A 57,671-nucleotide genomic window follows, 5' to 3' on the forward strand; every position below is an offset into this window, starting at 1 on the left:
ATCTGAACTGCTTGCAGCCACAGTTTTCTTAACGCTTTCTAGTAGCGCATCTGAGCCATTAGGTACTAACCAAAGACCTGGGCTAGTACAAAATTGGCCATTACCCATCAACATTGAATTACATAAATTCGCACCAAGCTCTTCGCCATTTTGTTCAACCATTTCTGGTAACACAAACTGCGGGTTAATACTGCCTAATTCACCATAGAATGGAATAGCTTCTTTGCGTGCATTAATCGTCTCGATTAACTTACTCGCAACAGACATGGAACCCGTGAAGCCGACAGCTTTAACCGGCTCTGCTGCAACAAGTGCATGTGCCATGTCGTACTTCTTAGCTTGGATCATTGAAAATACGCCTTTTGGCATATCACACTTCTCAATCGCTTTTTCAATAGCACGAGTCATTAACTCGCTGGTTGCAGGGTGCGCAGTATGGCTCTTCATAACAACTGGACAACCTGCAGCAAGTGCCGATGCCGTATCACCACCAAGCGTCGAGAATGCATATGGGAAGTTTGAGGCACCAAAAACAGCCACCACACCAACTGGAATAAAATCAAGTTGGGTACGCGGCTTAGCTAACGGTGCACGTGCAGGATCTGCCTCGTCTAGTACACTTAGGTTCACAATGCCGTTTTGGCTTAGCTCTAAACCTTGAGCAAAAGCACGTAACTGATTCATAGTACGGCCGCGCTCGCCTTGTAAACGGGCAAACGGTAGGTTTGTCTCTTCGTGAGTCACCTCTAGTAATTGATCGCCAAGGGCTTCTATCTCATCTGCAATAGCATGTAAGAATGTTGCACGCTCAATAAGAGAAGTCTTTCTATAAACTTTAAATGCTTTTTCAGCTTCATTGATCGCTGTTGCAAGCATGTCTTGGCTTGCTTCGAAAAACTGAGTATCGATTGGCTCATGGCGCTTTGGTGAAAAGGCATGAAATACTGATGCATCCGCATCCTTTAACCATTCACCCGCGATAAAACTTGCACCGCTAATTTCCATCTTTTTCTCCTCAATGGAAAAACCAGCTACTAATTGCTGGTTTTAGTCTAGTTTAAATTTGTTATACAACTTGAAAGCCAAAAGCATACGGGTCACTATCATCCACGCTAATGTTGCTAGTGCCCGTAACTTTCGACCATCCTTTGATACTTGGTAGAATTGCTGTTTTACCCGCTACTTCAGTAACGCCTTCGATACAACCAACGAACTGGCTGCCAATGTAACTTTCGTGAACAAAATCTTCACCAGGCTGTAATTTACCTTTTGCAAATAACTGCGCCATTCTTGCACTTGTGCCCGTGCCACATGGCGATCTGTCTATGGCTTTATCGCCATAGAAAACCGCATTTGCAGCGGTAGACTCTGCGTGTTTTGGCTTACCTGTCCAAAGAAGGTGCGACGCACCTTTTACGGTTGGATCTTCGGGGTGTACACACTCAAGCAATTCATTTATTGCTGTGCGAACAAGCGGACTATATTTAAGAATTTCTGCGGCAGACCAATTTTCAATACCCGGGAAGTTTTCCTGTGGCTCAACAATAATGTAGTAGTTACCACCATAAGAGATATCAACCGTTAACTTGCCAAGCTCTGGCACTTCAACTTCAATATTTTCATAGGCTAAGAAAGCTGGCACATTGAATATTTTTACCCATTCAACTTTGCCATCAATCATTGAGTATTCTGCATTTACACGCCCTGCTGGCGTATCAAGTTTTAATTTACCAGGTACTTTTGGATGCATTTGTGCGTTTTCAAGAGCAAACGTCACAGTGCCTATGGTGCCGTGACCACACATAGGTAAACAGCCAGAGGTTTCAACAAATAAAATAGCTGCATCGCCATCATCTGTTGTCGGTGGATAAATAAATGAACCTGACATCATATCGTGCCCGCGCGGTTCAAACATCAGTGATTGACGGATCCAATCAAACTCGGCAAGAAAGTGCTGACGTTTTTCGCTCATCGTTTCACCCTTAAGGTATGGGTGACCACTGGTGATTAAGCGTACAGGGTTGCCACAAGTATGGCCATCGATACAAGCAAATGTCCCTTTACGCATATTAATAACCCTGCTTGACTAAGCTAAGAACCGTATTCGTGTTCATAGCATTTTGGAATTGATTAGTGAGAATATCATTTAATTGCGGAGCAACTACTGAATACAGAACTTGGCAATTAATGTTCATTGTCTTTCCTCTTTACCTTTTATGGTTTACATCCTACGCATATTGTATACAATGTTCAATATTCTGCTATGTATTTTTCTTTAAAAGTTTTTATCGTTTTAAACACATATTGACAATTAAAAGATTAAGCATCTGAAAGTATTAATAAATTCCATTAATAGAAGACAACTAAAGTTTTCTATACGAAGTAAAGAATAGAGACATGCAATATCTTGAAATAAAGCTTTCAAGGTGTTTGTGGAGATTATCAATGCAAGAAAAACAACATATTGCTGTAATCGGCGCTGGGATCATTGGCCTTTGTAATTCGAAGAGTCTGACTGATGCTGGCTTTTCAGTCACATTATTTGATGAACACGGTATTGCAGAAAAATGTTCGAAAGGTAATGCCGGTCACTTTGCTACTGAACAAGTTTTCCCACTCGCACAAGCGAGTTTATTACCAAAACTCCCGAGTATGTTGTTAAATCCAAAAGGTGCATTAAGAATAGATTGGTTATATCTGTTCAAGGCCTTACCTTGGTTCACTCGCTTCCTAATCAATATGTCTAAGTCAAAATTTAGTGCGCATACCAAGGCACTTAGGGAATTAAACGAAGCCTCATTACCTGCCTATAAAACTTTATTAGGTGAGGAGAATTTCGAAAGGCTGGTCCATGTAGATGGCAGCCTACTCAGCTTTGAACATGAAGATTTTAAACTGGCTGCGTCTATCGCTGAATCATTTCGAGCTAATGGCGTTGCAGTTAAACACTTAAAAGGTGATGAGGTTTTTGAACTAGAGCCAAGTCTAAGCAAGAACATTAAACAAGCTTTATATTTTACTGAGGTTGGCCACAGCGTTGACCCATATGACTTATGCCAAGCTATATATAAAATGTCCGAGTCTCAGGGCTTAGTATTTGAAAAAGATAAAGTGACACAAATTATCCCGAACAAAAATGGCGTGATGATAGAGCTCGCATCAGGTGATAAACATCAGTTTACAAAAGTGGTAGTTTCAACCGGCGCTTGGAGCAAACCTTTAGCAAAACAACTTGGTTTCAAAGTACCGATAGATACCGAGCGTGGTTACCATGCCATGGTTGATAATTCGACTTGTTTGAAACGCCCTGTAGCTTCAGCCGATAGACAATTTATTATTACCCCAATGAAGCATGGGCTCAGACTAGCTGGGACAGTCGAGTTTGCAGGACTAGAAGCCGCTGAAAACATGACAAGAGCAACCATGCTTTTAGATCACGCTAAAGCGCTAGTTAACGGTATCGAAAAACAAACCGTTAAAACCACGTGGATGGGTCATCGCCCTTCTCTTCCTGATTCATTACCTGTATTAAATACAGCACCCAATAATAAAAATATTGTATTTGCCTTTGGCCATCAACATTTAGGTCTGACCCAAGCGGCAATTACGGCAAAAATCGTCACACAACTTTGCTTAGGTGAGAAAACTAGCATAGATTTAACCCCCTACAGAATAGACAGATTCTAGGAGCAAAATATGAAGCCATTAGGCGTTGGTACGAAAACCAAACAAGAAGCTTTAGAGTCATTACAAAATATGACTCATGACTTAAAGCCAATTAGCATCGAAGAATACCAGCAGCGTATTGAAAAAGCGCAGCGCTATATGCAAGACAACGATATTGCAGCTTTATATTTGAATGCAGGCACGAATTTAAAATACTTCACCGGAATGCAGTGGTATGCCAGTGAGCGCATGGTCGGTGCTATATTACCAGCAAAAGGCGATGTACAATTCATCGCTCCTTATTTCGAAATTGGCACACTATTAGATTACCAAGTCGTTGAAGGTCCGATTCACGGCTGGCAAGAAGAACAGAGCCCTTACCAATTATTTTTAAACGTGCTTAAACAGTATGGCATTGGCTCTGAAGCTAAAGTTGCCATTGATGAAAGTGCGGCGTTTTTCATTTTTGATGGTATTCGTAACCTTGCTCCTTCTCTTAACCTAATTAACGGTAAAGAAGTCACTGCACATTGTCGTATGCATAAATCAAACAACGAATTAAAGCTTATTCAACGTGCTATGGACATGACTTTAGAAGTACATAAGGCAACGGCGAGCATGTTGCATGAAGGGATCACTACGACAGAAGTTGAAGCTTTCATTAACGAAGCCCATAAAAAAGTGGGCGCCCCATCAGGAAACTACTTCGTGATAGTACTGTTTGGTAAAGCAAGCTCGTTTCCTCATGGTGTGAAAGATCCGCAGACATTAAAAGAAGGTGATGTGGTTCTGATTGATACTGGCTGTAAAGTACATGATTACCTATCGGATATTACACGCACATTTGTATTTGGTGATGCAACTGAACGCCAAAGAACAATGTGGCAACATGAGAAAAATGCGCAAGCTGATGCATTTGAAGCGGCACAAATTGGTAATACTTGTGGCGATGTAGATAAAGCAGCAAGAGATTATTTAGCATCAGTTAATCTTGGTCCTGATTATCAAACACCTGGGTGTCCGCATAGAACAGGCCATGGTATCGGCTTAGATATTCATGAATGGCCTTACCTTGTAAAGAATAACCCGCAACTATTAGCACCAGGCATGTGTTTTAGTAACGAGCCTATGCTTGTGATCCCTGATGAGTTTGGTATTCGCCTTGAGGATCATTTCTATATGACGGAAAACGGCCCTAAATGGTTTACCGAGCCAAGTCATAGTATTGATGATCCATTTGGATTGGAAAAATAGAAAAAGTTATAAAAGCATTTTAGATGTAATGTTAAGCAAACCAAAGGAAGCATTCGCTTCCTTTTTTTATTTTACGATATACAATATATATACGTTTTATATATGGATTATATAATGGGTATTGTAAAAATTTCAGATGAACTACACGAAGAAATTCGTACAACGTCGTCAGTTATGTCTCGCTCTATCAACTCACAAGCCGAATTTTGGATAAAAATAGGTCGCTTATGCGAAATGCATCCTGACAAAACATTTAACGAGTTAATTCAACAAGAGCTCATGTTACAGCGACAAAAAGAGGCATCACTAAATGAATGAAGTTACCATTAAATCGGTAGATGAAATTGCACTGATGCGAGAATCAGGCAAGTTGCTCGCCCAAGTGTTCAAGATGCTCGATAATTTCATCAAACCCGGTGTTTCAACGCTCGATATAGATTCGCAAGTAGAAAACTATATCGTTAATGAATTAAAGGCACGCCCGGCTTCAAAAGGACAATACGGTTACCAATATTGTCTAAATAGCTCTATTAACGAAGTAGTCTGTCATGGCGTACCAAGTGCAAGCCAAGTTTTAAAAAGCACCGATATCGTTAATATCGACATTACCTTAGAGAAAAATGGTTTTATCACAGACTCAAGTAAAATGTATATTATGCCGGATGCTAAACCTGATGCCAGAGCATTAGTCAAAGTCACAACAGAAGCGATGTGGTTAGGTATAAAAACCGTAAGGCCAGGCGCTAAGCTAGGTGATATTGGATTTGCAATACAGAATTATGTGAGTAAATTTGGCTACACGGTTGTAAAAGAGTATTGCGGTCACGGTATAGGCCGAGAAATGCATGAAGAGCCAAATGTTTTACATTATGGCCGCCCTAACACTGGCCTAACATTAAAAGAAGGCATGACTTTCACCATTGAGCCAATGATCAACCAAGGCACAGCTCGCGTTAAAACAAAGAAAGATGGTTGGACTGTAGTGACTAAAGACAGAAAGCTTTCCGCACAAGCTGAACACACTATTCTTGTCACAAAAGACGGTTTTGAAGTACTCACACTTCGCGAAGAAGAACAAATTTAATTTATTTATAGGCTTCTAGCTTTAAAATTTAGGCACAAAAAAGGCTCCCTTAGGAGCCTTTTTTAAGCAAGGTTAGATTACCAACCCGCTTTTTCTTTAAGTGCAACACCGATGTCAGCTAGTGAACGAACAGTCTTAACACCTGCAGCTTCTAGTGCAGCGAACTTCTCGTCAGCTGTACCTTTACCACCAGAGATAATTGCACCAGCGTGGCCCATACGCTTACCTGGAGGAGCTGTAACACCAGCGATGTAAGAAACAACTGGCTTAGTTACGTTGTGCTTGATGTACTCAGCTGCTTCTTCTTCAGCTGTACCACCAATCTCACCGATCATTACGATAGCTTCAGTCTGCTCGTCTTTCTCGAACATCTCAAGTACGTCGATGAAGTTAGTACCAGGAATTGGGTCACCACCGATACCAACACACGTTGATTGACCAAAACCAGCATCAGTTGTTTGCTTAACTGCTTCGTAAGTAAGCGTACCAGAACGTGATACGATACCTACTTTACCTGGCTTGTGGATGTGACCAGGCATGATACCGATCTTAGTTTCACCTGGAGTGATAACACCTGGGCAGTTAGGTCCGATCATACGAACGCCAGTTTGCTCAAGCTTCTCTTTCACGTCAACCATGTCTAGTGTAGGGATACCTTCAGTGATACAAACGATTAACTGGATACCAGCATCGATTGCTTCTAAGATAGCATCTTTACAGAACGCAGCTGGAACGTAGATTACTGATGCAGTTGCGCCAGTAGTTTCTACAGCTTCACGTACAGTGTTGAATACAGGAAGACCTAGGTGAGTTGTACCACCTTTACCTGGAGAAACACCGCCAACCATCTGTGTACCGTACTGGATAGCTTGCTCTGAGTGGAAAGTACCTTGACCACCAGTGAAACCTTGACAGATTACTTTAGTATCTTTGTTAATTAAAACAGACATTATTTGCCCTCCGCAGCAGCAACTACTTTCTCAGCAGCGTCAGTTAGAGACTCAGCTGCAATGATGTCAAGATCAGAGTTAGCAAGAACTTCACGACCTAGTTCAGAGTTAGTACCTTCAAGACGTACAACAACTGGTACGTTTACACCAACTTCTTTAACAGCACCAATGATACCTTCTGCGATCATGTCACAACGTACGATACCACCGAAGATGTTAACTAGAACTGCTTTAACATTGTCATCAGAAAGGATGATCTTAAATGCTTCAGCAACACGCTCTTTAGTAGCGCCGCCACCAACATCTAGGAAGTTAGCTGGCTTACCACCGTGTAGGTTTACGATGTCCATAGTACCCATTGCAAGGCCTGCACCGTTAACCATACAACCAACGTTACCGTCTAGCGCAACGTAGTTAAGCTCGAAGCTTGCTGCGTGAGCTTCACGCGCGTCTTCTTGTGAAGGATCGTGGAATTCACGGATCTTAGGCTGACGGAATAATGCGTTACCGTCTACACCGATCTTACCGTCTAGACAGTGAAGATTACCAGCGTCTGTGATTACTAGAGGGTTGATTTCAAGAAGTGCGAAATCGTGATCGATGAACATGTTCGCAAGACCTAGGAAGATCTTAGTGAACTGTTTGATTTGTACAGGAGTTAGACCTAGTTTGAAGCCTAGCTCACGACCTTGGTATGCCTGAGGGCCTACTAATGGATCGATTTCTGCTTTGTGAATTAGTTCAGGTGTTTCTTCAGCAACTTGCTCGATTTCAACACCACCTTCAGTTGAAGCCATGAACACGATTTTACGTGAAGCACGGTCTACAACAGCACCTAGGTATAATTCATTTGCAATATCAGTGCAGCTTTCTACTAAGATTTTAGCAACTGGCTGACCTTTTTCGTCTGTTTGGTAAGTTACTAAGTTTTTACCTAACCAGTTTTCTGCGAATGCGCGGATTTCGTCTTTGCTGTCAGCTAGTTTTACACCGCCAGCTTTACCACGTCCACCTGCGTGCACTTGACATTTAACAACCCACTTGTCACCACCGATTTTACCAGCAGCTTCAACTGCTTCTTGTGGTGTATCACAAGCGAAACCTTCAGATACAGGTAAACCATAGTCGGCAAAAAGTTGTTTTGCCTGATACTCATGCAAATTCATGATGCTTTATCCAATTTCTTATACTATTAAAGCTATCTACATTTAATAAATAGCTATCCCAAATTGCGCCCCTAGTATAGATCCCAAGGCTAAGTATGAAAACCCTAGTTAGACCAAAGCCGCAAAAAAAAAGCTGTATGATGTGTCATACAGCTTAATATCTAAACAATAACGATTATACGTCTAGAAGAAGACGCGTTGGATCTTCAAGAAGTTCCTTAATTGTTACCAAGAAGCCTACTGATTCTTTACCATCGATTTGACGGTGGTCGTAAGAAAGCGCTAGGTACATCATAGGTAAAATTTCAACTTTACCGTTTACAGCCATAGGACGCTCTTGGATTTTGTGCATACCAAGAATTGAAGACTGAGGTAAGTTGATGATAGGTGTAGAAAGTAATGAACCGAATACACCACCATTAGTGATAGTGAAGTTACCGCCTGTCATATCGTCAACAGTTAGTTTGCCGTCACGACCTTTAAGCGCTAATTCACGGATACCCTTCTCGATTTCAGCCACTGAAAGCTTGTCACAGTCACGAAGAACTGGTGTAACAAGGCCACGTGGAGTAGAAACCGCGATGCTGATATCAAAGTAGTTGTGGTAAACGATGTCATCACCGTCAATTGACGCGTTAACTTCAGGGAAACGCTTAAGTGCTTCAGTTACAGCTTTCACATAGAAAGACATGAAACCTAAACGGATACCGTGACGCTCTTCAAATACGTCTTTGTATTGCTTACGAAGGTCCATGATTGGCTTCATGTTAACTTCGTTGAACGTAGTAAGCATTGCCGTTGAGTTCTTAGCTTCAAGAAGACGGTTTGCAATTGTCTTACGTAGACGTGTCATAGGCACACGTTTCTGTGAACGGTCACCTAAAGGCGCAGCAGGTGCTTGTGCAGATGCTGCCGTAGGAGCCGCAGCAGGCTTAGCCGCTGGAGCTTTAAGGAATGCATCAACGTCTTCTTTCGTGATACGACCACCTTTACCTGAACCTTTGATCTGTGAAGCATCAAGGCCTTTTTCAGCGATTAAACGACGAACTGAAGGTGTTAATACGTCTGAAGACTCATCAGAAGCTGGTGCCGCTTCTGCAGTAGGTGCCGCCGCTGGAGCAGAAGCGCCAACAACGATATTACCAATCACTTGTTCGCCAAGTACAGTTTCACCTTCAGCATGGATCTGCTCACCCATCACACCGTCTTCTGGTGCAACAACTTCTAGTACAACCTTGTCTGTTTCAATATCAACAAGGTTCTGGTCACGGCTTACCCCTTCACCAGGTTGAACATGCCAAGTTGCAATTGTAGCGTCTGCTACTGATTCTGGAAGTACAGGTACTTTAATTTCCACGTCTTTACCTTCTGTTGCTGCAGCAGCTACTGGTGCAGCTTGTTCATTTGATTGTTGAGCTGGTGCAGCAGCTTCGCCAGCAGCACCAAGTTGAGCAATCACTTGCTCGCCTAATACAGTTGCGCCTTCATCTTCAGAGATAGAAACAATGACACCATCTTCTGGTGCAACTACCTCTAGAACAACTTTGTCAGTTTCGATGTCAACTAAGTTTTGGTCGCGTGATACAGCGTCACCAACTTTAACATGCCAAGTCGCGACAGTAGCGTCTGCTACTGACTCAGGAAGAACTGGAACCTTAATTTCGGTTGTCATCTCTTATCCCTTATTTCTTAATTGTTAATGCGTCAGCAACTAACGCGTTTTGTTCTTTAGTATGAGTAGACATATAACCACATGCTGGAGCAGCTGAAGCCTTACGTCCTGCGTAAGAAAGATTTGCACCTGCTGGGATTGCTTCCCAGAAGTGGTGTTGAGAACAATACCAAGCACCTTGGTTTTGTGGCTCTTCTTGACACCATACGAAATCTTTAACATGTTGATAGCGAGACATGATGTCTTCCATTTCCTGATGAGGGAATGGATATAGCTGTTCAACACGAACAATAGCAACATTGTTTAATTCAAGCTTACGACGTTCTTGAAGTAGCTCGTAATAAACTTTACCACTACAGAAAACCACTCTTTCAACATTTTCAGGATTGATATCGTCAATCTCATCAATCATGTTGTGGAAAACACCTTCCGAAAGCTCTTCTAGAGAAGAAACAGCTAGAGGATGACGTAATAGTGACTTAGGTGTCATTACAATCAATGGACGGCGTAAAGGACGAACAGATTGACGACGAAGCATTGCATAAACTTGAGCTGGTGTTGAAGGAACACACACCTGCATATTATGGTCAGCACATAATTGTAGGTAACGCTCTAGACGTGCAGAACTGTGCTCTGGACCCTGGCCTTCGTAGCCATGAGGAAGAAGCATAGTTAAACCACATAAACGACCCCACTTTTGCTCACCTGAGCTTAAGAACTGGTCAAATACAACCTGAGCACCGTTAGCGAAGTCACCGAATTGCGCTTCCCAAAGAACCAGTGAAGTAGGCTCTGCTGTTGCATAACCATATTCAAACGCTAATACAGCTTCTTCAGATAAAACTGAGTCGTAAACTTCAAATGCGCCCTGACCTTCACGAATATTCTGTAGAGGTAGGTAAACAGATGCATCTTCTTGGTTATGAACAACAGCATGACGATGGAAGAAAGTACCACGGCCAGAATCCTGACCTGTCATACGAACGTCTGTACCTTCATCAACTAAAGTTGCATACGCCAAAGATTCAGCCATACCCCAGTCTAGTAATTTATCACCGCTTGCCATTGCTTTACGGTCGTCATAAATTTTCTTAACTCGAGATTGTGCTTTGTGATTTTCTGGATAAGCAGCAAGCACATTACCAAGCTCTTTCAGCTTCTCAACAGACACTTTCGGGTCGTAAGCTACATCCCAATCATGACCTACAAACTTAGACCAATCAGACGAGTGCTTAGTTTCTTCTTTAACTTCTTCAACAACACAAACACCGTTGTCTAAGCCATTGCGGTATTCATTCGCAAGCGCTTTTGACTCATCAGCAGAAATCACACCTTCAGCAGCAAGTTTGTCTGCATAAAGTTGACGAGGAACTGGGTGCTTTTTGATTTTCTGATACATCAGTGGCTGAGTTGCATTCGGCTCATCTGCTTCGTTGTGACCGTGACGACGGTAACAAACTAAGTCAATAACAACATCGCGCTTAAACTGATTACGGAAATCTAGTGCTAGCTGAGTTACAAACGCAACTGCTTCTGGGTCGTCAGAATTCACGTGGAAGATTGGTGCCTGAACCATCTTTGCGATGTCAGTACAATAATCTGTAGAACGCACATCTTCTTGCTTAGAAGTTGTGAAGCCTACCTGGTTGTTTACAACGATTCTAACTGTACCACCTACACCAAATGCGCGAGTTTGTGATAAGTTGAACGTTTCTTGAACAACACCTTGACCAGCAATTGCAGAGTCACCGTGTATAGTAATAGGCAGTGCTTTAGAACCATTCTTACAACCTAAACGGTCAAGACGTGCTCTTACTGACCCCATTACTACAGGATTAACGATTTCAAGGTGAGATGGGTTGAATGCAAGCGCCATATGAACATCACCACCATTAGTAGCAAAGTCAGACGAATAACCCATGTGATACTTAACATCACCCGAACCGGCTAGTTCACCATATTTACCAGCAAACTCATCGAAAAGAACCTGTGGATTTTTACCTAGTACGTTTACAAGAACGTTCAAGCGACCACGGTGTGCCATACCAATTACAGCTTCTTCTTGGCCGCTTTCACCTGCACGATGAATAAGCTCTTTAAGCATAGGTACTAATGCATCACCACCTTCTAAAGAGAAGCGTTTTGCACCAGGGAATTTTGCACCTAAATACTTTTCAAGACCATCAGCTGCAATTAGACCTTTAAGAATTCTAAGTTTAGTTTCTTTGCTAAATTGAGGCTGTGAGAAGGTAGATTCTAAACGTTTTTGTAACCAACGTTTTTCTTCTGTAGAAGTGATATGCATGTATTCAGCACCAACAGAACCACAATAAGTGGTTTTCAAGGCTGCATACAAGTCTTTTAGTTTCATTGTCTCTTTGCCACAAGCAAAAGAGCCAACGTTAAATTCTTTGTCTAAGTCAGCATTGTCTAGATCATGGTAAGACAAATCTAGATCTCTAACACGTTCACGTTGCCACAAACCTAACGGATCAAGGTTTGCATTTTGATGGCCTCGGAATCTAAACGCATTGATAAGCTGTAGTACACGTACTTGTTTAGCATCTGTAGTACCAGCTGCTGCAACAACTACTTCTCTGTGTTTGTTTTTCGCAAGTTCAGCAAATTGTGCTTTCACTTCTGAATGTTTTACATCAACATCCACACCATCAACTTTAGGAAGTTGATCAAACACTTCACGCCATTCTTCTGGCACTGAAGTCGCATCGTCTAGATACGCTTCATAAAGCTCTTCTACATAAGCTACGTTTCCGCCATATAAATGCGAAGATTCTAGCCATGCCTTCATCACACCTTCGTGCATTAATTAGCCCTTTTTATTCGCGCAGAAATTAAACTAAAAACAAGATGGCATCTGCAGATGCCATCTTGTGGATTTAACTATGGATTAAACCGAACGATTTAACAACATAGATTTAATCTGACCAATGGCTTTAGTTGGATTTAAGCCTTTTGGACATACGCTTACACAGTTCATGATACTGTGACAGCGGAATACGCTAAATGCATCATCTAAATCTTTCAGACGCTCTTCAGTCGCAGTATCACGGCTATCCGCTAAGAAACGGTAAGCGTGTAATAGACCTGCAGGACCGATGAACTTATCTGGATTCCACCAGAATGAAGGACAAGATGTTGAACAACAAGCACATAAAATACACTCATAAAGACCATCAAGCTTTTCACGGTCTTCAACACTCTGAAGACGCTCAATACCACCTGTTGGCTTATCATTAATTAAGAAAGGCTTAACTTTCTCATATTGAGTGTAGAACTGAGTCATGTCGATAACAAGGTCACGAATGACTGGTAAACCTGGTAAAGGACGTAAAATAACTTTGTTGCCCTTTAATGCAGATAACGGAGTAATACATGCAAGGCCGTTTTTGCCGTTCATGTTTAAACCATCAGAGCCACATACACCTTCACGGCAAGAACGACGGAAAGATAGTGTTGGATCTTGCTCTTTTAATAATAAAAGCGCATCCAAAACCATCATATCACGGCCTTCTTCTACCTCGAGTTTATAATCCTGCATACGTGGCGCGTTGTCCACATCAGGGTTATAACGATAAACAGAAAATTCTAATGTTGCCATCGTTAACTCCTAGTAAGTACGTGCTTTAGGTGGGAATGCTTCACGCGTAGTTGGCGCAAAGTTTACATCACGTTTAGTCATCACATCTGACTCAGGGTGATGTAATGAGTGACACAGCCAGTTTGCATCGTCACGCTCTGGGAAGTCAAAGCGAGAGTGAGCACCACGGCTTTCAGTACGGAAGTTTGCAGCTACGGCTGTAGAGTAAGCAGTTTCCATAAGGTTGTCTAACTCAAGACATTCGATACGTTGTGTATTAAAGTCTGACGACTTATCGTCAAGACGCGCATGCTTAAGACGCTCACGAATCGCTTTAAGCTGCTCAAGACCTTCAGCCATTGAGTCACCTTCACGGAATACAGAGAAGTTAAGCTGCATACACTCTTGTAAGTCTTTCTTGATTTGCGCTGGATCTTCACCTTTACCAGGTTCAGAGTTCTCCCAACGATTGAAACGAGCAAATGCTTCGTCAATGTTATCTTGCGTCGCATCACCTGTAGACTCAAAGTCTTTCAGGTAAGTACCTAAGAAGTTACCTGCTGCACGACCGAATACAACAAGGTCAAGAAGTGAGTTACCACCTAAGCGGTTTGCACCGTGTACAGATACACATGCAATTTCACCAACAGCAAATAGACCTTCAACGATGCGCTCGTCACCGTTTTCATTCACGTTTAGTACTTGACCATTTACGTTAGTCGGTACACCACCCATCATGTAGTGACATGTTGGGATTACTGGAATTGGCTCTTCTGCAGGGTCAACGTGCGCGAATGTCTTAGATAGATCACAAACACCTGGAAGACGTAGGTTAAGCATTTCAGCACCAAGGTGATCAAGCTTAAGTTTGATGTGTGGACCCCAAGGACCTTCACAACCACGACCTTCACGGATCTCAGTCATCATTGCACGTGCAACAACGTCACGACCTGCTAAATCTTTAGCATTTGGCGCATAACGTTCCATGAAGCGTTCGCCGTCTTTATTTAGAAGGTAACCACCTTCACCACGACAACCTTCAGTTACAAGTGTACCTGCACCAGCAATACCCGTTGGGTGGAACTGCCACATTTCCATGTCTTGCATAGCAATGCCAGCACGAACTGCCATACCAACACCGTCACCAGTGTTGATGTGTGCGTTCGTTGTTGACGCATAAATACGACCAGCACCACCTGTTGCAAGTACAACAGCTTTTGATTTGAAGTAAACAACTTCACCTGTTTCAATACAGATGGCTGTTACACCAACAACGTCGCCTTTGTCATTTTTAACAAGGTCTAACGCGTACCATTCAGAGAATACGTTGGTTTTGTTTTTAACGTTTTGTTGGTAAAGACAGTGAAGAAGTGCGTGACCAGTACGGTCAGCTGCTGCTGCTGTACGTGCAGCCTGTTCGCCACCGAAGTTTTTAGATTGACCACCAAATGGACGTTGGTAAACACGGCCGTTCTCGAAACGAGAGAAAGGCAGACCCATGTTCTCAAGTTCTGTGATAGCTTCTGGACCTGTCTTAGTCATGTATTCGATAGCGTCTTGGTCACCGATATAATCAGAGCCTTTAACCGTATCGTACATGTGCCATTCCCAGTTATCTTCATGAGAATTACCAAGAGCAACTGTAATACCACCTTGCGCAGACACTGTATGCGAACGTGTTGGGAATACTTTAGAGATCAGAGCACAGCTTTTGCCTGATTCAGAAATCGCAAGAGCAGCACGCATACCAGCACCACCGGCGCCTACTACTACTGCATCAAATTCACGAACATTATATTTCACTTAAACACCCCATAAAACGAATAGACCAATTGCTACGTAAGCAACGGCCATAAGGTTTAATACGAAACCTAAAACTGAACGCAACGCAGATGCTTTCACATAGTCTGTTAGGACTTGCCAAAGACCAATGCGAGTGTGAACCATAATGCACACTAAAGTGATAAACGTTGCTGCTTTAACGAAAAGGTTTGAGAATAAACCCGTCCAAGCTTCATAAGTAAGTTCAGGGGTAAGGAATAAATAACCAACGATAAAGAATGCATATGCTGCAATGATTAACGCGGTAGCACGTAATGATACATAATCTTGTACACCATCACGCTTCAGAGTTGCTTGATTTAAGACCATATCCACACTCCAGCTAGAATTGCAACGATTACCCAAAGTGCAATCGCAATTTTAGCGCTGCTATTGCCCGATTCTAATTCTTCCCAGTGACCCATGTCTTGGATCATATGGCGAATACCACCGATTAGGTGATATGAAAGCGCCGCGAAGGTGCCCCATGCAATGAATTTTGCAATAAAGCCAGTGAATAGCTCTTTTACAAATTCAAACCCTTCAGGAGAAGAAAGAGACTCAGACCAAGCCCAGATAACAAAAGTTAAAGCAATAAACAATGCTACACCCGTAATACGGTGAAGAATTGATGCTTTAGCAGTTGCTGGCATAGATATAGTCGTAAGATCTAGATTTACAGGTCTTTGCTTTTTCACAGTTACTTGCCCATCTTGCCCACATAAGGAGCTTCATCTACTTGTTTTTATAAAACCATTTATACCGAATGTATAAATGACACACTCTAAGTAAACCTTTTTTGCAACAGAAACGGATTTTTGTTGTAAAAATAGGTTTACCCACAGACGACATGGTATTAAACCGCATACAGTATATAAGGCCGTGAGTGCTTTTACAATTCTTGTTTAGATTGAGAAGCTTGCGAATTAGCCAATGGTATAATATTTAAACTCGAGTAGAATATTTATTATCCATTTTTGCATAATCCTTATAAAAATTGACTTTATACCCCTGTTATACGTTAAAATGATCTGAATTTGCTTAACATTAGTATCACAACATAACAATCGACATTGTTATTTCATAGGAGATAAATAGATGGCAGATAAAAAAGCCACAGTCCATATTGATGGTCATGATCCAATCGAACTTCCAATTTACTCTGGCACTGCTGGTCAAGACGTAATTGACGTTCGTACCTTAGGCGCTCACGGCCACTTCACATATGACCCAGGTTTTATGTCTACTGGCTCTTGTGAGTCATCTATTACCTACATCGATGGCGGTAAAGGTGTACTACTTCACCGTGGTTACCCAATCGAGCAGTTAGCTGAGAACTCAAACTACATCGAGTTATGCTACTTACTTCTTAATGGTGAACTTCCTACAGAAGAACAACATGCTGAGTTCGCTGAAGAAATCACAACCAACACTATGATGCACGAGAAGATTGCTGCTTTCTTCCAAGGTTTCCGTGTAGATTCACACCCAATGGCTATGCTATGCGGTGTTGTTGGTGCACTTTCTTCATTCTACCATGATGACTTAGACATCTCAGATGCTGAACAGCGTCACCGCAGTGCGGTTAAACTAATCGCTAAGCTGCCTACTATCGCGGCTATGTGTTACAAGTACAACATTGGTCAGCCATTTGTATACCCACGCAACGACCTTAGCTACGCTGAAAACTTCCTACACATGATGTTCTCAGTACCAGCTGAAAAGTATGAAGTAAGCCCTGTTCTTGCTAAAGCCATGGACCGTATTTTCATGCTACACGCTGATCACGAGCAAAACGCTTCAACGTCTACTGTTCGTCTGGCTGGTTCTTCTGGTGCAAACCCATATGCATGTATAGCTGCTGGTATCGCTTCACTATGGGGCCCTGCTCACGGTGGTGCAAACGAAGCATGTTTAAACATGTTAGAAGAGATCGGTTCAGTTGATCGTATTGACGAGTATGTTGCTAAAGCGAAAGACAAAAATGACCCATTCCGTCTAATGGGCTTTGGTCACCGTGTTTACAAAAACTTCGATCCTCGTGCAACAGTAATGCGTGAAACGTGTCACCAAGTACTTGAAGAGCTAAACATTCAAGATCCGCTACTAGACGTTGCTATGCGTTTAGAGCAAATTGCGCTTGAAGACCCATACTTCATCGAGAAGAAACTATACCCTAACGTAGACTTCTACTCAGGTATCATTCTTAAAGCGATTGGTATTCCAACAAGTATGTTCACTGTAATTTTTGCAATGTCTCGTACAGTTGGTTGGATCTCACACTGGGATGAGATGCTTTCTCAACCAGGTCACAAAATTGGTCGTCCTCGTCAGCTATACACTGGCTACACACAGCGCGACTACAAAGCAAAATCAGAAAGATAATGCTTTAAGATTTAAAAAAGGCCGCACTCGCGGCCTTTTTTATTGTTATAATTTGCGAAATTTTACTTAATCTTTCTAGTATGTGCCCTATCTCTGAACTTAGACAACAGTTTCCTATCTTGAATTCAAAGAGTGAAGACCCTTTTATCTATCTTGATTCAGGTGCGACGAGCCAAAAACCAAGACAAGTTATCGAGGCTGTAGATTCTTTTTATCGCGAGCAAAATGCAAATGTACACAGAGGTTTACACACATTAAGCGCGCAAGCTACCTCAGCATTTGAGCTAACCCGTGAAAAAGTCGCTAATTTTTTAAATGTTCAGAGTAATGAAGTCGTTTGGACATCAGGTGCAACAGATAGCATTAATATTATAGCTAATGGAATTAAAGCGCAGCTAAACCAAGGTGACGTGATATGCGTATCTGCTTTGGAACATCACGCAAACATCGTACCTTGGCAAGAATTATGTAAAGAAAGAGGCTGTATTCTTAGAGTTTTACCTATCACAGAATCGGGGATTTTAGATATAAAATCATCTGTTGAACTAATTTGTGAACAGAAACCAAAAATTGTTGCCATAAGCCACGCTTCAAATGCCTTAGGAAATATTCAACCTGTAGAGAAAATTATTGAAGCTGCTCATAAAGTTGCAGCAACTACCGTTGTTGATGGCGCACAAGCCTTTATGCACCTTCGTCCTGATCTTCGTAAACTTGATTGCGATTTTTATGTGTTTTCTGCACATAAGGCATTGGGACCGACAGGATTGGGAGTTTTGTATGGTAAATATGACCAATTAAATGCACTTAATCCTTTAAGGTTTGGTGGCGAAATGATCAAAGAAGTCTCTTTTGAGCTGACATCATTTCAAGATGCACCAAGCAAGTTTGAGGCGGGTACTCCAAATATTTCAGCTGTCATTGGTTTTTCTGCTGCGATCGACTTTTTAAACTCAATTGATCACAAAGAATTACAACAATATGAGCAAGGGCTTTATGACTACTTACTAACTCACTTGCGCAGCATTAATGGCATTATCATTTATGGTGATACTGAAAATAATATAGGCACGGTGAGTTTTAGATATACAAATGAGCACCACTTTGACCTGGCAATATTTTTGAATGGCTATGGGATCGCAATACGCAGTGGTCACCACTGTACACAGCCCTTAATGAAGTCACTTGGTATCGATGGCACAATCCGTGTTAGCCTTGCTTTTTATAATAATCATGACGACATTGATGCATTTATTCATGCATTAAAAGAGTCCATTGACTTACTTGAAATCTAAAAAATGACGTATAAAGAATTTAAAGAAAAACTCTCTAATTTAAAATCTTGGCAGTTAATGTATCGAGAGATCATGTTACTCGGCAAAAGCTTACCAGAAATGCCTGAGCTGCTAAAAACAGACGATGTTTTGATTAAAGGCTGTGAAAGTAAAGTCTGGCTGAGAGTTGAATTGAGTGATGATCAAATACTTGTGCTGATTGGTGATTCTGACACGCGCATTGTCAAAGGTCTGATGGGACTAATTATGCTTATGCACCAAGGAAAAACGCCAGAGCAAAGCTTAGATATTAATACCTACCATGAGTTTGAAGAGTTGGGCTTAATCAAGCATTTGAGTCCATCAAGAGGCAATGGTATCAAAGCCATTGCTGATACCATTCATGAACAAGTAAAACAGTGGCTTTAAACTGCCACTGTTTTTTTCTTTTTCTCTAGATATTTTTTTATTGCTTTTGATGAAGCGAAAAAGCCAAAACTGGCTGTGACCATAGTGGCAGAACCAAACCCTGTCGCGCAGTCCATATTCTTTGCCCCCTCAGTGCCCTGCTTTGCAAGACAAACTTCACCATCAGCTGTTGGATAAGCCAATTGCTCAGTTGAGTATACACAGTCCACTGCAAACTTACGCTTAGGATTCGTGGTGAAGTTATACTTCTTACGCAAAAAGTAACGAACTTTAGCCAATAACGGATCTTGCGTCGTTTTTGCCACATCACCATATAAAATCTGGCTTGGATCGATTTGACCACCCGCTCCACCGGTTGTGATTACTGGGATCTTGTTTCTTTTACAATGCGCGATCAACGCTGCTTTTTCATTTACCGCGTCGATACAGTCAATAACATAATCAAAGCCAGTAATATATTCACGAATGTTCTCCAGCGTTAAAAAATCATCAATGAGTTGAACATCGCACTCTGGGTTGATTTGTTTAATACGCGCAGCCATAGCTTCAATTTTTTGCTCACCCACAGAGTCAGTCATTGCATGGATCTGACGGTTGATATTGGTCACACAAATATCATCCATATCAATCAGCGTGATTTTACCAACACCTGTACGCGCTAAAGACTCTGCAACCCAGCTACCAACACCGCCAATACCAATAACACAAAAATGTGCTTCACCTAGCCAAGTTAAAGCTTGTGCACCATATAGACGGCCAATGCCACCAAATCGTAATTGTTGCTCTTCTGTCATGTTACCAATCTAAATTCAAAGGCGCTTTCCATTGTTGAAAAGCATCTGTTGTTACTAGTTTACTAAATTCTTTGCCCGTATCAGGCAAATAAGTAAAATACTTGTCTTGTCCTTGCCATTGAAATGACAAAGCAAAGGCATGCAGATATACCCTGTCGGATGGCGAGGAAGTATATGCGGTATCGCCCAATATTGGACTTGAGATACTTTTCATCGCCACTCGCAGCTGGTGTGTTTTACCTGAGAATGGCTTTAATATTACCCCTCTTAAGCCTTCACCGAGACTTGTTGAATAAAAGCGTGTTACAGCAGGGTTATTAGATGTTTTCTCGAGCTTATAAGTACCACGCCTTGACGCTGACATATCGCCTTTTATCCAACCTTGTTTCTTCTTAGGCTTGCCTTCAGTGATAGCTAGATAAAACTTATCTACTAATCGGTTTGAAAATAACTCAGTTAGGCTAGCCGCTGCTTGGCTAGATTTAGCCAAGACGATTAATCCAGAGGTGACCTTGTCTAACCTATGAACCGGGTAGAGTTTGTACTCTTGCTGCGCTTCCAAAAGCGCAACGAAACCCGCGCCTTGCTCAGAGTGAAAGCTAAGTCCAGAAGGTTTTATTGCAACGATAAAATCAGCTTCGTCAGAAATAACTTTAAGCATTGCCACTCAGAATGTTATTAACTCGAAGTAAGTCCTCAGGGGTATCAACACCAGCATAAACAGGTTTACACGCTTTGGTGATTTTTATTTGATAACCGTGGTACAAAACACGCAACTGCTCAAGTGATTCTTGAACCTCTAATGGTGAAACATCAAGATTTAGATATTCAGAAATAAAACCCGCTCTGTAAGCATAAATACCCACATGTCTTTGAAAATGCTTCAAAGGAATCGCTTCTTTTTTCGCTAGCATACTGTCTCTTTGAAACGGAATAGACGCACGAGAAAAATATAACGCGTTGTTATACACATCTTGAACAACCTTTACTGCATTTGGATTGTAAACCTCTTCTTCGTCTGCAATATCCACACTTAGCGTTGCCATTGGTGCTGTAGAGTTAAATAGCAGCTCTGCAACTTGGTCGATATTTTCAGCTTCTAATAGCGGTTCATCACCCTGAACATTAACGATGATTGAATCTTTATCTAGCGATAATTTTTCAACCACTTCAGACAAACGCTCAGTACCTGACTGATGGTCTTCTCTAGTCATCAATACATTGTCAGTAAAGTTTTGTGCGCTTTCAAACACAGCTTGATGATCTGTTGCGATATAAACCGCAGCAGCTTTTGATTTACACGCTTGCTCATAAACTCTTTGGATCATTGGCTTACCACAAATATCAGCCAAAGGTTTGCCTGGTAAACGAGTAGACGCGTAACGCGCAGGAATAACGACTACGAATTCCATTGCTCTACCTCATCAGCAGAAAGTTCACGCGCTTCATTTTCTAATAGTACTGGAATATCATCATTTATAGGGTATGCAAGCTTAGCTGCTGTGCTGATCAACTCTTTATTTTCTGCATCGTACTGTAACTTTCCTTTTGTTACCGGACACGCGATGATTTCTAGTAATTTTCTATCAAATGCCATGTGTAATACCCTTTTCTTTTAATAATAGATTGATCTTTTCAATCAATTCTTTGGTTGGTGTGGCGTTTACTTTTAAGTAATACCAATTATTTTTTGCAAATTGCTGACATTTGACGGCATCTTTTTCCGTCATAAATACAGCGTTAGATTCTATGTCTATAAAGTCTTGTTCAGTATATGCATGATGATCACGGTAATGCTTACATTCAACAAGCTTTTTACCGAGTGTTTCAAGGCTTTTTTCAAATCGTTGCGGAGAGCCAATGGCACTGACAGCAACCCCTTCGCACGGTGTGTTCTCAGCAAACACTTTGTTTTTTACGCTATAAAAGCCTGAAGCCGCTAACTGATAAGAGAAAAGACTATCGCCGCCATTCTCAATGGCTAAATCAACACTTTTAATACGTGAAGGTAGTTCACGTAATGGGCCCGCGGGAATTAAAAACCCATTTCCGAAACGTCTTTTCGAGTCGATAATACAAAACTCAATGGCTCTTGGCATTTTATAATGCTGCATACCATCATCAGAAACAATGACATCTACTTTATATTTTTCTTTGAGTATTGTGTAACTCGCTTCTCTATCTGCACCTATCACCAAAGGGCATTGCAAGCGATTATAAATTAAGAATGGTTCATCACCGGCTTCTTCTACTGTCGATGTACTTGATAACTCATATGGGTATGCAGGTGCTTTAGCGCCATACCCACGGCTGATCACACCTACTTTCAGCCCCATGCTCTCCAAATGCGGTACTAGCCATAATACAAACGGAGTTTTACCATTGCCGCCAATACCTATATTGCCAACTACGATGATTGGAATGTCAGCCTTAAATGATTTTACAATACCGAGTTTAAACAGCAGTTTTCTAAAACTTGATAGAAGAAAAAAAAGGCCACTTAATGGCGCGAGCAGCCAAGTCATCAGTGATTTTTTTTTATACCAAGATGATTCAATATAGCTCATGATTATTCGCCATATTGCATTTGGCAAAGCGCAGCATATGTGCCTTTTTGAGCAAGTAAAGATTTATGATCGCCCTGCTCAATCACTTTGCCTTTATCAAGTACATAAATACAATCAGCGTTTTCTATCGTCGATAATCTATGAGCGATAACAATAGATGTTTTTTCTTTCATCAGTTCATCAAGGGCTGCTTGAATTAAACGCTCAGACTCAGTATCGAGTGCAGAAGTGGCTTCGTCTAGAATTAATATCGGTGCATCCTTAACGATTGCACGTGCAATTGCAATACGTTGTCTTTGACCACCAGACAACATCACCCCATTTTCACCTACCACTGTGTTAAGACCATGCGGTAAGTCTTTTACAAACTCCCAAACATGGGCTTTTTTGGCTATTTCGATGATTTCTTGTTCAGATAAAACCTTATCGGCACCATAACAGATGTTGTTTGCCAACGTATCGTTAAACAACACCACTTGCTGAGAAACGATGGCAAATTGTGCACGAAGATCTTTAAGCGGATATTCTGAAATATTGTGTTCATCTAATAAAATTTCCCCCTCTTTGAAGTCATAAAAACGAGGCAATAGAGATGACAATGTAGATTTACCAGAGCCAGAGCGACCAACTAACGCGATACTTTCACCGGCTCGGATCTTTAATGACAAGTTACTTAAAACCGGTTCACCCTTCGTAGGGTAAGTAAATGTAATGTTGTTAACTTCAATATCACCCTGCGCTTTTTTGAGCTCGCGTGTGCCCGTGTCTTTTTCAATGTCTAGATCTAAAATTTCAAAAATACTTTGTGCTGCAGTAATACCACGTTGCAACTCGACATTGACATTCGCTAATTGTTTTAGTGGCTTTAACATCATCATCATTGATGACAAAAGAACCACAAATGTGCCTGAAGTAATGGTATCGATAACACTTGGCATCGCAATAATGGCTAGAATTAATGCCATAGCACCAGCAGCTAAAAACTGAATAACAGAGACACTGATAGCTCGTGTTGCATCCATTTTTACTCTTTGCTGACGGTTTTGATTATTTACTTGGGCAAAATTGGCAATTTCTTTATCTTGACCACCATAACCGTGGATCACTTTATGACCTGCCAACATTTGTTCTGAGCCACGAGTTACCCCACCCATAGCATCTTGAATATTTTTTGATATTTTTCTAAAACGTTTTGCGACCACACCCACAATTACAGCAACAATCGGAATGACGGTTAAGAATATAGATGATAGTTTCCAGTTCGCTTCGAACATAACGTACAGTAAGAAAACGACAAACGCGCCTTCTCTGATAATGACTTGTAAGGCTCTAGTAATCGCTTGCTGAACTTGCTCAGTGTCGAAAGTAATCTTAGAAATAAGTTCTCCATTGGAATGCTGATCATGAAATGAAACTGGTAAGAAAAGCATATGCTCAAATAATTGTTGTCTTAGTTTTTGCACTACCCTTGAGCCAACATAGCTTAAACAATAAGAAGCCATGTAATTAAATACACCGCGACCTAGCACAAGCACAATTACAACCACTGGCGCCCAAGTTAATACTTCTGTATTTCTTGATGTTAAGCCATCATCAATAAACGGCTGCATTAAGCGAATGAACTGGGCATCCATCGCCGCATAACCAAGCATACCAATGACTGAGAATATGGCTGCTAATTTGAAATCATAGGTATATGAAAATAGACGCTTATAAATTTGCTTTGCATTATGCTTGGCACTAGTTTGCATAGAAGCTCTCAACTACTTAATAACCTTGTTATTGTACTTCTCAAACGCATAAAACTAAATGCTCTACTGCAAATAACCTAAGCGCTAGATAATAAATCTAACTCTAACACTTGCTTTAGGTGTTAAATCCGACGAGTTAAGCTACAACTTATGATGAACATTCATGTGAAATTTCATGTTACCTCAAAGCGACTGTTGTATTTAAACTCTCAATTAAAATCGATATCGATGCTTTACCCAAAAGTTAGTTTTTTCTCTTGCCTGTTCTACTTCATAATAATCATCAAAGAAATTAATAGTGATTTGACCAGAAAGTGCGGTGTCAATTAATTTTATATTTTGCGAAGAGTAGCGTTCTTTAACCGTTTTATGGGGTAAATACCAAGGAGAGAAATAATTTCTTGAAATTAAGCCTATCTCAGGCTTTACAGCTTCTAAAAGCTCAGCACTTGAAGAGGTCTTACTACCATGATGTGGTACAAGTAAGACATCTGACCTTAATATTTGCCCATACCGTTCAACGAGTCGCTTTTCTGCTTCAAATTCAATGTCACCTGTTAATAAAATACTTCCACTAGGGCCTGTCACTTTAGCTACACATGAATTGTTGTTATCAGAGTTCATGTTTTCAATAGGCCAAATAGTCTGAATACTTATATTTTTCATTTTTATATTCTTAATATGACATAAGTTTAGCGGATCTCCGTTATGAAATGTCTTTAATGAAGCAAAATTATCAAACGTATAAAGCTCATCGAGGCCTCCACTGTGGTCTTTATCGTCGTGGCTAATGATGGTGTGCCTTAACTCTAATCCACGCGCCTTTATTTCAGGTAAAGTGACATGTTCAAACAGTGAATAAAAGTTAAAGTATTTGGCTCCTAGATCATACAATAATGCATGGTTATCAGACGCTATAAGTACTGATGTACCATGACCCACATCCATCACATCAACCTGCCATAATGGTTTTGAAATGGCATAACTAGATACAAATGAAAAGGCTGGTACAAGTGAAAATACTCTGAAGTGTTTGATTAGCAACAGCATCACAATCAGATAAAATAGCACCACAGTTTCAAGTGATAACTGTGACCATTTCAGCCATGCGAAGTCGAGAAGGCAATGCTTTGTCATATCTAATCCTGCTGACAATAAATAATCAACAAACATAAAATCTATGTTTCTAGATACACCGTTTACTAATAAACATAAGATAATGTAAGGAAAAATAACCGCACTTAATAATGGGATAACGCATAGGTTAACAAGCAAGCCAACAATACTCACCCCATTGAAATAGTAAATGCTGAGTGGCGCTAAGCTAATTAACAAAGCAAACTGAATTAAAAACAACCTAATTATAGAATTTGAAAAAAAGCTATGAGCTTTGGTTTTACTCAAAACCCATACAACGGTTGCGTAACCGATAAAGGATAAATATAAACCTGGATCAAGCAAAGAAAAGGGGTTTAACAGTAACACTAATACCAGTGCATAACTTAACATTTGAACTACTTTTACTGCTCGCCCTGTAAGGAATATATACGAGAATATGGCCACCATTAGCCATGCTCTGATTGCTGAGACGGGAAAACTACAAAGATAAATATATTGAAATGATATTAATAAACTTAAAGAGACATAGAGTTTATTAAGGTTTAGACGCTGATAACTAACCGGAAACACACTTAATGTCACCCAAGCTGCGCCCTTGACTAGATAAAAACAAATGAAAACAAGGATCCCGACATGTAACCCCGAAATTGCCAGGATATGCCCAATTCCAAGTTTAATGACATGCTCTTTTGTTTCTTCGGGTGTTTTTGATTTATCACCTGTACTTAACCCATATAAGAGCCAATTTAATTTTTTCTTCTCAAATACCGTCCAGAGCTTATCTCGATAAATTTGCCTTATACTTTTTTCTGCTGAAGTTCGCCCTTCAAGTGCTTCGATTGTTCCTTTAAAGTAAATTTGTTGTCTAAAAGCATATAATTCTGAATTAAAGCTATGATTATTTTTCCGTGTTCTAAAAACTTTTAGCTTAACCTTAGCTATGATTTCGTCTTCTTGGGCTAAATTTAAAACATCTGGTTGTATTGCTAATTGCGCTTTAACTGATTTGTAAAAGGGGATTTTTTGATTATTTATTGCTATTAATTTTACTTCTACGAGTGAGTTTTTGTGAGGGGCAATCACCTTTGTGACAATACCCTTTAACTCACTCACTTCATTCAGTACCCTTTTATCCGGTTCATAGCTATAAAAAAGCGCAGATTGTAGGCCTACGACAAAAATAGCAAAAATAAACCCTAACAATAGATTGAAAATGGGCTTAAAATAGCAACACATTACGATGAGGAATATCAGTGAGCTGTAAAACTGCCAAGTGTGAAAGTAAAATACCGCTTGAACACAGCCGTACAGAAATCCCCAGCACATCAACATTGAAGTATATGGTTGCTTGTTATGCCAAAAAAAACGATCCAAAAATTTTTACCTGATCACAATAAGGTCAAACAGCAGAAATCTTTGAAGATTTTTGGCAGTTTACTCCACGATGCTAATCTTTGGCATCTCAATCGCCGCTCTGCACGGGGCGCTTTTTCTGTAGGCTTATTTTTCGCTTTCATCCCTGTTCCTTTTCAAATGGTATTAGCAGCAGCTTGTGCAATTCCTTTTAGGGTCAACTTACCCTTATCTGTTGCATTAGTTTGGTTAACAAACCCTTTAACTATGCCGCCTATTTTTTACTGCTCTTACAGAGTAGGTGTATTTGCATTAGGTCAAGAGACACAACCTTTCCACTTTGAAGCAAGTTGGGAGTGGCTTGTGGAAAGCCTATCAACAATTGGCCCTGCATTCATGGTTGGCTCTCTCATTTGTGCATCCATCGCAGCACTCATTGGTTATTTCGGCATTGATTGGTTATGGCGACATTCAGTCAACAAGGCTTGGAATTCTCGAGGCCAATAACTATATAAACTATAGACATAAAAAAAGCCCTTACGGGCTTTTTTTATGTCTTCAGGCAAATTTTATGCTTTTCGTCTTCTTAACCACAATAAAGGAAGTGCAAAGATAGAGAGGAATCCAAAGCTTGCTGATTGTCTTTCATATTGCTCAGCTTCAGGAGGTGTACACTCTTCGATTGTGCCACCTGCGATAGGCGTTAAAAGGACGGGCACTGATACAGCTTCTTTCTCAATGTTACCTTCTGAATCCTTCATTACTTGACCTAAACTGTCACGACGCTCTACAGTTTTTGTTGCATTTGCGTATATATGACCGGATTCAGTGATTTTTGTTGCTTCTGCAATTGTGTAAGGAAACGCAGTACCGTCTTCAGCTCTACAAGGCAGGAAATCATTGATGTTTGTAACTTTGTCTGAACCAATTTCATATAAAAATGCTTCATATTTTGGCACTGAGGTGTTCTTTTCGACCTCACCTTGACCAATAATTTGCCCTTTGTCATTAATATCTCTTAACGTCGCTTTTGAGCCATTAAAGAATGCTGGGATTTCTTCGTAAGTATCGGAGTTAATATCATAGTAGAAGCCAACTTGTTTTCTTACTATAACACCACCACCAAAACTTCTACCCTGTTCATAGTAATTACCAATAACAATATTATTGTTATTGATATCTATTGCTTTACCACCTTGAATATAATTTTCGTGAGGATGAATTCTCATAAACTGGCCATCTTTAAAGTAACCAGCCTGCTCGTAAGAATAAATCCTGTCATCATCAGTATTTCTTACAACTGAGTATCCTACTGATATCCCATTTTTATTCGTAGCGAGCGCCAAACTACTGAAGGCGCTTTTTTCATCTTCTTTACGAACTAAACCCAAACCTAATTTTGCAGTACTTACCACATTTAAATTATTATCTAATTCCCATTGATAAGCTTCAGTGTTATAAAAACTTCCCCTTTGCAGATCCCATGAACAGACTTGTACTAGTTCATCAATCCCGTCACATTGTTCATTATATCTTTCTTGACTATTTTCTGGGATAGATATACTACTGCTACCAACTGCAATGTAATTACCAGAATCTAATTGAACAATATCTGTAACTAATGAAGAACCACCATAAGTATCAATTTCAGGTTCAAGCGTTACCTTTTTACCACTAGGCGAAATAACTATTCCACGAGAAGACCAATCTCTGACAAAAACGGTTTTATCGTCTTCGCCTTCTTTTTTGAAAACTTCCGGTCTGTATGGTGCAGAACCCCAAGCGACAATGACACCGTCGTTAGTAATTGCAGTCGGGAAGTTAGTTACTGAGCGTGTTAGTGAATCAGCATAGGTTGCTTGAGTATCAAAAATAACGAGTTCATCAGCAGAGTTAGCGGAAATTGTTAACCCAATACGATCATTGAGTTTTTGGTATTCAGCATCGCTGCTTTTACCAGCCAAGAATCCTAACATAAATGAATTAGCATCTGCATTTGTAGCTGTAATACCATTCTTTACATCTTCTAGTGTAAAGGTGGCTTCTTTATTTATGTCAGCCAGCGCATCTACATATTTATCATAAGCGGTCTTTAAATCTGAATCATCGAAGTTTAAATACGACACGTCAATTGAATAATCGAATAATTGTGTTGCGGCACCTATGATATCTCCAGACTCATTAACATCTGAGATAAATGTATTTTTGCCATTTTCATATCTTGGTAATTCAGTTAACTGGTAAGTAGCAGCCAATGCTGTACTACTTAGTACAGACAACATGCTTGCTGCTAAAATTGTTTTTTTCATTTTAATCCTTACTACTGATTCTGTAATTCTTCTAACTCTTCCCAGCGGGCATAAGCAGTTTCAAGCTCAGACTCTAGATTTGCCAATTGGTTCAATGCCGCTTGCGTTTCTTGTTGAGGTTGTTTGAAAAACTCTGGATCATTTACCAAAGCTTGATGTTCTTCAAGTGCAAGTTCAAGGGTTTCTACTTTACTAGGCAGTTGTTCTAATTCAAGTTTTAATTTGTAACTTAGCTTACTGCTTTTGTTACTTGTTTTATCTTTTTTTACTTCTTTTACAGCTTGTGAAACTTGCTGCTTTTCCAATTGCTTTCTTTTTTCATCAAGTTCTGCTTTATAGACCTGATAGTCTGTGTAACCACCAATAATATCAATTACTTCACCGTCACCTGAAAACGCCCAGACACTATTACAAGTGTTATCAATGAACTCTCGGTCGTGACTTACAATTAGGATCGTGCCTTGATATTGGTTAATAATATCTTCTAACAACTCAAGTGTTTCAATATCCAAGTCATTAGTCGGTTCATCTAGCACAAGCACATTGGAGGGTTTCAAGAAAAGCTTGGCCAATAACAAACGGTTTTTCTCACCGCCTGACAATGCCTTAACGGGTGTTCTTGCTCTGGCTGGCGGAAATAAGAAGTCTTGTAGATAACCCAACACGTGTCGGCTACGACCGCCCATCATGACTTCCTGCTTACCTTCAGCAACATTGTCTTGCACCGTTGCCTCTTCGTCTAACTTTTCTCGATATTGATCAAAATAAGCAACTTCAAGGTTTACGCCTTGCTTTACACTACCTGACACGGCTTCAAGTTGACCGAATAACAATTTAAGCAAGGTTGTTTTACCAACACCATTTGGCCCAATTAAACCGACTCTATCTCCACGCATAACAAGAGTAGAGAAATCATTGACAATAGGCTTGTCTTTAAATGCATGTTTTAAGTGTTTAGCTTCAAAAACAAGCTTGCCAGAGCGTTCTGCAGTTTCGATATTAAAATCAGCTTTACCTACTTGCTCAACACGCTGTTTTCGCTCTACACGCAGAGCTTTTAATGCTCTTACACGACCCTCATTACGAGTACGACGTGCTTTAATACCTTGTCTGATCCAGGCCTCTTCTTCGGCTAACTTTTTATCAAATAAGGCATTTTGCGCTTCTTCTACTTTCAAGTCATGCGCTTTTTGCTCAAGGTATTTTTCGTAGTTACCTGGATAAGAAATTAACTTACCGCGATCTAAATCTAGAATACGTGTTGCAATACTGCGGATAAACGCCCTATCGTGCGAAATAAATACAATGCCGCCTTTAAAATCTTTTAAAAACTGCTCTAGCCAGATAACACTGTTCATATCCAAGTGGTTGGTTGGCTCATCAAGTAGCAATAAATCTGGTTCACTCACAAGTGCTTTTGCCAAGGCAACCTTTCTTAGCCAGCCACCTGATAACTTCTCTAATCGCATCTCAGGTGTAAGCTCTAACTGTGCTAAAACCAGCTTAATGCGGCTTTCAAAGCGCCAACCATCTTGTGCTTCAATACGAGAAGATAATTTCTCAAATTTATTTAGCACTGACTCAGAATAATCTGATTGCATTTGCTCGCTGACATGATGGTACTCAATCAGTAAATTTGCGATGTCTGGAATGCCATTCGCGACATAGTCAAACACTGAGCCTTCAGCACCTTTTGGCGGATCTTGCTCTAATCGTGATACCTTTAAATCACCAACTTGGTTGATTTCACCATCGTCGAGTTGAACTTGCCCATCAAGTACTTTAAGTAAAGTTGATTTACCGGCACCGTTACGGCCAACAATACAAACGCGTTCACCAGCTTCAATCACCGCATCGGCATTATCTAATAGTGGGTGTGTGCCAAAAGCTAACTGCGCTTTTGCAATTCTGATTAAATCCATCTTAGTTTATAAACTCTTTTAATTTTTGCTCGTCGAATGGCCAACCTAGCTCTTGGTTGTTTTTATTTGACACAACAGGAATGGTGTACTGATACTTCTCTACCAATTCAGGCTCTTCGACAATATCTCTTAAAATTATTTGCTCAGATTGTAACTGAGCATTCAGTAACTCAAGGGCTTGCTCGCATAAATGGCAGCCCTCGGTGTGATATAGGGTAAACTTATCCATGTGTGATCAACCAACTATTATGGATCTGTTTGTTACGTTTAAAATCAGGTGAGAGCGTCTTATAAGAAATATTCACAGCCTTCAGACCTAAGCCCATTAAAGCGACTTCATCCATTTTGAATCCACGTTTGTTATTAGAGAACAATAAAGTACCTTTTGGATTTAAAATTTTCTTCACCCACTCCATCAATTTGATGTGATCTCGTTGTACATCAAACTCAGCTTTCATGCGCTTTGAATTTGAGAAGGTTGGAGGATCTAAAAAGATCAAATCATATTGACCTTGTGCGTGTTCGAGCCATTTTAAGCAATCTGCTTGCTCAAATCTGAAACGAGGGTTCTTGAGGTTGTTTAGTGCAAAGTTTTCTTCTGCCCACTTTAAATAGGTTTTTGACATATCAACTGTTGTAACCGACTTAGCACCACCCACTGCAGCATGCACAGACGCACTGCCTGTGTAAGAGAATAAGTTCAATACACGTTGATCCTTTGCATTTTGCTGGATATAGCGACGTGCTAGACGGTGATCTAAGAATAAGCCCGTATCTAAATAGTCGAACAAGTTTACTTTAAACTTTGCACCAAATTCTTCAACAACATCAACTCGATTTTGCTTATCAAAACTGTTGTATTGTGCATCGCCTTTTTGCTTTTTACGAACCTTAACTGCAATATTCTCAGCTGGAATATTAAGTTGTTCAGACGTTAAGGTGATGACATCTTGTAGACGTTTTTGCGCAACAGTATCATCAATTTCTTTCGGTGCTGCATATTCAAAGATAACCGCAGAATCGTTATAAATATCAACAGCTACATTGTATTCAGGAATGTCAGCATCATATAAACGGTAGGCGTTAATGCCCTCTTTTTTAATCCATGACTTAAGTGCGTTTTTATTTTTCTTCAAACGGTTGCCAAAAGCCGATGAACCTTCAAAGTTTAGACCTGTCTTCTCTTGACTCTGACTTATCTGCTTTTCGTTCACATCGTAAAGATAGAGTGCAACATCAAGTGGACCATTTTTAAACTTATAGGTTTTAGATTTAGCTAATTTAAGTAATTTGAATAAGCTTTCATCTGTGCCTAATAGTGCAAGTTGCCAATTTTGGAAATACTTTTTAAAGCCTAAACCCATATTTCTATATAGGTTTATAAGTTCAGCCATCGCACCTAAACGTTCACCATAAGGTAAGTTGCTTAATACAACCCCAGAACGCTTGGCAACTTGAGACAATTTATTCGCATCTTTTACACTAAAATCAATGAGATTTTCAACGCCTGCTCTGCGCGCATTTTGCTGTGCAACATTGATCACTCTTTCGTCAAAATCCGACCCCATGATCCATAGGTTGTTTTCTGTTACTTCACTTTTTAAAGCCTGTTTGATTTCATCAAATTTTGCAGGTCTGAAGCTAGGTAAGTTTTGGAATGCAAACTTGCGATTAATATTTGCAGGCACATTGTTTGCCATTCCCACAGCTTCAATCAGTAAAGTGCCCGAGCCACAACATGGGTCGAATAGAGGTTGGCTTACATCATTCAACCAGCCACTTCGCTTAACCAGTGCTGCTGCTAAATTTTCACGAATTGGCGCTTTACCCTGACGAGTTCTGTAACCTCTATCTGATAGACGTGGGCCTGAATAATCAAGATAAAGCATACAATGGCTTTTATTTAATTTGGCCACAATGCGAATATTTGGTTCAGCTTTGTCAACGTTCGGACGTTGCTCAAACAAGTCATTGAAATAATCTACGACAGCATCTTTAATCACTAAGCCTGAGAATTGAGTATTTTTTAAAGCCTGGTTTGTACCATTGAATTCAATCGCAAATGTTTGTTTTGGGCCAAAGAATTCTTGCCAAGGCTGAAAACGTGCAAATTTATATAAATCTTCTTTGGTGTTTATCTCTGCATTTTCTTCTAGAAGCAGCATGACACGTGTTGCAAAACGTGTGACTAAACAAAATCGTTGTGCTTGGCTATTATCCGCCTCAAACTTTACTGAACCAACAGACTGTTTGATAACCTCTAAGCCTTGCTCTTTGATTTCATCTACTAATAAATTTTCAATACCAATGGAAGTAAGTGCGATAAATTGCAATGTTTTAACCCTATATACTTTAATGGTCGAAAGTATATCACAGGTTGTTTGTTGCTTGCCTTGTTGAGTTAAGCTGTTTTGGTAATTTTGTCAGCTAACATCAGAGGGTGAATACGATTATTCAAAACACGTATTGCTTGGAATGGCTCTAAAGAAAGGTGCTCATCTAGTTTGAACTCAGCGTTTAAACTAATACACAAAGAACTCTCAGAGTCACACTCAACGATGAAAAATTCACCGGTTTGCTCAGATGAAGTAAGTGCAATGATGGCTTCTGTTCTATCAGCATTCCCTGTGTATTCGCTAAAAAACCAACTTTTTGCCAGCATGGGTTTTAAATGAAACTTAGCAGCTGTGGCATTCAAAGCTATTTGACAACACTGGGCGTCAGTCCAGACCTTAAAGTTTTGCAAATAGAAGTATACGTTTTGGTAGTACTCTGCATCGTCGATACAAAATTTCGGATTAGATAATGAGTCACCAGTGAGTTGATGTAGCTTGTACGGAGTGCAAAGTTGAAGCTCATCACCTAAGTCAATAAGAAGTCGGTTGCGTTCACTGCAACGTAACCACTGCCATTCTTTAGAAGCTTGCACCGTGAAATCTCCTGCCTACTAGCCATATCTAGATAGAGACAGGAGTATAACGAAAAATAACGAATGTTAAAATTGTTTATAAGAACAAATTTAAAAGGATCGTTTAGTTATATAACTGATCATTATAAAGCGTCAACAATACGCTTAACCAATTGCGGACCTTCGTAGATAAAGCCTGTGTATACCTGGACTAAATCGGCACCTGCGTTCAGTTTTTCTTTCGCAGAATCTGCAGAGTCGATCCCACCAACACCAATGATCGGAAGTTTACCTTCAGTGATCCTTTTCAATTCATTAACAACAAAGGTCGACTTCTCACGAACTGGACGACCTGACAACCCCCCCATTTCCTCTGCGTACTGTAAACCTTTAACCGCTTCACGCTCAAGGGTTGTGTTTGTCGCAATCACACCGTCGATACGATTCTTCATAAGAGACTCAGCAATTTGTTGAACTTGCACAGCATCAACATCAGGTGCAATCTTCACAAGCATAGGCACTGATTTATTGTGTTTTGCGATTAAATCCACTTGTTCATTCTTCAGGCTCTGTAGTAAGTCATCCAGAGCATCACCATATTGAAGGTCGCGAAGGCCTGGTGTGTTCGGTGATGAAATATTCACTGTGATGTAAGAAGCATGTTCAAATACTTTTCGCATGCAGTGAATGTAATCATCTTTACCCTTTTCGTTTGGTGTGTCTTTGTTTTTGCCAATGTTGATACCCAAAACACCTGTGTATTTTGAAGCTTTTACATTGTTTACAAGATTATCGACACCTTTGTTATTGAAACCCATACGATTAATAACAGCATGTGCTTCAGGTAGTCTGAAAATTCGAGGTTTATCATTACCTGCTTGAGGGCGCGGTGTCACCGTACCTACTTCAATAAAGCCAAAACCCATTTGACCAAAGGCATCAATACATTCAGCATTTTTGTCCAATCCAGCAGCAAGGCCGACTGGATTTTTAAAATCTATACCAAGAAAGTTTACAGGTTTATCTGCAACAGATTGCGACCAAGCCATACTGAGCGGTGTATTGGCAAAACGACGAAGGTTACCCAATGCAAAATCATGGGCCCACTCGGCATCTCGACCGAACATATAGCGACGCGCTAGTTCATAAAACATGAAAACTCCTTAGTAATCGTTAAAAAATCTGGGCAAAAAAATACCCCAGCAAAGCTGAGGTATTTTAGCGGTTTATAAATTATTTGGAAGTGTCACAGTTGTGGCTAAGTAACATTAATTCACGTAGCGCAACTGAAATCTTCGCAAAGTCGTGACTTTGTGATGTCTTAAACTCTTGAAGCATATGCTGCCAACGTGTTAGCAACACAGATTGAGTGTCCATCCAAGACTCTACCAGTTCATTCACATCTGCTGTGTCAGTCTCTAGGCTGTTAAGTACAACTTCAGACAATGAACGCTGTTGCCAGTCTAGCTCTTCACGATATGAAGCACGTGCTAGTGCTTGCCAGTGGTTTGTCACTGGCTGAGCTGTAATTTGGTCTAAGAACCAATGCAGACCCATTTTCGCACCTAACTTGAAATAAGTATTAGATACCATATCAATTGCTTTAGACGAGTTATCTGCAACTTCAGCTAAGTCCATTACTGAGAACAAGCTAGATAGAGATACAATTCGTGTTGCAATATCAGAAGGAACGCCTTGTTCAATCAACTTATCTGCATTTTTAGCAATAGATTCAGCTTCGTCAGCAACTAAGTAATCACTAAGGTTTGCACTTACATCTTTAAATGTCGGTGCAAAGAACGCAATTGTTTGTTCAATGGTCATAGCCTTGTTGCGGTGACGCAAGAACCAACGCGTTGCGCGACGAACTGTACGACGAAGTTGATATAGCATTTCAGTTTGAACATCTGCCGAGATTTGGTTATCTAAATCAGCAATGTCATTCCAAGTGCCTGTCATTTCAAAAATTGCACTTGCAATTGAGTAACAAAGTGCAATCTCGCTGTCTGACGCACCTGTTTCTTCATGCATACGAACCATAAAGTTAAGACCCATGTCATTAACAATATTATTCGCAAGTTTAGTCGCGATAATTTCTTTGCGTAGTGGATGGTTATCCATTGCTGCATTGAATTTATCACGAAGCGGTACAGGGAAAGAATTAACCAATAACTGACGGTAATAAGGGTTTTCAGAAACTTCATCTGTTACTAAAGACTCTTTTAGTACCATCTTAGAGTAAGAAACAAGAACAGAAAGCTCAGGACGTGTTAAGTCTTGACCGGCAGCAGCGCGTTCTGCTAATTCTTCATCTGTCGGAAGGAACTCTATAGCTCTGTCTAACTTGCCATCTTTTTCTAAGGCATGGATGAAGCGGATCTTCTCTTTAAGGGTCGCTGGGCCCTTAGACTTAGTGATAGAAAGCGTGTGAGTTTGACGGTAACAATCAGCCAATACCAGCTCAGATACTTCATCTGTCATTGCGTAAAGTAATTCATCGCGTTGCTTCTTAGTTAAGTCACCTTCTGCCACTAAACCATTAAGCAAGATTTTGATATTTACTTCATTATCTGAACACGCAACACCACCTACGTTATCGATGAAGTCCGTATTGATACGGCCACCTTTAGCAGCAAACTCTATACGACCTAGTTGGGTCGCACCTAAGTTACCACCCTCACCAAAGATTTTTGCACCTAACTCAGAACCATTAATACGCAGTGCATCATTCGCGCGGTCACCTACATCAGCATCTGTTTCAGATTGGGCTTTAATGTAAGTACCGATACCACCATTCCATAAAAGATCTGAAGGCATCATTAATAATGCTTTGATCAATTCATTTGGTGTCATGCTCGCTTTTTTAGTGCCAAGCATTTTCTTAATTTCTGGTGTCAACGTAATTGACTTAGCTGCACGAGAGAATATGCCACCACCTTCTGAAATCAATGACTTGTCGTAGTCTTCCCAGCTTGAGCGAGGTAGTGCAAATAATCTCTCACGTTCTTGATAAGAACTTGCCGCAACAGGGTTCGGGTCGATGAAAATGTGCATGTGGTTAAATGCAGCTTGTAAACGAATATGCTTAGATAGAAGCATACCGTTACCGAATACGTCACCAGCCATATCACCAATAGCAACCGCGGTGAAATCAGTTGTTTGACAATCGATACCCATTTCTCTGAAATGACGTTTAACTGATTCCCAAGCACCTTTGGCTGTGATACCCATCTTCTTGTGGTCATAACCAATAGAACCACCTGAAGCAAACGCATCGCCTAACCAGAAATTGTACTCTTCAGCAATACCATTTGCGATATCTGAGAATGTTGCCGTGCCTTTATCAGCTGCAACAACTAGGTAAGGGTCGTCTTCATCGTGACGAACAACATCAACAGGTGGCACAATGTCACCATGAATGATGTTATCCGTGATGTCTAATAGACCACGGATAAATAGCTTGTAACATTCTTGACCTTCTTTAAAGAAAGCTTCTCTTTCTGTTGGAAGTTGCTTACAAACGAAGCCACCTTTTGAACCAACAGGCACAATCACCGTGTTTTTAACTTGTTGTGCTTTTACAAGACCCAGTACTTCAGTACGGAAATCTTCACGACGGTCAGACCAACGTAGACCACCACGTGCAACTTTACCACCTCGTAAGTGAACACCTTCTACGCGAGGCGAGTATACGAAGATTTCGAATGCTGGCAGCGGTAATGGCATTTCAGGGATAGCACTTGGCTGAACTTTGAATGAAACATATGATTTGTTCGTACCATCAGCTTCTTTTTGGAAGAAGTTAGTACGAAGTGTTGCATTGATCATATCAACATATAGACGAATGATACGATCATCATCCAGGTTTGCTACGTGTTCTAGATCTTCATGAATACTCGCAACTAGCTTGTCTAAGGTCTTCTGCGCTGCAGGTTTTGCAGGAGAGAACTTTTTAGTGAATAGCTCAACAATCTTGCTTGCAATCTGAGGATAATGCTCAAAAGTATTCTCGATATATGACTGAGAGAAAGTCACACCGATTTGACGCATATACTTAGCGTATGCACGAAGAATTGACGCTTCGCGACCTTTTAAGCCACCCATAAGCACTAGACGGTTAAAACCATCATTTTCCAAACGGTTGTTCCAAACATTTGTTAGTGCTGCACGGAAACGCGCTGAAACTTGATTGAAATCAGAAATTCCTTTGCTATCAAGTAGCATAGAGAAATCCATGATCCAGTTTACTTGACCATCGCTGGTTTTCACTGCATAAGGTGTTTCACCAATAACACGTAAACCAAAGTTTTCAAGCATCGGCATTACATCTGACAAGTGGATAGGCTCATCTTTGTGAAATAAGCTTAAACGAACAATGTTAGAGTTTGCTTCTTCTTGAGGACGATAGAATAGCATTTCGAGCTTGTTCTCTTCATCTAGCGTTTCAAGCTTTTCGATATCGACAACCGCAGCTGAAGGTAAAACTTGATCTTTATATGCCGATGGGAACGCATTGCTATATTTACGGTTTAGCTCATTACCACGAGACTCGCCATTGCTTTCTAAAAGCGCTGCTTGAAGCTTATCTTCCCAAGTGCGGGCCGCTTCAACTAAATTATTTTCGATATCTTTCACGTTATATTCAATATTGTTGTCAGCTACACGCACAATATAATGTGTACGCGCTAACGTAGATTCTGAGAAGAAAGTGGTAAATTCAACTTTATCCGTTGAATTAAATGAACGGGCAAGGAGTTGCTGAGTTTCACGACGAAGCGCTGTGTTATATCTCTCTCGAGGTACATACACCATACAAGAGAAGAAACGGCCATAAACATCTTTACGGATGAATAGACGGCACATGTTGCGCTCTTGAACCTGTAAAACACCGGTTGCAACTTCTAAAAGCTCAGCTTCACGCGCTTGAACTAATTCATCTCGAGGATAAGTTTCAAGGATGTTCAATACCGCTTTGTATGCGTGCGTGCCTTTTGCAAAGTCACATGCTTCCATGATGCGATTAATCTTGCTTTTTAAGATTGGCACATCTGCTGCGCTGTTGTTGTAAAAACTTGAAGAGAATAAACCAATGAAGCGGTCTTCACCAACTACATTACCTTTATCATCAAAACGTTTGATACCAACGTAGTCAACATAAGCTGGTCTGTGAACACGCGATAACGAATTTGTTTTTGTAAGAATTAATAAGTTATTGCTACGTGCTTCTTTACGGGCGACTTCTGGTAACTCAGAAAGTAAACGACTGTTTTCATCAGACGTATTCTTCATAAGACCCAAAGAAGTACCTGAAACCGGTTTTAACTCGTAGTCCCCTTGCACTGGGTTCAAGTCATACTGGCGGTAGCCCATAAACGTAAAGTTATCTTTTACAAGCCATTCTAAAAATTCAGCGGCTTCCTTTACTTCAGCTTCAGAACAACCAAAGTTACGAGAAGGCAGCTCATTTGTCACAGAAACTAGTTTGTCTCTGATTGGCAACCAGTCTGCTACTGCAAGCGAAACGTCTTTTAGAACTGACTGTAATTCACTTGTCAAAGTTTCAATTGCTTGAGTATCTGTTTGACGATCAATTTCGATAAAGAAAACAGTTTTAGTAGAATTTGATTCTTGCTCGGCTTTTAAGTTTGAAATTGCAGAGATTTGGCTGTTTTCGTCACGTTTGATTTTCAACGGACTGTGAAGAAGAAGATGAGAGACGATGTTCAGACGATTCATTGCCATACGCACTGAATCAACTAAGAACGGCATGTCGTTTGCGATGATTTCAACAATCGTATGAGACGATTGCCAACCATCTTTTGATACCTCTGGGTTAAACACTCTAATTACGGCTTCATCAGACGTATTTTTTTCAAGTGAATTCCAAAGGCTCAGTGCTGCACCGTATAGGTCACTGTCGTTACGTTTTGCCAGATCCTCTTTAGACATATTGCTGTACAAGGCTTTGGCAAAAGTTTCAACGAGTGACACATTGTCTGCATGAACTTTCTTTTGGATCAACTTACATACATTATCTAAGATAACAGATGCTGGACCTTCATTTTGTGTCATATGTGTTCCTTAATCTATACCACCTTGAACGGTAGATTATTTGTACAGCCATTTATTAGCGTGGAGTCAGGTAAATTCTAACCTTTCTGACGCTAATAAACAGCTTTTTCGACGAAAACATTTCAAGCTTTTCAGCCATTTGCTCATCTATTCACAAATAATAGATATAAATAGGCAATCCTTGCCATTTTACAGCACATTTATTCACAATTTTTTTTCTGGTCAGGCCAGAGAAGCGTCCCTATAGCAGGCAATAACAGGACTGCACCCAACATATTCACTAAAAACATGAAGGTGAGCAGAATCCCCATATCAACTTGGAATTTAAGTGCAGAGAATATCCAAGTACTCACACCTATTGCTAGCGTAATACCAGTGAATAGTACAGCACTGCCTCGTTCAGCCAGAGCATTACGGTAGGCAATAGATAAAGGCACATTTTGCTTAAGCTGAGTCATCATCGATGAAAGGATATAGATACCATAGTCAACACCAATGCCCACACCGAGAGCAATAACTGGTAATGTTGATACAGTTAAACCAATTTCCAGCTTCACCATCAGTGCTTGCGCCAAAGTAGATACAATGTAGAGAGGTAGGACAACTGCAATCGTCGCTTTAACACTTCTAAAGCTTAATAAGCATAGAATGATGACAGCACCATATACATAGATCATCATCGGAATTTGTGCTTCAGCTACCGATTCATTGGTCGCAGCCATTACCCCTATCGGGCCCGAAGCTAACTTAAATTGTACTTTGTCTGTATTCTCTATTGACGCAAACTCTTTGATTTTAGCAACGACATGGTCAATGGTTTCAGCTTTGTGATCTTCCATAAAGATAACAATCGGCATCACTGAGCAATCGCCATTAAGTAAACCCGTGCTCGTTTCAACACGAGAAGTTGCCTGAACTAAAGAAGCACTATTACGTGGAAGTGTTTGCCACTTCAAATTGCCTTCGTTGTAACCTGCATTCACTGATTGCGCAACAGAGCTTAAAGACACTGCAGACTGCACACCTTCTAAGTTCTCGATTCTCCATTGGAAACGACTAACTCGTTCCATAGTATCAAACTCAGTACAGGCTGCAGGGTACGCTTCTACTAGTACCTTTAAGATATCTGACGAAATGGTGTATCTATCATTAATCAGGAAGGTATCTTGGTTGTATCTTGCTGTTTCATGAAGCGCTGGGGCACCGGCATGTAGATCACCAATCTTCATGTTATTTGATTGCCAATAACCAAAGGCAAATAACACAACAGAGATAAAGATGATTATTTTGGCTTTTTTAGGGTCTGTTGCTGCAACTAAACTTTCACGCATCGCAGTGAATAACTTATGCGATGATGTATCACCATCATCAACACGGTGGATCTTTGAAGAGTTAAAATAAGAAGCAAGTACAGGTAATAACAGTAGATTAGTAAAAATAATAACAGCAACACCTAAACTCGCTGTGATAGCAAGCTCACGAATAATGCCGATATCAATTGCTAATAACGTTAAGAAGCCTACTGTATCTGATAATAATGCGATACCACCCGGAATAAGTAGCGCTTTAAAACTTGCTTGCGCTGCAACTTTACTCGATACCCCTTCAGATACTTTCTTACCAATGGCATTGATCATTTGCACGCCATGGCTCACACCAATTGCAAACACTAAGAATGGCACCAGGATTGACATAGGATCTAAACCAAACCCTAAAGTAGCAAGTAAGCCCATTTGCCAAATAACGGCAATCAATGAACATAAAATTGGTAGAAGCGTTAATTTGAAACTCTTACAGAATAACCACACCATTATAAAGGTGAAGACGATAGCTATAACGAAGAATAAAACTACCCCTTTCGCACCATCTGCGATATCACCAGCCATTTTAGCAAAACCAATAATATGAATACTCACATTATCATTCTCTAATGGCTTGCGAATTTCATCCTCTAGCTTTTTAGCAAACACCAGCGTATCTAACTTTTCCTGTGTTTGTGGATCAGTCTCTAGTAATTGCGCGGTCACCATGGCACAACTGTAGTCACTGGCAATCATTCGCCCTACTACATTGGCTTTTTCAATGTTTTGCTTTACGACTGCTAACCCTTTTTCTGTTGGTGCAAAATTAGCAGGAATAATAGGCCCACCGGCGAAACCATCTTCTACGACTTCCACAAAGCGTGCACTCGGTGAAAAAATAGAATTTACCAGCGGTCTATTAACACCAGGGATAAAATAAAGCTGGTCATGCACTGATTTTAGTGTTGAGAAAAATGGTTCATTAAAAATATCGCCATTGGCATCACACACCGAAATTAAAATACTGTTGGCACCCCCAAACTGTTTTTCATGCTTAAGATACACTTTCATGTAATCATGTTGCAGAGGAATATTCTTAGTAAAGGCTGCGTCTAGTTGAATATGTGTTGCTTTGTAACCAAGAAAAATAGTGGCGAATATAAACGCCAAAACCATAAAGAGTCTGTGACGAAATACGACATATTCGAGTTTATTCAATATAGCTTGCATTACTTGCTATCTCCCCAAGTAATTAGCCCTTTTTCTGTTGCCATAATTACTTTGTTATTAAATATGGTGGCTGACAAAATTGCATGACCTGAAGGCAGTTGTTCACTAGTCACCTGCTGACCATTAAAAGCGTGGATCAACCCAGAGTTTGCTAAAAGTAAAGATGAATCTTTAAATGGCAAAATTGAATTAATTGTTGCCGTTTGCGCAATGTCGATTTCAGTAAAACCAATATCACTTTGTGACTTAATGAAAGCATTTCCTCTTAGTCCTGCAACCAGAATCTGTCCATCTGGTGTTTCGTTCACACTAAAAAAAGAACCAGGGTAAAACTCTTCAAACTTTTGCCAGGAGATGCCTTTGTCTTCACTTTTACCCACTAAACCCATTTCTCCCACAAGATAAAAAACGTTATCTTGTATTAGCAAACGATTAAAATGCGGCAGAATAAACTTAATTTCATCTTGATAGGCTTCAGGATCATCCTGCTTTAGTTCTTCAAGATATTCTTTGTCATCAGGGTGCACAAAATCACTGATGAATTGTGATTGCCAAGTTTGGCCACCATTATCAGTCTTATAAAACATGCCATAGGCACCAATAGCAAAACCCGTATTCTCATCGATGAATTCAATATCTAAGCATGGCTTGCCTTGTCCAGGTAAGTGCTGTTGTAATTGCCAAGTTTTACCATTATCTGAACTATGTACTATGGTTGCATCATGACCACATGCCCATGCTGCTTTATCAGATTTTATCGTGACAGCGGTTAAAAGCGATTGAACTGGCACTTCAGCTTGTTGCCAACTCTGGCCATCATTTGAAGTCACAATTGTGCCAAACTTGCCAACTGCAACGACTTGATTATCTGTGCTATCAACGTCTGCAAATAGTGTTGTATGTGGTTTTGCAACTTGAAGTGAAGTGGCTGGCGCTGATAATGCTTCATAAGAAGAAAAAGCCGCCATTAAGCAAAACGCGTACTGATTAAATTTCATGCTGAATACTCGAACATCTGTTGTCGAAGACAAAGAAACTTGTCTTGAAAGTTGAATAAAGTGGCTGGGTGACAGCCACTTTTTATTTCTATTTGAAGATTAACGCTTACCTTCGCGACGAAGTGCACTTTGCGTAAACTCATTGTCTTTAAATGACTGTGTGAAGTCATACATAGACTCTTCGTTATCAAGACCAATAGCTAGGTAACGGCGAGAGTTTAAGTCATGGTAAACATCTAATGTACTCCAATGCGTAGGTACATCGTAATAGTTCAAACCATGTGCCATCGCAACGCGATACATTTGATCACGGTTATCATAAATATCCGTTACATGGATCTGCCAGCTATCTTCATCAATGTAGAATACACGCTTCTTATAAATATGGCGTGTACCATCTTTAAGGTTAGCTTCAACTACCCAGACGCGGTGCTTCTCATAACGCACGTGTTCAGGATTGATATGGCCTGCGTGAAGAATGTCATCATACTTTAGCTTATCGCTGTGAAGCTTGTAGCTGTTGTAAGGAATGTACATCTCTTTCTTGCCTTTTAAAGTCCACTCATAGCGATTTGGTGAACCATTAAACATATCAAAATCATCGGTAGTACGAAGACTATCTGACGCTGTTCCTGGTGCATCATAAGCAACATTTGGTGCACGACGAACACGACGTTGACCCGTGTTATAGGTCCACGCTTGACGAGGTGTTAAGATTTGGTCCATTGTTTCATGTACAAGAAGTGCAGTACCGGCAAGTCGTGCAGGTTCTGTTACTTTTTGCTTGAACTTGAATAATACATTCGACTCTTGAAGTGCTTCAGGCGTTGCCGCTGGATCAGAATATTTAACAAGTAGCTTTTCATCAAAGCCAATAATGTTATACGAACCAGACGCCGTAGGCATTGCTTGACCACCAAAACGTGCGATTGATAGACCACGGTAACGTAATAAGTGGTTCCAAATTGCTTCTAGGCCATTTGCAGGAACAGGAAATGGAATACCGATAGCCGTATTTTTTATACCATTACCACCTTCAATCAACTCTGCAGTTTGTGCATATTTCTTAGTTGCGTCATAAACAAACTGAGGATATGCAGCACTACGACGAGTTGGGTAAATGTTCATTTTGAACGTATCAGGATACGTTTCGAATAATGCAATTTGGCCCGGACTCAATAAGTCTTTATGTTTATCAAGGTTACTCTTATCGATAGTTAAAATAACTTTATCGTCTGCATATGGGTCAATGTGGTGCATGCCCGGCTCAAAACCTGCAGGTGGCTTAGTAATACCGCCTGTCCATGCTGGAATTGACCCATCAGCGTTGCCCGCTTTCTCTGCACCAATTGGCGTTAAATCCGCACCTAATCGAGCTACTTGCTCAGCAGTCATATCTGCATGAGCGAATGGAGCAGCCATCATTGTTATAATTGTTGCTGCGATCATGCTTGGTTTTTTAAACATATAACAAGCCCTTAAATTGAATACTTAATATTGAAAGAGACAAAATCACGGTCTGCAAAGGTATTTGTTGCACCGCCACCCCAGAATGTGTTGTAGCTAAAGTCAAATGACCAAGCATTCTGGTAAGTGAAGTTCATTGTCATACCCAAAGACTTTCTGTCTTCGACAAATAGATACATAGGATCTGGCGTCGTACCATTTACATCATGTGAGAACACAATACGAGGAGAGAAGTTAACGCCAGCAAAAAGGTTATTGTAATCACCCTTCGCTATTAAACGATAACCCCAAGAAGACGCTGTTGGGAATGGGTTTGTTTCTGGGCCATTCGAAAGTGCCATATGAAGAAGGTCATACTTTGCTCCCTTCTCAATCAAAGGACCATACCCTTCAATCGTGCCACTGCGGCCAGTACCTGCAACATTTAGACGAAGTTCGTCGTAGCTAGGCATGTCTTTAATTGTTACAGCACCTACTTCACCAACTACAGCCCAGCTATCAGCACCTAAAGAAGGACCGAATAAATGCGTTGCAGTAAACTGAACTTGCATAGAGTCTTTTAGAATGTAACCTTGTGCAACTTCGCCTGGCTTAACGTAGCTCACTTCATCTCTTGCACTTAACTGAGACAGACTGCTGAAATCTTCACGAAGACCCGAGTAAGCTAGCTGTTCAGCCATACCAGCGTAAAGTAACTCTACGTCGTCAATCTGCAGAGGCTCGTCTTGACGATAAGAAAACTCACCTGAGAAAGCAGTTTCACCAATGGCTGTATTAAAACTTAAACCATAAAGCTTGATATCTTCAGGGTAAGTAATAGTAGCTTGAGTGAAAGCATTTAAATTAGTTACATTATTCTCATCAATTGGGTTTGCAGCAATATATGCTAAGTCCTGTGCAATAACATCAGCTTCAAAGTTTGATGCTTTACCAGAGATAAGCGGACGGCGGCTATGATAGTTAATGTAGTACAGCGCAAATTCTGTATCATTTAACTCAGGTGCAAACATACCAAGACGAATACCATACTGGCCTGCGTCTTTAGGTTCACTCTTACCGTTTAAGCCCTTACCTTTAAGCGCAACTTTCGTTGGGTAAGCCATATACATTGACGCTGCAGTTTGACCAACTAATTCAGGAGTTGGCTCTACGCCTTGAGCAATTAAAGCCGCTGTTGCATCAGCATAAAGGCTGTTAAGTGACTCAGTTAAATGGTGTAAATCAATATCAGGGTTTGACGTAAAACCTAACTGTACGTTTTGCATATAACCGTTTTCAGATGCAAAATCGTTTGTAGAGAAATAACTACCCGATGCAGGCAAACGAGTCTCATGCCACTGGTACTGATAGAAACCTTCTAAGGTTACATTTTCAGTAATACCTAAAGACGCCCAGAACATACCGACAGGAATAAACGCTTCTTTTAATTCAGAACCTGGCGCTCTTAAACGATCAATATCAACAGGGTTTACATTGATACCGTGAGAGATGAGTGTACTTTCACCCCAGTTTACAACTTGTTGACCTAGTCGAACAGAAAGTGGATTTTGACCATCATTCAAATCAAAGTCAGCCCAAATGAAAGCATCCAATAGACGCACGTCAGAACATACCTGCTCTTTAGTTTGTTTATCAGCACAAGGATCTACTTTTTTACCTGATACTGGGTTGGTATAGGCAAAATCACCATCTTCCATCGCAAAATCTTTAAAATACATAAAGCGCGAGAAAATACCCCAGTTATCTTTAGAGATACTGAAATCGTGAGTACCTTTAATTAATTGAGAAAAAGTGTCACCAGAATCAAAGTTCAGGTTACCAGCGTCGCCATTATTTGAATAAGCGCCTGGCTGAGCCCAAACTTGAGCAGAGCCATACTTTGTATTACCAAGACCTGCATTGTAACCAGACCAATCAAACCTTGGGTGGTTACTTTTACCAATATACTGGAAGTCGCGATCTTCTACACGAATACTTTGACCGTATGAAAAGGTTGAATCGAATGTGATGTCAAAATCACCGACTTGGAAACTTGCAGCTGAAACATTTGCACTTGTTACAGCAACTGTGGCCGCTAAGCCGAGCATTATTTTGTTTGGAACAAAGAGCGCTCTTTTAATCATTATGCGTTCCCCCTATGCGGGTTATTTTAATCAAGTTGTTGTTTTTATATTGAAGTAACATTAGAAGTGAACGTACAAAAACTCAAATTCACTAAACCAAAAGTTACTATTTTTTTGTTCTGGACACGACTTTACCCTTGGTAAGACGTCTTACCAGATAATTTATAACACGTAATTCTGCTTTATAACAAATCCTATTCTCAAAATTGTGACGATTTAATGCGCTGAACAATAAACTAATAATATTTTATTCTAAATTATCGATTATTATTCAGCCGAAATTTGAAGTTATTAATAACAATACAATTTTTGTTTTTAAGACACTTTATCAAGAGAAATAAAGCTATTTTCGTCTGTGAGACAAAGTCTAAACCGCCCCCTTATGCCAAGGGTGCTGACAAAACGTCTAATATGTGTAGCGGGAAAACGAATGCTTTTACCACCATCTTCGATTACTTGAACAAACTCGTAATCGCCTCGATAGTAAGCCATGCATTCGTCATAGCTTAAAGATAAATAAAAATAGTACTCTATCATTTATGCGTTTAATGCCTTATCCACTTTTTCAAATAAGTCATCACTCAAGTTATCAATTCTCGCAATACGCTGTAACTGAGCCTGTATTAATTGCTGACGGGAGCTGTCATAACGTTTCCATGACATAAACGGCGTCACCATTCTCGAGGCATTCTGTGGGTTAATTGCATTTAGCTCAATTAATAAATCTGCAAGTAGTTCATAGCCCTTTCCATCAATACGATGGAATTGAGCAGGATTACTGCGCGCAAATTGACCAACTAAAGCGCGCACTCGGTTTGGATTTGATTTATCGAAACAAGGGTGATCATATAAAGACTTTATTAAGTCAATCGCGCCATCATTATCTGTAGTCGCTTGAAGTGCAAACCATTTATCCATGACTAAAGCATCATGTCGCCATTGCGCATCGAATTGTGAAATTAACTGTTCAGTAATTTCATGATCGGCATTTTTTACCGCTTTAAGCGCAGACAATTTGAGTGTCATATTGTCTTGCTGGCTATTTACAAGTAACCAATCAGTTACCTCATCATTTTCAATAAGTGCCAAATAATACAGTGCCGTTGCTTTTAAGCTCCTGGCTGCAACCGCATTAGCACTTATTTCACCAGAGTCTGAGCAACTTTCATAAGCAGCGATCAGTTCTGATTGCAATTGTGTCGCAATTTGACGTTCGAATTGTTTGTAGATGTGAACCAGCTCAGTGATTGGAACAGGAGAAAACTCAGCACTAACAGTGTCAAAATTAGGTAGTTTGATCAGTTCAGAGATAAGGGCTTTGTCAGTGTTTTCTTCAGTAACAATTGATTTAAGCGCTTTAATTAAGGTGTCAGAGATACTAACTGGATCACTACCCGACATTGTGTTCACAGCGTGTTTAATTTCCATCGTGAAAGCACGCTGGGCCGCTTCCCAACGCGTAAAGTCACTAGAAGCATGTCTAAGAATATGTATCAACTCTTCACACTCGTAGTCATAGTTTACAACACAAGGCGCGGAAAAGTTTTCTAGTAAAACAGGCGTTGGCTTAGATGTGATATTTTCAAAAGTAAACTCGGCACTCATTTCTTTCAGTTCAATAACAGTATCGAAATCTTTGCCATTAGAAATAAGCGGTATCGTATTGCCTTCTGTATCAAGGAGCTCGATTGCAATCGGAATATGCAGCGGCTCAGAAACTGGATCATTTTCGGCATGAATTTGATTAAGTTTTAATGTGAAGGCTTGTTGTTCAGCATTATAAGAAGTTTCAACTTGAACCGTTGGCGTACCAAACTGACGGTACCAAAGTTTAAATTGCTCTAAGCATTTTCCACTGGCATCACTCATAGCCGCAACGAAGTCATCGCATGTAACAGCTTGACCATCGTGACGTTCAAAATAAAGTTTCATGCCTTTTTGAAAATTAGCTTCACCTAATAAGGTGTGCATCATTCGAATGACTTCTGCCCCCTTGTTATAAACTGTCACAGTATAAAAGTTATTCATCTCAATCACTTTTTCTGGACGTATAGGGTGAGCCATTGGGCCTGCATCTTCAGCAAACTGATGTGTTCTCATCGCCATAACCGCGTCGATTCGATTCAACGCGCGTGAGCCAAGGTCACTACTGAACTCTTGATCTCTAAATACTGTCAACCCTTCTTTTAAAGACAACTGAAACCAATCGCGGCAAGTAACACGGTTGCCAGTCCAATTATGGAAATATTCGTGGCCAACAATTGATTCGATTGTATGATAGTCACGATCTGTTGCTGTTTGTTGATTTGCCAAAACGCAAGCACTGTTAAAGACATTTAATCCTTTATTTTCCATTGCCCCCATATTGAAGAAGTCAACAGCCACTATCATATAGATATCTAGATCGTACTCTAGGTCAAATCGTTCTTCATCCCACTTCATGGCATTTTTAAGCGATGCCATTGCATGAGGTGTTTTATTTAAATTGCCTTTATCAACAAAAATCTCAAGCGCAACTTCACGACCGCTTCTGGTCACAAAGGTATCTCTAAGAACATCAAAATCACCGGCTACAAGGGCGAATAAATAACTCGGCTTTTTATGTGGGTCTTGCCACTTAGTGAAACGACGTCCGTCAGGCCAAGTGCCCTCTTCGATTTTATTGCCATTAGATAATAAGTAGGGAATGTCTTTATTAGCAATAATTGTTACTAAGTAATCAGTTAACACATCGGGTCTATCTAAGAAATACGTGATTTTTCTAAACCCTTCAGCCTCACACTGGGTGCAATAAGCACCTTCTGAAAGATAAAGGCCCTCTAATGATGTATTTGTACTAGGAGAAATCGTGTTCTCAATTTCTAGTGTGAATTCATTTGGAAGATTCTTGAGCGTTAATGATGTCTCAGTTTGAACAAAATCTTTAAATAATTGACCATTCACTTTTACCGAGATCAAGTTTAATTCAACACCATCTAGACAAAGCTCAGAGACTGCTTGCGCTGCTGAATAAAGTGCTTTGCTGACTACCTTGGTATCTGTTGGGTGTAATTCTACAGTTAACTCTAAATTCGTTACTGTGTGAGAAGGTGCTTGATAATCTTTTAAATACTTAGCTTGAGGCTGGCTTTGCATATCGAATTCCTTAAAAGAGTTAGCCCTTTAAAAAGGGCTAATCATTATGCATGGATTATGCTTGTTCTTTGTCTAACTGTTTTGGCTCAATTTTTAAAATCTTAATGCCTATGTACGCATAGATTATTGCCAAGAATGGATTAATTAAGTTGAAGAAGGCATAGACTGCGTAGTCGAGTGGATTGATCATTAATACACTTTGCATATACGCACCACATGTATTCCATGGGATTAATGGGCTGGTAATTGTACCACCGTCTTCAAGTGTTCTTGATAAGTTCACACTTTTTAACCCACGTTTTTTATATTCTTCTTTAAACATACGTCCAGGTACAACAATGGCGATATATTGATCAGCGGCAATTAAGTTCGTACCGAAACAAGTTGCAATCGTTGACGCTATCAACGAGCCAGTACTGCGTGCCACTCTTAAAATACTTCTTACAAACACTTCTAGTAAGCCTGTCTTTTCCATAATGGCACCGAACATCAAAGCTGTCATGACCAACCATGTCGTTGTCAGCATACCAGCCATGCCACCTCCACTTAATAAGTCGTCCATGGTGCCATCACCTGTTTGAATTGCGAAACCATCATAGAATGTCGCCCAAACAAGTTTAAAGTAACCGACTAATTGCCCTTGAGATACATCAACTTGCGTGGCAAGTAAATCTGATTGAAAGATAAGTGCCCAGACAGCCCCGATCACTGCACCAATTGAAATTGCAGGAAAGGCTGGCATTTTCTTATAAGCCAAAACAAGCAATACAATCAAAGGAACCAGCATCATAGGGTTGATATTAAAGTTGGTATTTAAAATTGAAACAATTTCATCAATTCGACCAATATCACTTGATACATCTGCACTGAACCCCATGATGACAAAGATGATCATCGCAATTACAAAGCTTGGTACCGTCGTCCAAAGCATATGTTGAATATGTTCAAAAAGGTCGCTGCCAGCAACAGCTGGGGCTAAATTCGTTGTTTCAGAAAGCGGGCTTAATTTATCACCAAAATATGCGCCTGAGATTACCGCACCCGCTGTGACAACTTGATCTAAACCAAGACCTGTTGCAACACCAAGTAAAGCGACACCTATGGTGGCAGCAGTCGTCCACGAAGAGCCGATACTCATTGCAACAATCCCACAAATTAGACAACTCGCTGCATAGAACCATTGTGGACTGATTATTTGTAACCCGTAATAGATTAATGTCGGGACAGTTCCTGAAAGCAACCACGTGCCAATTAAAGCACCAACCATCAGAAGAATTAATATAGCGCCCAAAGATAAGGTGATGCCTTTGATCATTGCCTCTTCTAATAAACGCCAAGTGTAGCCATTTTTTAAGCCAACGAGGGCAGCTGTAAATGTGGCAAATAGAAGTGCAATTTGATTAGGACCTGATGAAGAGTTGTCACCATAAAGATACACTGCAGATCCTAATAAACAGACCAATACAAAGATTGGTATAAATGCATCAAGAAATGATGCTTGCTTTTGTTGTTTCAACTGGGTTCTCCCGGCAAGGTGGACCTTGCTCTAATTAATATTCAAAAGGCTCAAGGCCGTTTTTATTTTTATATCATTTACACGATTGAATATTTGCTGAAGCACTGACATCTTCTCAGTGTTTTAGCAAAAGTTCAGTTTTTCGTGTGGAAGCAATACCTACCTTTTCAATTGACTACTCAATTTCAAAGATTGGTTTTATTCACGGTAATCTTCTTTTATGAAAAAATTACGTACTTATTCCAATAATAACAAAACATATTGCTTAGAGTAATAAAAAAGGCGCCGAAGCGCCTTTATTAAATGGGTTCTTGCTTAATTTTGAAGATTGTTCTTTGCCAATCGCCCATATCTGATTAAATCTTGAGTGATCAGCGCTGCTTCTTCTAAATAAGGGTCAAGCTCAGAGATTACATCGGGCACATCGTCTAAGTCTTTCACTGGTTCTAAACCAAGACGTTTTAATCTTTCATTTGTTCTCGCTAATGAACGCTGCTCTGATTCCTCTCTGTCTTTTAGCCTCTGAGATTCAACTAAAGAGATAAAGTTTTTATCTTTTTCTTCGTTATAACGAGCTATATCTGCCAATACATAATTAAATTCAGGCTCTTGCGCCACACGTAATGCATGCTTTTCGTTTAAATATGTTACAAGCGGGTTTAAGTTATCTAAACTCTTATATTTCGCTTGCTTAATCTTATCCCAAGGCAACGCATTGTCCTCTTGACTCTCCCCCCACTCTTCAGGTTCGATAGCCGAAGGTAATAAAATGTCAGGTACGACACCTTTATGTTGCGTGCTACCGCCGTTAATACGATAAAACTTCGCAATTGTGTAAGTTACGCTGCCGAGGGCATTGCTGAATAAGTCATAGTTTTTTGCAAGAGGTCTGTGCTGCTGCACTGTACCTTTACCAAACGTTTGCTCACCAATTACAATACCACGACCGTAATCTTGAATAGCTGCAGCAAAAATTTCTGATGCCGATGCGCTATATCTGTCTACAAGTACAGTGATTGGACCATCATAAAAAGTAATGCCGTCTCTGTCTTTTTGAGCTTCTACTCGATTGTATGCTGTATGAATTTGAACAACTGGACCTTGGTCGATGAACAAGCCAGTCAATTGCGTAGCTTCATACAATGAACCACCGCCATTTTGACGAAGGTCAATCACAATACCATCAACGTTTTGTTCTTTTAACTTTGTTAGTTCGACCTTAACGTCTTTAGATAAGTTGTTATAGAAACTTGGGATCTCAATCACACCGATTTTTGAAGTTAAATCAGAATATTTTGCTTCAAAAACGTCAGATTTTGCGGCTCTATCTTCTAGCTTGATCTTATCTCGAACAATTTCAACCACTTTAGGCGTGCCATGGGTATCTGAACCTTTTAAATACTGAAGACGAACTTTAGTGCCTTTAGGACCTTTGATCAGATCAACAACGTTATCTAAACGCCAGCCGATAACATCGACAAATTCTTCACCCTCTTGAGCCACACCAACAATTTTATCATCTGGCTTAATCTTTTCAGACTTGTCTGCCGGACCACCTGGCACAAGTGAACGAATAACTGTGTAGTCTTCATCATAACCTAGTACTGCGCCAATGCCTTCTAACTCAAGATCCATATCCATCTTGAATTGTTCAGCTCTGCGTGGCGATAAGTAGGATGTATGTGCTTCAATGCTTCGCGCAAACGCATTCATCACGACTTGGAATGCATCTTCACTGTCGGTTTGACTTAAACGTTTTAACGCATTGTTGTAACGTTTAGTCAGTAATTCTTTAATTTCAGGCCACGTTTTGCCTGTCAATTTTAAACGTAACGCATCAGATTTTACGCGTTGACGCCAATACTCATTCAACTCGTCTTGAGTTTTAGCAAACTCAGCTTCTTCTCTGTCATAGTAAAATGCATCTTCTTTATCAAAAGTCATTTCTTTATCTAGCAGCGAGATGGCGTATTGAAAGCGTTCAAAACGGCGTTGTAAGCTTAAGTTGAATAAGTCATAAGCAAAATCAAGTTTGCCTGACATAAGGGCATCGTCAAATTGCTTTTTGTTCGCTTCAAAACGCGCAATGTCAGATTGCAAAAAGATAGACTTACTGAAATCTAGAGACTCAACATATCTATCAAAAATTTGCTCTGACAGCGCGTCATTGAAGCTAAATCGCTTGTAATGCTGTCGAGTAAATAAGTTAGTCACCCTTTTACTTGCTGTTGTATGCTGAGCCTCTTGCTTTAATACGGGAATATCCTTCGCTGTAACAGCATCAACTGCAGCAAAAGAAGCACTAGAGATGAGTGCAGCGACAACGGGAATGAGCGAAAACTTTTTACTCATACACTACTCCTTAAACGATAAATAAGCTGTCAGCTTTTGTTTTAACTTGCATACCAGTTACTAGTTCAACATGAACTTCGTCTTTGTTTACTTCAGTAATGGTCGCATTAACAAGGGCCTGACCAAGTTTAACTTTTACTTTGTTATTAACCTTGACTTCAGAAGCTGGCAAAGGTTCAACTTTTCCTGAGCTACGTTTTGCTTGTTGAGCTGCAGGCTTCTTGTTAACTCTAGCGCCTTTGTCGTTAGAACGTGACTGACCATGCGGTTTCTTTTTGTAAGATTTTGTGTCACCGTCTTGTTGACGAGGACGCTGTGGCTTTTTACGCTTGGCCATTTTTGCACGGCTTTCTTCAAGTGCTTTTTGAGCGTGTTCAATGTGCTCTTGTTCCACTTTTTCAGCATCATTACCATCTAGGTCTACGCGGAATTCATTTTTAGTTACGGCTTCTAAATAACGCCAATTTGAGGTGTACTTGCGAAGTGCTTGACGAACTTGCGTTTTACTTACAACTTCTGAACCTTCAATACGTTCAGCAACGTCTTTAAAAATACCAACTTTTAACGGTTTGATGCCGTCTTTTTTCTTGAAGCAGTTAGGGAATTCTTTAAATAAGAACTCCAATACTTCATTAATGTCTTTTAGCTTGTTTGTGGTTTCCATGTTTAACCTATTTTTTATACCTGTTCATCTAATGATGAATGAATATAGTGAGTAACCCAATCTGTTAACTCTTCAAACTCAGCCTCAATAAGTGCTAAATCACCACGAAGATGTTCCCAGATGCCGTTAATCAAGTTGTCGATTGTTTCACAATCTAAATCATCAGGTAGCATATCCCATGCAAAATGAATTAATTCATTTAAGGTTTCTGCTACCTGCTCTTCTTCTCCTTCCCAATCACCAACATCATGAATGGCAAAAAGATAATCTTGTACATTTAAAAGGTCTTTCACTAAAGTGTGGCCTCAAAAATCTTCACTATTTGTTCAAGACCTGCTTGGTCATCTAAATCAAAGCGAGCATGCAGTGGGCTATCAATGTCTAACACGCCAAATACTTCACCGTTTTTAAAAACAGGCACTACAATTTCAGAATTTGATGCTGCATCACAGGCGATATGACCTGCAAAAGCGTGCACATCTTCAACAAGTTGTGTACTTTTCGAATGTGCTGCAGTACCACATACCCCTTTTCCAACCGGAATACGGATACATGCAGGGTTACCTTGGAAAGGCCCTAACACTAACTCGTCAGGGGTATCGATTAAGTAGAAACCTGCCCAGTTAACGTCATCTAACGATGTAAAAAGCAAAGCACTGAGGTTTGCCATGTTTGCGATTGCGTTTTTTTCGTCGCTGATCAAACCTTCGGCCTGTTTGGCCAAAGATTGATAGAAGTCTGTTTTTTGCATTCGACTCATCAAAATAAAATGTTCAAATGCTTAAGGTACTCTTTAGCGTTAAGAATTAAAACCTTTTCAGCAGAAAAACTGTTAATAAACTGAAAAACAGAGCATTAATTGGTTAGTTTTCAGGCTGCGCGTTAATTAAAGCGTCTTAAGCCATATAAAAACAGACCTGAAGCAAGTGCAGCCATCACTGTATTGACTAAAAATACCATACCTGCTGAAGCTGAAAACAAGAAGCTAAATAAGGCCCCGCCAAGCATCCCTAGCGTCAAGACACCTGAATATTGAACTTTATTATATTTATACATGAGCATATAACCAGGCACGACGAGTAACGCCATTGAAAGGCCGACTATATACGCATTAGCAATGGCACTCATCAACAAAGAAAAAAACATTTTTGCCCCACCGCTTTCTGCACTCAGTGCGTAGTATACCCCTAACGTTGTCCCTACAATTACAGGAGCCAGTAGTGACATTGCCACACTTTTAGCCAGTTGTTGTTTCATTGCGTCTCACCCTTCTTTTTATTGTATGAATTAGAGAGTGTATGAAAACGTACAAATAACCAGTGGACTTTAGTCGAAGCTCTAGCCAAGTGAGAGAAAGAAATGCAAAAAAAAAGCCGCTAGTAATCTAGCGGCTTACTTATTCTATGAATAAGTGGCGGAGAGATAGGGATTTGAACCCTAGATACGCTATTAACGTATGCCGGTTTTCAAGACCGGTGCTTTCAACCACTCAGCCATCTCTCCGAAGTAGGAACTTTTTGATTGTTCAAAAAGTCAAAATTAGTGGCGGAGAGATAGGGATTTGAACCCTAGATACGCTATTAACGTATGCCGGTTTTCAAGACCGGTGCTTTCAACCACTCAGCCATCTCTCCGCAGCGGGGCGAATAATAGGGAAAGCTGAGGCAGTTGTGAAGCTTTTTTTTCAACTTTTTGTTTAACCGAGCAAAAAAAGGACACAACGTTCGTTATTTCAGCGAAAATGGTCATTCAGTATATCGAAATCAGGTTTTTATTGTGTTTGACCCAAAAAAAACCGATCGGGTATTTGAATAACTATATTTGCCCACATTTATAAGACTTGATACTCTTAGGTAGTTCATTTATCGGAACATTTGTTTCATTTAAGGAGTTTAACCATGGCATTCAATCATTCGTACGGCGCCGCTAAACCGGTAATGTCGACAATTGAAACGAACAAGGTTTTAAAAAATACTTATTTCCTATTGGCTATGACACTGGCATTTAGTGCAGTGACTGCCGCTATTTCAATGACAATGGCATTACCACGCTTCACTGGCCTGGTTTGCTCGTTGATTGGTTTTGGTTTGATCTTCGTAATTCAGAAAAAAGCCAATTCATCATCAGCAATCGGTCTAGTATTCCTTTTCACTGGCATTATGGGTTTTGGTTTAGGTCCTCTACTTGCTCATTACGCAGCAATGCCGAATGGCGGCCTACTTATTACTCAAGCGCTAGGTTCTACTGCACTGATTTTCTTCGGTCTTTCAGCGTACGCGTTAACAACTAAAAAAGACTTCTCTTTCATGGGCGGTTTTTTAACTGTTGGTTTAATCGTGGTTGTAATCTCAAGCCTAGTAAACCTTTTCATTGGTAGCTCAGTTGCATTTATGGCTATAAACGCTGCTGTTGTATTGCTGATGTCAGGTATGATTTTATTCGATACAAGCCGTATCATTAACGGTGGCGAAACAAACTATGTAATGGCAACGGTAAGTCTTTACCTTAATATCTACAACCTGTTTGTATCACTACTTCAACTTCTTGGCATGTCAAATGATGACTAAGTCATAAGTTTTGTTAAAATAAGCCCCACATGGGGCTTTTTTTATGAGAAAAATTTGCGTAATTTCGTCTTGTCACTGCATTCTGGTGTAGATGATCACCACAATGTATTCCTTTTAAAACGATTTGTTGATGCTGCTTTACAAGCTGGTCACCAAATTGATTGTATTTTCTTATACCAAGATGGGGTGTATCACGCCAACCAAAATATTCAACTCGCAAGTGA

General features: G+C 40.2%; 46 protein-coding genes and 2 tRNA genes (2 of these 48 only partly in view). 10 read left to right on the forward strand and 38 right to left on the reverse strand.

Annotation, left to right across the window (positions count from 1 at the left end; translation table 11 throughout):
* Both ACXAC4_RS08945 and ACXAC4_RS08950 read right to left on the reverse strand, forming a co-directional pair.
* Window positions 1-1,005, reverse strand: the 5' portion of a protein-coding gene (locus ACXAC4_RS08945; protein WP_475160734.1) for an aldehyde dehydrogenase (NADP(+)). The gene continues 498 nt to the left of window position 1, outside the view; 1,005 of the gene's 1,503 nt are visible here — the first part of the coding sequence; it begins with the start codon at window positions 1,003-1,005; the stop codon falls past the left edge of the window.
* Between the two features lie 61 nt (window positions 1,006-1,066).
* The gene (locus ACXAC4_RS08950; protein WP_475160736.1) at window positions 1,067-2,068 is read right to left on the reverse strand and encodes a 4-hydroxyproline epimerase; all 1,002 of its coding nucleotides are present in this window, start codon (window positions 2,066-2,068) and stop codon (window positions 1,067-1,069) included.
* 377 nt (window positions 2,069-2,445) lie between these two features.
* Between ACXAC4_RS08950 and ACXAC4_RS08955 the strand changes: the two genes are divergently transcribed.
* From ACXAC4_RS08955 to map, 4 genes are all read left to right on the forward strand, one after another.
* Window positions 2,446-3,687 carry an NAD(P)/FAD-dependent oxidoreductase gene (locus ACXAC4_RS08955; RefSeq protein ID WP_475160738.1) on the forward strand — a complete coding sequence of 414 codons (1,242 nt, stop codon included), beginning with the start codon at window positions 2,446-2,448 and terminating at the stop codon, window positions 3,685-3,687.
* A gap of 9 nt (window positions 3,688-3,696) precedes the next feature.
* Window positions 3,697-4,920, forward strand: a complete 1,224-nt coding sequence (locus ACXAC4_RS08960; RefSeq protein WP_475160739.1) for a M24 family metallopeptidase — start codon at window positions 3,697-3,699, stop codon at window positions 4,918-4,920.
* Window positions 4,921-5,034: 114 nt separating this feature from the next.
* Complete coding sequence (locus ACXAC4_RS08965) at window positions 5,035-5,238, forward strand: ParD-like family protein (protein ID WP_138478613.1); 204 nt, start codon at window positions 5,035-5,037, stop codon at window positions 5,236-5,238.
* Window positions 5,231-6,004 (forward strand): type I methionyl aminopeptidase, encoded by a 774-nt coding sequence (gene map, locus ACXAC4_RS08970; protein ID WP_475160741.1) that lies wholly within the window; start codon window positions 5,231-5,233, stop codon window positions 6,002-6,004. Before ACXAC4_RS08965 ends, map begins: the two co-directional genes overlap by 8 nt.
* Window positions 6,005-6,081: 77 nt before the next feature.
* On the opposite strand, the gene sucD is transcribed toward map, so the two are convergent.
* The 8 genes from sucD to sdhC all read right to left on the reverse strand — a co-directional run bounded on the left by sucD (window position 6,082) and on the right by sdhC (window position 15,909).
* Complete coding sequence (sucD, locus tag ACXAC4_RS08975) at window positions 6,082-6,954, reverse strand: succinate--CoA ligase subunit alpha (RefSeq protein ID WP_058029926.1); 873 nt, start codon at window positions 6,952-6,954, stop codon at window positions 6,082-6,084.
* A complete protein-coding gene (sucC, locus tag ACXAC4_RS08980; protein ID WP_475160743.1) occupies window positions 6,954-8,120 on the reverse strand; it encodes an ADP-forming succinate--CoA ligase subunit beta in 1,167 nt (388 codons plus the stop codon). Before sucC ends, sucD begins: the two co-directional genes overlap by 1 nt.
* A gap of 175 nt (window positions 8,121-8,295) precedes the next feature.
* Window positions 8,296-9,792 carry a 2-oxoglutarate dehydrogenase complex dihydrolipoyllysine-residue succinyltransferase gene (gene odhB, locus ACXAC4_RS08985; protein ID WP_475160745.1) on the reverse strand — a complete coding sequence of 499 codons (1,497 nt, stop codon included), beginning with the start codon at window positions 9,790-9,792 and terminating at the stop codon, window positions 8,296-8,298.
* A 10-nt stretch (window positions 9,793-9,802) separates the two neighbouring features.
* Complete coding sequence (locus ACXAC4_RS08990) at window positions 9,803-12,616, reverse strand: 2-oxoglutarate dehydrogenase E1 component (RefSeq protein WP_390444366.1); 2,814 nt, start codon at window positions 12,614-12,616, stop codon at window positions 9,803-9,805.
* An 84-nt stretch (window positions 12,617-12,700) separates the two neighbouring features.
* Complete coding sequence (locus ACXAC4_RS08995) at window positions 12,701-13,411, reverse strand: succinate dehydrogenase iron-sulfur subunit (protein WP_058029930.1); 711 nt, start codon at window positions 13,409-13,411, stop codon at window positions 12,701-12,703.
* Between the two features lie 9 nt (window positions 13,412-13,420).
* Window positions 13,421-15,193, reverse strand: a complete 1,773-nt coding sequence (gene sdhA / locus ACXAC4_RS09000) for a succinate dehydrogenase flavoprotein subunit (RefSeq protein WP_058029931.1) — start codon at window positions 15,191-15,193, stop codon at window positions 13,421-13,423.
* Window positions 15,194-15,541, reverse strand: coding sequence for a succinate dehydrogenase, hydrophobic membrane anchor protein (gene sdhD / locus ACXAC4_RS09005; protein ID WP_058029932.1), 348 nt, complete (start codon window positions 15,539-15,541; stop codon window positions 15,194-15,196).
* Window positions 15,532-15,909: a succinate dehydrogenase, cytochrome b556 subunit gene (gene sdhC / locus ACXAC4_RS09010; protein WP_404394853.1), complete on the reverse strand. Its 378-nt coding sequence runs from the start codon at window positions 15,907-15,909 to the stop codon at window positions 15,532-15,534. The genes sdhD and sdhC overlap by 10 nt, the downstream gene beginning before the upstream one ends.
* A 400-nt stretch (window positions 15,910-16,309) precedes the next feature.
* Between sdhC and ACXAC4_RS09015 the strand changes: the two genes are divergently transcribed.
* The 3 genes from ACXAC4_RS09015 to ACXAC4_RS09025 all read left to right on the forward strand — a co-directional run bounded on the left by ACXAC4_RS09015 (window position 16,310) and on the right by ACXAC4_RS09025 (window position 19,299).
* Window positions 16,310-17,596, forward strand: a complete 1,287-nt coding sequence (locus ACXAC4_RS09015; RefSeq protein ID WP_130253794.1) for a citrate synthase — start codon at window positions 16,310-16,312, stop codon at window positions 17,594-17,596.
* A gap of 80 nt (window positions 17,597-17,676) precedes the next feature.
* Window positions 17,677-18,891 (forward strand): aminotransferase class V-fold PLP-dependent enzyme, encoded by a 1,215-nt coding sequence (locus tag ACXAC4_RS09020; protein ID WP_475160750.1) that lies wholly within the window; start codon window positions 17,677-17,679, stop codon window positions 18,889-18,891.
* A gap of 3 nt (window positions 18,892-18,894) precedes the next feature.
* Entirely contained in the window at window positions 18,895-19,299 is a 405-nt protein-coding gene (locus ACXAC4_RS09025) for a SufE family protein (protein WP_349286527.1), read from the forward strand.
* On the opposite strand, the gene tcdA is transcribed toward ACXAC4_RS09025, so the two are convergent.
* The 7 genes from tcdA to ACXAC4_RS09060 form a co-directional block, all read right to left on the reverse strand.
* Entirely contained in the window at window positions 19,296-20,093 is a 798-nt protein-coding gene (gene tcdA / locus ACXAC4_RS09030; RefSeq protein WP_475160754.1) for a tRNA cyclic N6-threonylcarbamoyladenosine(37) synthase TcdA, read from the reverse strand. The two genes, ACXAC4_RS09025 and tcdA, sit on opposite strands and share 4 nt — an antisense overlap.
* Before the next feature lies 1 nt (window position 20,094).
* Complete coding sequence (locus ACXAC4_RS09035) at window positions 20,095-20,754, reverse strand: TIGR01621 family pseudouridine synthase (protein WP_475160755.1); 660 nt, start codon at window positions 20,752-20,754, stop codon at window positions 20,095-20,097.
* Entirely contained in the window at window positions 20,747-21,505 is a 759-nt protein-coding gene (kdsB, locus tag ACXAC4_RS09040; protein WP_475160757.1) for a 3-deoxy-manno-octulosonate cytidylyltransferase, read from the reverse strand. Before kdsB ends, ACXAC4_RS09035 begins: the two co-directional genes overlap by 8 nt.
* Window positions 21,493-21,690, reverse strand: a complete 198-nt coding sequence (locus ACXAC4_RS09045; protein WP_130253800.1) for a Trm112 family protein — start codon at window positions 21,688-21,690, stop codon at window positions 21,493-21,495. The genes kdsB and ACXAC4_RS09045 overlap by 13 nt, the downstream gene beginning before the upstream one ends.
* Window positions 21,680-22,660, reverse strand: coding sequence for a tetraacyldisaccharide 4'-kinase (lpxK, locus tag ACXAC4_RS09050; RefSeq protein ID WP_475160758.1), 981 nt, complete (start codon window positions 22,658-22,660; stop codon window positions 21,680-21,682). The genes ACXAC4_RS09045 and lpxK overlap by 11 nt, the downstream gene beginning before the upstream one ends.
* A gap of 2 nt (window positions 22,661-22,662) precedes the next feature.
* Window positions 22,663-24,411: a lipid A export permease/ATP-binding protein MsbA gene (gene msbA, locus ACXAC4_RS09055; RefSeq protein WP_475160759.1), complete on the reverse strand. Its 1,749-nt coding sequence runs from the start codon at window positions 24,409-24,411 to the stop codon at window positions 22,663-22,665.
* A 213-nt stretch (window positions 24,412-24,624) separates the two neighbouring features.
* The gene (locus ACXAC4_RS09060; RefSeq protein ID WP_475160761.1) at window positions 24,625-26,904 is read right to left on the reverse strand and encodes a DNA internalization-related competence protein ComEC/Rec2; all 2,280 of its coding nucleotides are present in this window, start codon (window positions 26,902-26,904) and stop codon (window positions 24,625-24,627) included.
* Here ACXAC4_RS09060 and ACXAC4_RS09065 point away from each other — a divergent pair.
* Window positions 26,884-27,390, forward strand: a complete 507-nt coding sequence (locus ACXAC4_RS09065) for a DUF2062 domain-containing protein (protein WP_138478583.1) — start codon at window positions 26,884-26,886, stop codon at window positions 27,388-27,390. The genes ACXAC4_RS09060 and ACXAC4_RS09065 overlap by 21 nt on opposite strands.
* Before the next feature lie 62 nt (window positions 27,391-27,452).
* On the opposite strand, the gene ACXAC4_RS09070 is transcribed toward ACXAC4_RS09065, so the two are convergent.
* The 21 genes from ACXAC4_RS09070 to ACXAC4_RS09170 all read right to left on the reverse strand — a co-directional run bounded on the left by ACXAC4_RS09070 (window position 27,453) and on the right by ACXAC4_RS09170 (window position 56,514).
* Window positions 27,453-29,192, reverse strand: a complete 1,740-nt coding sequence (locus tag ACXAC4_RS09070; RefSeq protein ID WP_475160765.1) for a DUF3466 family protein — start codon at window positions 29,190-29,192, stop codon at window positions 27,453-27,455.
* Window positions 29,193-29,203: 11 nt separating this feature from the next.
* Window positions 29,204-31,114 carry an ATP-binding cassette ATPase Uup gene (gene uup, locus ACXAC4_RS09075; RefSeq protein ID WP_475160767.1) on the reverse strand — a complete coding sequence of 637 codons (1,911 nt, stop codon included), beginning with the start codon at window positions 31,112-31,114 and terminating at the stop codon, window positions 29,204-29,206.
* Between the two features lies 1 nt (window position 31,115).
* Window positions 31,116-31,343 carry a glutaredoxin family protein gene (locus ACXAC4_RS09080; protein ID WP_475160770.1) on the reverse strand — a complete coding sequence of 76 codons (228 nt, stop codon included), beginning with the start codon at window positions 31,341-31,343 and terminating at the stop codon, window positions 31,116-31,118.
* Window positions 31,336-33,447: a bifunctional 23S rRNA (guanine(2069)-N(7))-methyltransferase RlmK/23S rRNA (guanine(2445)-N(2))-methyltransferase RlmL gene (rlmKL, locus tag ACXAC4_RS09085; protein ID WP_475160772.1), complete on the reverse strand. Its 2,112-nt coding sequence runs from the start codon at window positions 33,445-33,447 to the stop codon at window positions 31,336-31,338. Before rlmKL ends, ACXAC4_RS09080 begins: the two co-directional genes overlap by 8 nt.
* 68 nt (window positions 33,448-33,515) lie before the next feature.
* Window positions 33,516-34,043 (reverse strand): cell division protein ZapC domain-containing protein, encoded by a 528-nt coding sequence (locus ACXAC4_RS09090; RefSeq protein ID WP_475160773.1) that lies wholly within the window; start codon window positions 34,041-34,043, stop codon window positions 33,516-33,518.
* Between the two features lie 122 nt (window positions 34,044-34,165).
* Complete coding sequence (pyrD, locus tag ACXAC4_RS09095; protein WP_138478573.1) at window positions 34,166-35,176, reverse strand: quinone-dependent dihydroorotate dehydrogenase; 1,011 nt, start codon at window positions 35,174-35,176, stop codon at window positions 34,166-34,168.
* A 79-nt stretch (window positions 35,177-35,255) separates the two neighbouring features.
* Entirely contained in the window at window positions 35,256-40,094 is a 4,839-nt protein-coding gene (locus ACXAC4_RS09100; RefSeq protein ID WP_475160775.1) for an NAD-glutamate dehydrogenase, read from the reverse strand.
* A gap of 200 nt (window positions 40,095-40,294) precedes the next feature.
* Entirely contained in the window at window positions 40,295-42,625 is a 2,331-nt protein-coding gene (locus ACXAC4_RS09105; protein WP_475160776.1) for an efflux RND transporter permease subunit, read from the reverse strand.
* Window positions 42,625-43,623 carry a YCF48-related protein gene (locus ACXAC4_RS09110; protein ID WP_475160778.1) on the reverse strand — a complete coding sequence of 333 codons (999 nt, stop codon included), beginning with the start codon at window positions 43,621-43,623 and terminating at the stop codon, window positions 42,625-42,627. Before ACXAC4_RS09110 ends, ACXAC4_RS09105 begins: the two co-directional genes overlap by 1 nt.
* A 99-nt stretch (window positions 43,624-43,722) precedes the next feature.
* On the reverse strand, window positions 43,723-45,090 hold the full coding sequence (locus ACXAC4_RS09115) for a DUF1329 domain-containing protein (protein ID WP_475160781.1): 1,368 nt from the start codon (window positions 45,088-45,090) through the stop codon (window positions 43,723-43,725).
* Between the two features lie 11 nt (window positions 45,091-45,101).
* A complete protein-coding gene (locus ACXAC4_RS09120; RefSeq protein WP_475160783.1) occupies window positions 45,102-47,213 on the reverse strand; it encodes a DUF1302 domain-containing protein in 2,112 nt (703 codons plus the stop codon).
* Window positions 47,214-47,528: 315 nt separating this feature from the next.
* Window positions 47,529-47,750, reverse strand: coding sequence for a DUF2835 family protein (locus tag ACXAC4_RS09125; protein WP_349286510.1), 222 nt, complete (start codon window positions 47,748-47,750; stop codon window positions 47,529-47,531).
* Window positions 47,751-50,348, reverse strand: coding sequence for an aminopeptidase N (gene pepN / locus ACXAC4_RS09130; RefSeq protein ID WP_475160787.1), 2,598 nt, complete (start codon window positions 50,346-50,348; stop codon window positions 47,751-47,753).
* Between the two features lie 55 nt (window positions 50,349-50,403).
* Window positions 50,404-51,864, reverse strand: coding sequence for a Na+/H+ antiporter NhaC (gene nhaC / locus ACXAC4_RS09135; RefSeq protein WP_475160790.1), 1,461 nt, complete (start codon window positions 51,862-51,864; stop codon window positions 50,404-50,406).
* A gap of 315 nt (window positions 51,865-52,179) precedes the next feature.
* Window positions 52,180-54,216 carry a carboxy terminal-processing peptidase gene (gene prc, locus ACXAC4_RS09140; RefSeq protein WP_475160792.1) on the reverse strand — a complete coding sequence of 679 codons (2,037 nt, stop codon included), beginning with the start codon at window positions 54,214-54,216 and terminating at the stop codon, window positions 52,180-52,182.
* A 10-nt stretch (window positions 54,217-54,226) separates the two neighbouring features.
* A complete protein-coding gene (gene proQ / locus ACXAC4_RS09145) occupies window positions 54,227-54,880 on the reverse strand; it encodes an RNA chaperone ProQ (RefSeq protein ID WP_138478556.1) in 654 nt (217 codons plus the stop codon).
* Window positions 54,881-54,894: 14 nt separating this feature from the next.
* Window positions 54,895-55,173, reverse strand: a complete 279-nt coding sequence (locus tag ACXAC4_RS09150; RefSeq protein WP_130253618.1) for a hypothetical protein — start codon at window positions 55,171-55,173, stop codon at window positions 54,895-54,897.
* Window positions 55,173-55,631 carry a GAF domain-containing protein gene (locus ACXAC4_RS09155; protein ID WP_138568362.1) on the reverse strand — a complete coding sequence of 153 codons (459 nt, stop codon included), beginning with the start codon at window positions 55,629-55,631 and terminating at the stop codon, window positions 55,173-55,175. Before ACXAC4_RS09155 ends, ACXAC4_RS09150 begins: the two co-directional genes overlap by 1 nt.
* 131 nt (window positions 55,632-55,762) lie before the next feature.
* Entirely contained in the window at window positions 55,763-56,137 is a 375-nt protein-coding gene (locus ACXAC4_RS09160) for a hypothetical protein (RefSeq protein WP_475160796.1), read from the reverse strand.
* Between the two features lie 155 nt (window positions 56,138-56,292).
* Window positions 56,293-56,383: transfer RNA gene (locus tag ACXAC4_RS09165), tRNA-Ser, on the reverse strand.
* Between the two features lie 40 nt (window positions 56,384-56,423).
* Window positions 56,424-56,514 (reverse strand) — tRNA-Ser (locus tag ACXAC4_RS09170).
* A 264-nt stretch (window positions 56,515-56,778) separates the two neighbouring features.
* On the opposite strand from ACXAC4_RS09170, the gene ACXAC4_RS09175 reads away from it, so the two are divergent.
* Both ACXAC4_RS09175 and tusD read left to right on the forward strand, forming a co-directional pair.
* The gene (locus ACXAC4_RS09175; protein ID WP_058029962.1) at window positions 56,779-57,447 is read left to right on the forward strand and encodes a Bax inhibitor-1/YccA family protein; all 669 of its coding nucleotides are present in this window, start codon (window positions 56,779-56,781) and stop codon (window positions 57,445-57,447) included.
* Window positions 57,448-57,501: 54 nt separating this feature from the next.
* On the forward strand, window positions 57,502-57,671 hold the 5' portion of the coding sequence (gene tusD / locus ACXAC4_RS09180) for a sulfurtransferase complex subunit TusD (RefSeq protein WP_475160798.1). It continues 184 nt past the right edge of the window; 170 of the gene's 354 nt are visible here — the first part of the coding sequence; its start codon is at window positions 57,502-57,504; its stop codon lies beyond the right edge, outside the window.

Source organism: Pseudoalteromonas sp. AWM4_233 (assembly GCF_056158285.1).

What these genes read in the sequence shown, in the direction of transcription:
- ACXAC4_RS08950 (WP_475160736.1), bottom strand. Translation starts at nt 2,068, where the DNA reads ATGCGTAAAGGGACATTTGCTTGTATCGATGGCCATACTTGTGGCAAC.
- ACXAC4_RS08955 (WP_475160738.1), top strand. Translation starts at nt 2,446, where the DNA reads ATGCAAGAAAAACAACATATTGCTGTAATCGGCGCTGGGATCATTGGC.
- ACXAC4_RS08960 (WP_475160739.1), top strand. Translation starts at nt 3,697, where the DNA reads ATGAAGCCATTAGGCGTTGGTACGAAAACCAAACAAGAAGCTTTAGAG.
- ACXAC4_RS08965 (WP_138478613.1), top strand. Translation starts at nt 5,035, where the DNA reads ATGGGTATTGTAAAAATTTCAGATGAACTACACGAAGAAATTCGTACA.
- map (WP_475160741.1), top strand. Translation starts at nt 5,231, where the DNA reads ATGAATGAAGTTACCATTAAATCGGTAGATGAAATTGCACTGATGCGA.
- sucD (WP_058029926.1), bottom strand. Translation starts at nt 6,954, where the DNA reads ATGTCTGTTTTAATTAACAAAGATACTAAAGTAATCTGTCAAGGTTTC.
- sucC (WP_475160743.1), bottom strand. Translation starts at nt 8,120, where the DNA reads ATGAATTTGCATGAGTATCAGGCAAAACAACTTTTTGCCGACTATGGT.
- odhB (WP_475160745.1), bottom strand. Translation starts at nt 9,792, where the DNA reads ATGACAACCGAAATTAAGGTTCCAGTTCTTCCTGAGTCAGTAGCAGAC.
- ACXAC4_RS08990 (WP_390444366.1), bottom strand. Translation starts at nt 12,616, where the DNA reads ATGCACGAAGGTGTGATGAAGGCATGGCTAGAATCTTCGCATTTATAT.
- ACXAC4_RS08995 (WP_058029930.1), bottom strand. Translation starts at nt 13,411, where the DNA reads ATGGCAACATTAGAATTTTCTGTTTATCGTTATAACCCTGATGTGGAC.
- sdhD (WP_058029932.1), bottom strand. Translation starts at nt 15,541, where the DNA reads ATGGTCTTAAATCAAGCAACTCTGAAGCGTGATGGTGTACAAGATTAT.
- ACXAC4_RS09015 (WP_130253794.1), top strand. Translation starts at nt 16,310, where the DNA reads ATGGCAGATAAAAAAGCCACAGTCCATATTGATGGTCATGATCCAATC.
- ACXAC4_RS09020 (WP_475160750.1), top strand. Translation starts at nt 17,677, where the DNA reads ATGTGCCCTATCTCTGAACTTAGACAACAGTTTCCTATCTTGAATTCA.
- ACXAC4_RS09025 (WP_349286527.1), top strand. Translation starts at nt 18,895, where the DNA reads ATGACGTATAAAGAATTTAAAGAAAAACTCTCTAATTTAAAATCTTGG.
- tcdA (WP_475160754.1), bottom strand. Translation starts at nt 20,093, where the DNA reads ATGACAGAAGAGCAACAATTACGATTTGGTGGCATTGGCCGTCTATAT.
- ACXAC4_RS09035 (WP_475160755.1), bottom strand. Translation starts at nt 20,754, where the DNA reads ATGCTTAAAGTTATTTCTGACGAAGCTGATTTTATCGTTGCAATAAAA.
- kdsB (WP_475160757.1), bottom strand. Translation starts at nt 21,505, where the DNA reads ATGGAATTCGTAGTCGTTATTCCTGCGCGTTACGCGTCTACTCGTTTA.
- ACXAC4_RS09045 (WP_130253800.1), bottom strand. Translation starts at nt 21,690, where the DNA reads ATGGCATTTGATAGAAAATTACTAGAAATCATCGCGTGTCCGGTAACA.
- lpxK (WP_475160758.1), bottom strand. Translation starts at nt 22,660, where the DNA reads ATGAGCTATATTGAATCATCTTGGTATAAAAAAAAATCACTGATGACT.
- msbA (WP_475160759.1), bottom strand. Translation starts at nt 24,411, where the DNA reads ATGCAAACTAGTGCCAAGCATAATGCAAAGCAAATTTATAAGCGTCTA.
- ACXAC4_RS09065 (WP_138478583.1), top strand. Translation starts at nt 26,884, where the DNA reads ATGCCAAAAAAAACGATCCAAAAATTTTTACCTGATCACAATAAGGTC.
- ACXAC4_RS09070 (WP_475160765.1), bottom strand. Translation starts at nt 29,192, where the DNA reads ATGAAAAAAACAATTTTAGCAGCAAGCATGTTGTCTGTACTAAGTAGT.
- uup (WP_475160767.1), bottom strand. Translation starts at nt 31,114, where the DNA reads ATGGATTTAATCAGAATTGCAAAAGCGCAGTTAGCTTTTGGCACACAC.
- ACXAC4_RS09080 (WP_475160770.1), bottom strand. Translation starts at nt 31,343, where the DNA reads ATGGATAAGTTTACCCTATATCACACCGAGGGCTGCCATTTATGCGAG.
- pyrD (WP_138478573.1), bottom strand. Translation starts at nt 35,176, where the DNA reads ATGTTTTATGAACTAGCGCGTCGCTATATGTTCGGTCGAGATGCCGAG.
- ACXAC4_RS09100 (WP_475160775.1), bottom strand. Translation starts at nt 40,094, where the DNA reads ATGACACAAAATGAAGGTCCAGCATCTGTTATCTTAGATAATGTATGT.
- ACXAC4_RS09105 (WP_475160776.1), bottom strand. Translation starts at nt 42,625, where the DNA reads ATGCAAGCTATATTGAATAAACTCGAATATGTCGTATTTCGTCACAGA.
- ACXAC4_RS09110 (WP_475160778.1), bottom strand. Translation starts at nt 43,623, where the DNA reads ATGAAATTTAATCAGTACGCGTTTTGCTTAATGGCGGCTTTTTCTTCT.
- ACXAC4_RS09115 (WP_475160781.1), bottom strand. Translation starts at nt 45,090, where the DNA reads ATGTTTAAAAAACCAAGCATGATCGCAGCAACAATTATAACAATGATG.
- ACXAC4_RS09120 (WP_475160783.1), bottom strand. Translation starts at nt 47,213, where the DNA reads ATGATTAAAAGAGCGCTCTTTGTTCCAAACAAAATAATGCTCGGCTTA.
- ACXAC4_RS09125 (WP_349286510.1), bottom strand. Translation starts at nt 47,750, where the DNA reads ATGATAGAGTACTATTTTTATTTATCTTTAAGCTATGACGAATGCATG.
- pepN (WP_475160787.1), bottom strand. Translation starts at nt 50,348, where the DNA reads ATGCAAAGCCAGCCTCAAGCTAAGTATTTAAAAGATTATCAAGCACCT.
- prc (WP_475160792.1), bottom strand. Translation starts at nt 54,216, where the DNA reads ATGAGTAAAAAGTTTTCGCTCATTCCCGTTGTCGCTGCACTCATCTCT.
- proQ (WP_138478556.1), bottom strand. Translation starts at nt 54,880, where the DNA reads ATGGAAACCACAAACAAGCTAAAAGACATTAATGAAGTATTGGAGTTC.
- ACXAC4_RS09155 (WP_138568362.1), bottom strand. Translation starts at nt 55,631, where the DNA reads ATGCAAAAAACAGACTTCTATCAATCTTTGGCCAAACAGGCCGAAGGT.
- ACXAC4_RS09160 (WP_475160796.1), bottom strand. Translation starts at nt 56,137, where the DNA reads ATGAAACAACAACTGGCTAAAAGTGTGGCAATGTCACTACTGGCTCCT.
- ACXAC4_RS09175 (WP_058029962.1), top strand. Translation starts at nt 56,779, where the DNA reads ATGGCATTCAATCATTCGTACGGCGCCGCTAAACCGGTAATGTCGACA.